The 57,671-nt window shown below is 74.3% G+C and carries 44 protein-coding genes (1 of these 44 only partly in view); 23 read left to right on the top strand and 21 right to left on the bottom strand.

Annotation, left to right across the window (positions count from 1 at the left end):
- A protein-coding gene (locus tag ACIPYS_RS26750) for an aldo/keto reductase (RefSeq protein WP_400750449.1) crosses the window boundary here: on the bottom strand, positions 1–72 show its start. It extends 924 nt beyond the left edge of the window; only the first 72 of its 996 coding nucleotides appear in the window; it begins with the start codon at positions 70–72; the stop codon falls past the left edge of the window.
- Between the two features lie 466 nt (positions 73–538).
- Here ACIPYS_RS26750 and ACIPYS_RS26745 point away from each other — a divergent pair, with 466 nt between their 5' ends.
- The 3 genes from ACIPYS_RS26745 (at position 539) to ACIPYS_RS26735 (ending at position 3,485) form a co-directional block, all read left to right on the top strand.
- Positions 539–832: a DUF1330 domain-containing protein gene (locus tag ACIPYS_RS26745; protein WP_400750447.1), complete on the top strand. Its 294-nt coding sequence runs from the start codon at positions 539–541 to the stop codon at positions 830–832.
- 575 nt (positions 833–1,407) lie between these two features.
- Complete coding sequence (locus tag ACIPYS_RS26740) at positions 1,408–2,262, top strand: hypothetical protein (RefSeq protein WP_400750476.1); 855 nt, start codon at positions 1,408–1,410, stop codon at positions 2,260–2,262.
- 131 nt (positions 2,263–2,393) lie between these two features.
- Positions 2,394–3,485, top strand: a complete 1,092-nt coding sequence (locus tag ACIPYS_RS26735; RefSeq protein WP_400750444.1) for a barstar family protein — start codon at positions 2,394–2,396, stop codon at positions 3,483–3,485.
- 88 nt (positions 3,486–3,573) lie between these two features.
- Here ACIPYS_RS26735 and ACIPYS_RS26730 read toward each other — a convergent pair whose 3' ends face one another.
- Complete coding sequence (locus ACIPYS_RS26730; protein WP_400750441.1) at positions 3,574–4,980, bottom strand: alpha/beta hydrolase; 1,407 nt, start codon at positions 4,978–4,980, stop codon at positions 3,574–3,576.
- 157 nt (positions 4,981–5,137) lie between these two features.
- On the bottom strand, positions 5,138–5,686 hold the full coding sequence (locus ACIPYS_RS26725; RefSeq protein WP_400750438.1) for an Imm21 family immunity protein: 549 nt from the start codon (positions 5,684–5,686) through the stop codon (positions 5,138–5,140).
- A 189-nt stretch (positions 5,687–5,875) separates the two neighbouring features.
- Here ACIPYS_RS26725 and ACIPYS_RS26720 point away from each other — a divergent pair, with 189 nt between their 5' ends.
- Positions 5,876–6,568: a hypothetical protein gene (locus tag ACIPYS_RS26720; protein ID WP_093864155.1), complete on the top strand. Its 693-nt coding sequence runs from the start codon at positions 5,876–5,878 to the stop codon at positions 6,566–6,568.
- A gap of 59 nt (positions 6,569–6,627) precedes the next feature.
- Here the strand turns inward: ACIPYS_RS26720 and ACIPYS_RS26715 are convergent, their stop codons facing one another.
- From ACIPYS_RS26715 to ACIPYS_RS26705, 3 genes are all read right to left on the bottom strand, one after another.
- Positions 6,628–7,062, bottom strand: coding sequence for a YdeI/OmpD-associated family protein (locus ACIPYS_RS26715; protein WP_400750434.1), 435 nt, complete (start codon positions 7,060–7,062; stop codon positions 6,628–6,630).
- A 232-nt stretch (positions 7,063–7,294) separates the two neighbouring features.
- Positions 7,295–8,173 (bottom strand): DUF4344 domain-containing metallopeptidase, encoded by an 879-nt coding sequence (locus tag ACIPYS_RS26710; RefSeq protein ID WP_400750432.1) that lies wholly within the window; start codon positions 8,171–8,173, stop codon positions 7,295–7,297.
- 224 nt (positions 8,174–8,397) lie between these two features.
- Positions 8,398–9,339, bottom strand: coding sequence for a helix-turn-helix domain-containing protein (locus ACIPYS_RS26705; protein ID WP_400750429.1), 942 nt, complete (start codon positions 9,337–9,339; stop codon positions 8,398–8,400).
- 113 nt (positions 9,340–9,452) lie between these two features.
- Between ACIPYS_RS26705 and ACIPYS_RS26700 the strand changes: the two genes are divergently transcribed.
- Both ACIPYS_RS26700 and ACIPYS_RS26695 read left to right on the top strand, forming a co-directional pair.
- A complete protein-coding gene (locus tag ACIPYS_RS26700) occupies positions 9,453–10,919 on the top strand; it encodes an amidohydrolase family protein (protein WP_400750426.1) in 1,467 nt (488 codons plus the stop codon).
- Between the two features lie 194 nt (positions 10,920–11,113).
- Positions 11,114–11,485, top strand: coding sequence for a low affinity iron permease family protein (locus ACIPYS_RS26695; protein ID WP_400750423.1), 372 nt, complete (start codon positions 11,114–11,116; stop codon positions 11,483–11,485).
- A gap of 90 nt (positions 11,486–11,575) precedes the next feature.
- Here the strand turns inward: ACIPYS_RS26695 and ACIPYS_RS26690 are convergent, their stop codons facing one another.
- The 7 genes from ACIPYS_RS26690 to ACIPYS_RS26660 form a co-directional block, all read right to left on the bottom strand.
- Positions 11,576–11,797: a hypothetical protein gene (locus tag ACIPYS_RS26690; RefSeq protein WP_400750420.1), complete on the bottom strand. Its 222-nt coding sequence runs from the start codon at positions 11,795–11,797 to the stop codon at positions 11,576–11,578.
- 305 nt (positions 11,798–12,102) lie between these two features.
- Positions 12,103–12,984, bottom strand: a complete 882-nt coding sequence (locus ACIPYS_RS26685) for a ribonuclease BN (RefSeq protein WP_400750418.1) — start codon at positions 12,982–12,984, stop codon at positions 12,103–12,105.
- Positions 12,985–13,107: 123 nt separating this feature from the next.
- Positions 13,108–13,578 (bottom strand): ATP-binding protein, encoded by a 471-nt coding sequence (locus tag ACIPYS_RS26680; RefSeq protein WP_093864160.1) that lies wholly within the window; start codon positions 13,576–13,578, stop codon positions 13,108–13,110.
- A gap of 110 nt (positions 13,579–13,688) precedes the next feature.
- Positions 13,689–14,084 carry an STAS domain-containing protein gene (locus ACIPYS_RS26675; RefSeq protein WP_093864161.1) on the bottom strand — a complete coding sequence of 132 codons (396 nt, stop codon included), beginning with the start codon at positions 14,082–14,084 and terminating at the stop codon, positions 13,689–13,691.
- Between the two features lie 109 nt (positions 14,085–14,193).
- On the bottom strand, positions 14,194–15,162 hold the full coding sequence (locus ACIPYS_RS26670; RefSeq protein ID WP_400750413.1) for an RNA polymerase sigma factor SigF: 969 nt from the start codon (positions 15,160–15,162) through the stop codon (positions 14,194–14,196).
- A 126-nt stretch (positions 15,163–15,288) separates the two neighbouring features.
- Positions 15,289–17,892, bottom strand: a complete 2,604-nt coding sequence (locus ACIPYS_RS26665; protein WP_400750410.1) for a SpoIIE family protein phosphatase — start codon at positions 17,890–17,892, stop codon at positions 15,289–15,291.
- Positions 17,893–18,016: 124 nt separating this feature from the next.
- Positions 18,017–22,285 carry a HAMP domain-containing protein gene (locus tag ACIPYS_RS26660; RefSeq protein WP_400750407.1) on the bottom strand — a complete coding sequence of 1,423 codons (4,269 nt, stop codon included), beginning with the start codon at positions 22,283–22,285 and terminating at the stop codon, positions 18,017–18,019.
- Positions 22,286–22,706: 421 nt separating this feature from the next.
- Here ACIPYS_RS26660 and ACIPYS_RS26655 point away from each other — a divergent pair, with 421 nt between their 5' ends.
- Complete coding sequence (locus ACIPYS_RS26655; RefSeq protein WP_400750404.1) at positions 22,707–22,877, top strand: hydrophobic protein; 171 nt, start codon at positions 22,707–22,709, stop codon at positions 22,875–22,877.
- 181 nt (positions 22,878–23,058) lie between these two features.
- Here ACIPYS_RS26655 and ACIPYS_RS26650 read toward each other — a convergent pair whose 3' ends face one another.
- The 5 genes from ACIPYS_RS26650 to ACIPYS_RS26630 all read right to left on the bottom strand — a co-directional run bounded on the left by ACIPYS_RS26650 (position 23,059) and on the right by ACIPYS_RS26630 (position 27,911).
- The gene (locus ACIPYS_RS26650) at positions 23,059–24,105 is read right to left on the bottom strand and encodes a TolB family protein (protein WP_400750401.1); all 1,047 of its coding nucleotides are present in this window, start codon (positions 24,103–24,105) and stop codon (positions 23,059–23,061) included.
- The gene (locus tag ACIPYS_RS26645) at positions 24,102–25,427 is read right to left on the bottom strand and encodes an MFS transporter (protein ID WP_400750398.1); all 1,326 of its coding nucleotides are present in this window, start codon (positions 25,425–25,427) and stop codon (positions 24,102–24,104) included. Before ACIPYS_RS26645 ends, ACIPYS_RS26650 begins: the two co-directional genes overlap by 4 nt.
- A gap of 1 nt (position 25,428) precedes the next feature.
- Positions 25,429–26,310 carry an alkaline phosphatase family protein gene (locus ACIPYS_RS26640; protein ID WP_400750395.1) on the bottom strand — a complete coding sequence of 294 codons (882 nt, stop codon included), beginning with the start codon at positions 26,308–26,310 and terminating at the stop codon, positions 25,429–25,431.
- Between the two features lie 154 nt (positions 26,311–26,464).
- Positions 26,465–26,722 carry a S8 family serine peptidase gene (locus tag ACIPYS_RS26635; protein WP_400750392.1) on the bottom strand — a complete coding sequence of 86 codons (258 nt, stop codon included), beginning with the start codon at positions 26,720–26,722 and terminating at the stop codon, positions 26,465–26,467.
- A gap of 166 nt (positions 26,723–26,888) precedes the next feature.
- Positions 26,889–27,911 carry a helix-turn-helix domain-containing protein gene (locus tag ACIPYS_RS26630; protein ID WP_400750389.1) on the bottom strand — a complete coding sequence of 341 codons (1,023 nt, stop codon included), beginning with the start codon at positions 27,909–27,911 and terminating at the stop codon, positions 26,889–26,891.
- 237 nt (positions 27,912–28,148) lie between these two features.
- Here ACIPYS_RS26630 and ACIPYS_RS26625 point away from each other — a divergent pair, with 237 nt between their 5' ends.
- Positions 28,149–29,501 carry an L-serine ammonia-lyase gene (locus ACIPYS_RS26625; RefSeq protein WP_400750386.1) on the top strand — a complete coding sequence of 451 codons (1,353 nt, stop codon included), beginning with the start codon at positions 28,149–28,151 and terminating at the stop codon, positions 29,499–29,501.
- Between the two features lie 48 nt (positions 29,502–29,549).
- Here ACIPYS_RS26625 and ACIPYS_RS26620 read toward each other — a convergent pair whose 3' ends face one another.
- A complete protein-coding gene (locus ACIPYS_RS26620; protein WP_400750383.1) occupies positions 29,550–30,389 on the bottom strand; it encodes a DUF4436 family protein in 840 nt (279 codons plus the stop codon).
- A 285-nt stretch (positions 30,390–30,674) separates the two neighbouring features.
- The gene (locus tag ACIPYS_RS26615; RefSeq protein ID WP_400750380.1) at positions 30,675–30,959 is read right to left on the bottom strand and encodes a pyrimidine/purine nucleoside phosphorylase; all 285 of its coding nucleotides are present in this window, start codon (positions 30,957–30,959) and stop codon (positions 30,675–30,677) included.
- Positions 30,960–31,232: 273 nt separating this feature from the next.
- Between ACIPYS_RS26615 and ACIPYS_RS26610 the strand changes: the two genes are divergently transcribed.
- From ACIPYS_RS26610 to ACIPYS_RS26595, 4 genes are all read left to right on the top strand, one after another.
- The gene (locus ACIPYS_RS26610; protein ID WP_400750377.1) at positions 31,233–31,766 is read left to right on the top strand and encodes a hypothetical protein; all 534 of its coding nucleotides are present in this window, start codon (positions 31,233–31,235) and stop codon (positions 31,764–31,766) included.
- A 422-nt stretch (positions 31,767–32,188) separates the two neighbouring features.
- Complete coding sequence (locus ACIPYS_RS26605) at positions 32,189–32,398, top strand: hypothetical protein (protein WP_400750374.1); 210 nt, start codon at positions 32,189–32,191, stop codon at positions 32,396–32,398.
- 92 nt (positions 32,399–32,490) lie between these two features.
- The gene (locus ACIPYS_RS26600) at positions 32,491–33,618 is read left to right on the top strand and encodes a two-component system response regulator (RefSeq protein ID WP_400750371.1); all 1,128 of its coding nucleotides are present in this window, start codon (positions 32,491–32,493) and stop codon (positions 33,616–33,618) included.
- Positions 33,619–34,128: 510 nt separating this feature from the next.
- Positions 34,129–36,267, top strand: coding sequence for an amino acid adenylation domain-containing protein (locus ACIPYS_RS26595; RefSeq protein WP_400750369.1), 2,139 nt, complete (start codon positions 34,129–34,131; stop codon positions 36,265–36,267).
- 205 nt (positions 36,268–36,472) lie between these two features.
- Here the strand turns inward: ACIPYS_RS26595 and ACIPYS_RS26590 are convergent, their stop codons facing one another.
- Positions 36,473–39,475, bottom strand: coding sequence for an AfsR/SARP family transcriptional regulator (locus ACIPYS_RS26590; RefSeq protein ID WP_400750366.1), 3,003 nt, complete (start codon positions 39,473–39,475; stop codon positions 36,473–36,475).
- Positions 39,476–39,721: 246 nt separating this feature from the next.
- Here ACIPYS_RS26590 and ACIPYS_RS26585 point away from each other — a divergent pair, with 246 nt between their 5' ends.
- The 11 genes from ACIPYS_RS26585 to ACIPYS_RS26535 all read left to right on the top strand — a co-directional run bounded on the left by ACIPYS_RS26585 (position 39,722) and on the right by ACIPYS_RS26535 (position 57,442).
- Positions 39,722–40,585, top strand: coding sequence for an aminoglycoside phosphotransferase family protein (locus tag ACIPYS_RS26585; protein WP_400750363.1), 864 nt, complete (start codon positions 39,722–39,724; stop codon positions 40,583–40,585).
- A 13-nt stretch (positions 40,586–40,598) separates the two neighbouring features.
- Complete coding sequence (locus ACIPYS_RS26580; RefSeq protein WP_400750360.1) at positions 40,599–41,858, top strand: MFS transporter; 1,260 nt, start codon at positions 40,599–40,601, stop codon at positions 41,856–41,858.
- Positions 41,855–45,259, top strand: a complete 3,405-nt coding sequence (locus ACIPYS_RS26575; protein WP_400750357.1) for an amino acid adenylation domain-containing protein — start codon at positions 41,855–41,857, stop codon at positions 45,257–45,259. The genes ACIPYS_RS26580 and ACIPYS_RS26575 overlap by 4 nt, the downstream gene beginning before the upstream one ends.
- A gap of 19 nt (positions 45,260–45,278) precedes the next feature.
- A complete protein-coding gene (locus ACIPYS_RS26570; protein WP_400750354.1) occupies positions 45,279–47,573 on the top strand; it encodes a type I polyketide synthase in 2,295 nt (764 codons plus the stop codon).
- Positions 47,573–47,845 (top strand): acyl carrier protein, encoded by a 273-nt coding sequence (locus tag ACIPYS_RS26565; RefSeq protein WP_400750351.1) that lies wholly within the window; start codon positions 47,573–47,575, stop codon positions 47,843–47,845. Before ACIPYS_RS26570 ends, ACIPYS_RS26565 begins: the two co-directional genes overlap by 1 nt.
- Positions 47,842–51,564 (top strand): AMP-binding protein, encoded by a 3,723-nt coding sequence (locus ACIPYS_RS26560; RefSeq protein WP_400750348.1) that lies wholly within the window; start codon positions 47,842–47,844, stop codon positions 51,562–51,564. The genes ACIPYS_RS26565 and ACIPYS_RS26560 overlap by 4 nt, the downstream gene beginning before the upstream one ends.
- A gap of 45 nt (positions 51,565–51,609) precedes the next feature.
- Positions 51,610–54,543 carry a type I polyketide synthase gene (locus ACIPYS_RS26555; protein WP_400750345.1) on the top strand — a complete coding sequence of 978 codons (2,934 nt, stop codon included), beginning with the start codon at positions 51,610–51,612 and terminating at the stop codon, positions 54,541–54,543.
- A gap of 124 nt (positions 54,544–54,667) precedes the next feature.
- On the top strand, positions 54,668–55,429 hold the full coding sequence (locus ACIPYS_RS26550) for an Ig-like domain-containing protein (RefSeq protein WP_400750342.1): 762 nt from the start codon (positions 54,668–54,670) through the stop codon (positions 55,427–55,429).
- Complete coding sequence (locus ACIPYS_RS26545; RefSeq protein WP_400750473.1) at positions 55,426–55,614, top strand: Ig-like domain-containing protein; 189 nt, start codon at positions 55,426–55,428, stop codon at positions 55,612–55,614. Before ACIPYS_RS26550 ends, ACIPYS_RS26545 begins: the two co-directional genes overlap by 4 nt.
- A 341-nt stretch (positions 55,615–55,955) precedes the next feature.
- Positions 55,956–56,180, top strand: coding sequence for a hypothetical protein (locus ACIPYS_RS26540; protein WP_400750339.1), 225 nt, complete (start codon positions 55,956–55,958; stop codon positions 56,178–56,180).
- Positions 56,181–56,542: 362 nt separating this feature from the next.
- Entirely contained in the window at positions 56,543–57,442 is a 900-nt protein-coding gene (locus ACIPYS_RS26535) for a hypothetical protein (RefSeq protein WP_400750336.1), read from the top strand.
- Positions 57,443–57,671: the final 229 nt, after the last annotated feature.

Here is a 57,671-nt window from a genome sequence, read left to right as displayed (position 1 = left end):
TCCGAAACTCAGGGCCCCCAGGCAGATCCGCGACACGTCCATACCGGTAGAGCCCAGCTTGACGTACTTCAAGATGTTCCTCCTACGACGGGATCAGTGGCGGAACGAACAACACTTCATGGTGGCAAGGCCGAAGACTGCCCCGCAAGAGTCCGGCCGACGATGGCCGACAATCCCACCGCATTTCCCGCGGAGCCGTCCGGAAGCGCGAAACCGCTCCGCCCCGTTTCCCTTCGTTCCCTCCCATCCCTTCACAATGAATTCGGGATATCGCCATGGGAAGGTGGCGCTGCCGCGTGTGCCTCCGTGCGCCTCCGTGCGCGTTCGAGTGCCGGCGTCAGGCGCCGAGCACGTCCAGGCACGGGCGCCCGGCACGCTCCGGATCGGCATCGTCGCCGAAGCCTGCTGCCCCGCCCCCGCCACCGCTTGACGGCCCGGGCCGCGGCTCGACCACGCCGGCCCGCCCGCCACGGCCTGCGGCCGCTGTCCACGCTCGCCCCCTACCTTGGACGCACATGTCCCCACACCGGAGGTTTCCATGCCCAAGGGCTACTGGGTCAGCGTCTACCCCGTCATTTCCGACCTCGAGGAGCTGACCGCCTACAACGAGCTGGCCGGCGCGGCCGTCCGGGCCGGGGGCGGGCGCGTCCTGTCCCGCGGTGCTCGCGTGGTCGCCCACGAGGCCGGAATCGCCCACCGTGTCGTTCTGATCGAGTTCGACAGCTTCGAACAGGCCGCCGCGACCTACGAGAGCGAGGCGTACCGGAAAGCACTGGCGGCCCTCCCCGACGGCTTCGAGCGCGACTTCCGCATCGTCGAGGGCGTCGACTGACCGCGGCCGGGACCGCTGAGTGCGCTGCTCGCTCCGCTGCGCACCGCAGGGCGGAAACTTCTTGGATTCGTGGCTCCGCGGCCGCCCGGAACGGCGCCTCCAGGGGTCTGCGGGGGGTCGCGGCCGCCCTGCCGGGGCAGCCCGAACCCGATCGGACCGGCCGCTCCGGACGGCCCGCCAGACGTCCGTCCACGGCCTCGCCCCAACGGCCCTGACCTGGTGTTCTCCTGGAAATCTCCTAGGCTGGGGGAGCACTGTGCGACACCTCGGAGGGGGCATCATGAGCGAGGAACAGAATCCGTACGACGCCGGCGTGATCGTCGTTCTGGAGGGCCTGGAGGCCGTTCGGAAGCGGCCCGGGATGTACATCGGATCGGTCGGTGAACGCGGGCTGCACCACCTGGTGTTCGAGGCCGCCGAGTCTGCACTGAACGAGATTCTCGGCGGCACCGCCGGCCGGGTCGGGATCACCCTCACCGGCGACGGCGGCGTCCGTGTCGCGGACGACGGCGGGGGGCCACCCGGTCCGGGACGCGGGCCGCGGCGGCGGCCGGGCGTTGGAGGACCGCTTGACGGTGCTCGGCGGCGGCGTGCCGCGCGACGGCCGGCGTTCGCTCTCGGGCGGATTCCCCGGAGTGGGACTGGTGGTCGTCAACGCACTGTCGAGCCGCCTGACGGCGGAGACACGGCGCGACGGCACCCGCCGGACGCTGGAGTACGCGCGGGGTGTGCGGGTCGCGGCGCCCGACCGCACCGGCCCGGCCGACGGCAGCGGGACGGTGATCACCTTCTGGCCCGATGCCGAGATCTTCGAGACGCTGACGTTCTCGTTCGACACACTGGCCGACCACTTCCGCGAACTGGCCTTCCTGAACCGCGACTTCGACATCACCCTGACCGACGACCGCGACCCCGGGGCACCCAGGACCGACCGCTTCCGCTTCCCGGGCGGAGCAAGGGACTGGATCGCGCAGCGCAGCACCGCGCCCCACCCGGACGTGCTCGGCTTCGAGCGCGAGTGCGCCGGGATGGAGGGGACCGTCGAGGTCGCCCTGTGCTGGGGCGACTCCGGTGACGAGCGGGTCGCCTGCTACGCCAACAGCAGGCCCACCCCCGGCGGCACCCACGAACTCGGCTTCCGCGACGGCCTGGCGGCCGCGCTCACCGCCTGGGCCCGGGAGCAGCAGCGACTCACCCCCGCCGACCCCGACCTCGGCCCCACCCGGCTCGGCGCGGGCCTGACGGCCGTCGTGTCGGTCAAGCTCGACCACCCCGAGTTCGAGGGGGCCGTCCGCGACCGCCTCGGCAACGCGCCCGTCCGTACCTGCGTCGCCGAGGCCGTCCAGGAGCACCTGACCACCTGGCTCCGCGCCGACCCGGTCCGGGCGGCGGCCGTCCTCGCCCGTATCCCGGTGACCAGCCGCGACTGACAACGGCAGGTGGGACCGCTGGAGCCCGGGCCGGAGTCGACTCCGGCCCGGGCTCCCGGTTGCTGCGCCCGTCGTCGTGCGCCCCCGCGGTCGCCCCGGGAACTAGGTCGCCGAGGGGCCGGTGACAGGGCATGATGCGCACCGTGCAGACGGCAGAGCAACATCGGGCGCGGTTCACGCTGGTCGGGAGCGGCGGGGGTCCTCCCTGGGGCACCTGTACCGAAGCGGACGGTTTGTTCGGCCGGCCGCAGTACAGGACGTACGAGCTGTTCGGCTGGGCCCCGGAGGACAGTGGGCCGCGCGGCTGGGCCGGCCGCCGCGTGTGGTTGGTGCCGGACGACGAGGTGCTCGATCCCTGGCTGCTGGAGGACGCCCGGACACTCGACCACGACCTGGGCCCGGGTGGCCTGCTGGTCAGCGGGCTGGACGACCGCGAGGGCCCGCCCGAGGGCCACCGGGGCCGCGTCCGCCTCCACGACGGGCGCCGATGGCTGGGGGCCTGCCACGAGTTCACCCGGGTCCTGCCGGCCCGGCAGCCGACGGTCCCGCTGGTGCTCAGAGGGCTTGCGCCGGGCGGAGGGCTCCGCGCGCGCCTCGCCCGGGGCACGCGATCCGCACGGGACCTGGAGTACGCCGTCCTGGAGATCCGGGACGACCGGGGAGAGCTGCTCACCGACCTGTCGATGAGGGCCAGGATCGCCGCTTGGCAGCCGTCCTGCCGCGGGACGGGTCTGATCGACCTGGAACTCGACGGGGGCCTCGGCGCACCCGTCCCCGCCCACGCCCGGCCCGTCTGGGAACGGTGGTTCGCCGGACCGCCGGACGCTCCCGGGGCATGGGCCCGCCTCGACACCTGCCGTCGTGACGTCTGGCTCGGCCTCGCCCGGGACCGGGCCTGCCGACGCACCCACCGCGATCGGTCGGCCGGTCGTACCTACGAACTCGACGGCCGCCACATCACCGACCGGCCCGGCCTCTTCCTGGCCCTCGGCGAGGCGGTGAACGGACCGGGCGGGTACTTCGGCGGGTGCCTGGACGGTCTCGTCGACTGCCTGCGCGGGAACTACGGTTGCACTGCTCCCGCGACCCTGATCTGGCGGGATGCCGACATTGCCCGTACACACCTGTCCCACACCCTCGGAGCCGACGGCCGGAGCCGCGACCTGTTCGCCGCCGTCCTCGGCGTCCTCGCCGAGGCCGGCGTCCAGGTCACGCTCCGGTAGCGCCGGTCCGCCCGGCGCACCTACGGATCCGGCCGCCGGATCCCGCCACCTGACGCGGCCGGTGGGTGGCGTCCCCCGGCGGTTCCGGTTACCGCAGCAGGAAGTCGTGGACGGCCTGTCGGCCGGCCGGGTTCTCGGCCCGGTTCTGGACCGAGTGCGCCGCGCCCGGGACGATCACGATCTGTGGACGGTGCGTCAGTTCGGCCTGCTCGTAGAGCAATTCGTACGGCGTGGAGAGGTCCCGGTCGCCGCCGAGCAGCAGGACCGGCACGTCCGGCAGGCGCTGGTGCTGCGGCGGCGCCGGCGGCACCTGCTGGCGCGGCCAGTGCAGGCAGACCAGCATGCTGCCGAGCCCGGTGGCGGTCGCGGCGTCGTACGGCCAGGTCTGCTCGGCCGTCAGCCGTCGCCGGGTGTGTTCCAGTGCCGCCGGGCGGCCCGCGACGGGGGTGTCGGTGGTGCCCCAGGGGAAGCGGGAATCGGCGCACAGGGCTGCGGCGTGCAGTCCCTGGCTGAGTTCCCCGGCCGGGGCGGTATCGACCTGCTGGTGGACGAACTCGAAGAACTCCTGGAGCTTTTCGGGTCGCCCGGCGGCGGCCTCGTGCAGGATCTCCGGGACCCCGCCGTAGTCCGGGTCGACGAACTCGTAGCCGGTGAGGGCTCCGAGGAGCCGTGCCCCGTTGTCGTAGCGCCGGACGGTGGCGGCGAGGTCGGCGGCCGGGTCGGTGGTGCAGCCGGTGGCCCGGCAGGCGGCCCGCAGTACCCGGGCGGTGGCGGGCAGTGCGGCCAGGTCGAGCGGGTCGAAGCCCTGCTGCGGCACCACCGAGTCGAGCACCAGCCTCGCCACCCGCGCCGGGTGCGCGAGCGCGTACCGTTCGGCGACGAAGCTGCCGTAGGAGACACCGTCCAGGGTCAGGCGCCTGGCGCCGAGGGCGCGGCGGAGCAGGTCGATGTCGGCGACGGTGTCCGCCGTGCTGTAGTGGCGGGCGTCCGGGCCGAGGGCGGCGGCGCAGTCGGCGACGGACTGCCGGCGCGGGACGGCGAGGTCGGAGGACCCCATGTCCTCCTGGAGGCCCGGGCACTGCAGCGCTCCCTGGCCGGTGCCGCGCTGGTCGAACATCACCAGACGGTAGTCCTCGAGGACGGGTTCCAGCCTGGCCGCCATCCGCTCGATCATCGGGACGCCGGGTTGGCCGGGGCCGCCGGTGAGGAACAGCAGGTCGCCCCTGGGTGCCGCGCTGTTGCCGGTCACGGCCACCCGGAGGCCGAGGGTGCCGGGCATGGCGCCGCTGTGGTCGAACGGGACGGTGAGGGTCCCGCAGAGGAACCGGGGGGCCTGTGGGCAGGGTGCCTGCCCGGTGATCCCGCCCCCGCCCGCACCGCCGCCGGGCAGCGCGGCCGCGGCGGCCAACCCGGCCGAAGGCGCGGTCAGCGTGCTCCCGGCGACCACTGCCACGGCGCCCAACAGGGCGGCGACGCGCCCCCGGATGCTCGTCATGCTCGTCCTTCCGGCTTCCGATCGTGCCGGACCCGTGCTGACCCGGCGACGGAAGCAGCCTGCCCCCGCGGACGCGCCGACGGCCCCCGACCGGCGCACGACGCGACCGGGAACCGCCCACCGGAACCCGAACGGCCGCAGGAACCGGACACCACCGTCAAGGAGTCGTTGTCGAGCGGCCGCCGGCCGCCGGGAGGAGTTGGACGACACCGACCCAGGGGGAGTCGCCGGTCCTCTGGAACGCGCGGACTCTCCACCGCCCTGCGGACAGCGGAACGGTGGCCTGGTCCGGCCGGCCCCTGCCGTCGGGGTAGGGGACGTCGAGGTCCTTGCCGGCCTCGGCCGCGTCCATGAGGACCGCCGGACCGTCCGTCTCCCAGATACCGCACTCCTCCCACGCCGTCGCCGGGTCACTCAGCGCGGCCTCGGCGGCGGCGATCGGTTCGGCGTCGGAGTCGGCGGCGAGCCGGTGCACGAAAGCCCTCGGTCCGGGCAGGAAGCAGGTGCCGGCCGGCTCGTCGCCCAGCACCAGTGCGCAGGCGCTGTCGTGGCCGCGCAGGCCGATCACCCCGGCGAGGTCGTCGACCTCGCAGGCCCGGTCGTAGTCGTCGGGTCGGCTGCCGTCGCCGACGATCCTGCCGTCCTCGGTGCTCCCGCTCCAGTACCGCAGCGCGGACACCGGGACGACGACCAGTGGACCACCCATGGATGGCACCCAGGCAGGCCCGGGGGCTGCGAGGACGGCATGTCGTTCGGTACTCATGCACGCAGCGTGCCACCGACCAGTGACAAGCAAGGAACGCGGGCGGGTTCGGCCGGGGCGGCGGGTAACGGCCGGGACCGGGCCCGGCCGGGAGGGCGGGCGCTGTGTTACGTTCCGGGACAAGGGGGCGACATGGACGGGACGTCGGGGGCAGCACGCGAGGAACTCGACCGGCTGGGCCGGTCGCTGCGTGACCAGATGGTCGTACTGATCACCGGACTGACCGTCCGTGTGCACCTGCGCCGGTTGTCCGTCGGCGAGCCGAAGGTCGCCGACGAGAGGGATCCGTCGCGCTACCACTGTTCGGCGATGTACCAGGGTGATCGTCCGGCGAGGAGCACCGCTGCCGGGACGGCCTCCCGTGCGGTCGATCTGCTTCGCGCGGCGGGCTGGGAGGTCGCGGTGTCGGAGGAGGACGACGACGGGCGGCTGTGGACGGTGGTCGCCGCCCACCGGGACGGCAGCACCGTCCGGGTCCTGACGAGCGACGACACACCCGCCGTGGTGTTCCGGGGGTGGACACCGGCTCTGGTGCTGCGCCCGTCGCAGCCGGCCGGGAGCCCGGAGCCGGAGCCGGAGCGGACGCCGGGGACCGTCACACCCGGCTATGTGCTGTGTTACGAGTGCGACGGCCTGGGGCGCTGCCCGGGGTGCGGCGGCCGAGGCTGGGTTCCGCGCACGTCCGACGGGTCCGACCGCAGGAAGCGGTGCGGGGAATGCGCCACGAGGAGGGTCTGCCCGATCTGCCGGGGGGCTGGCCAGTTGGCGGTCCACGATCTGTCGACGTACCAGCGCGGCTACTACCCGGACCTGGCGCAGGACTGACCGAGGCCGTGCGGACAGCCCCGGGCCGGGCCGGAGTGGTGTCGGCCCGGCCCGGCGGATCACCCGCGCAGCGAGGCGACGGCCTGCTCGATGCGCCGCTGCCGCGTCTCCGGCTTCTTCGCGCTCTCGACGGCGCGCACGTGCTCGCGCTTCCGGTTGAACGAGAGGCGGTCGTACGCGGCGCGCGCGGCCGGGTCGGCGTCCAGGGCCCGGGCGAAGTCCGCGGGTTCGTCGACGACGCGGGGTTCGGTGTCGAGCTGGACGTCGACCTCGACCTCCTCGCCGATCTCGACCTCGGCGGCCTGCCGGTTGGCATTGCTGAGGCCGAGCAGGTGGCGCCCGCGCAGGATGGCGACGCGGCTCCGCCAGGAATGCCCGTTGACGGTGATCGTCACCGGCGGCCGCGCGCCGCCGCCGAGTGCCGCCACCACCTCGGGCGGGACCTCCAGTCCCCGCATGGGCTCGGGCGGTTCGACGAGGGTGCGGAACTTCACGGGGTGCTCCTTGACGGTCGGTCGGTGCGGTCGGCGCGGCCGGTGTCGGCCACGGACCACAGCTTCTCGCGTCCGCCGCGGGGACACATCCGTAGTGACCACGGAGAGCACTGCGGAGACCACCACGGAACCGGTCACGGAGGCCGACCGTCACCGGGCGGGCCCGGTCCCGCGTCCCAGGCCCCGTGTTCCAGGTCCCGCGTCCCAGGCCCCGTGTTTCAGGCCCCGTGTTCTAGGTCTTGAGATAAGGCTTCAGGGTCGGGCTCCAGGACTTCTCCATCTGCCGGAACTCGCCCGGGCACCGGTCCGCCCGGTCTTGCGGCAGGACGCCGTCGGGGTTGCGCTCGGTCTGGACGACCGGGGCGTACCGGTCGGGGTCCGAGCCGTAGAGCCAGCACACCCAGTTGAAGTAGCGCTGGGCATTCAGCGAGTGCTCGTCCGCGTAGGCCTTCAGCGGCTCCTCACCCTTCGCGGCCGCGTCCGCCAGCGCGGCGTAGGCCGTGATGGTGCTCAGCGCGTATCCGACGTGGCGCTCGTCGCCGGAGGCGAGCAGCAGGGCGGACAGCTGGTCCGCCGCGTCCTCCTCCTTGCCCACGACCGGCAGGTCGTACAGGCTCACCAGCGCGTGGCCGAGTTCGTGGAGGACTGCCTCGTTGGTCACGCCGACGAGGTCCTGGTCGAGCTGCGCCGAGCGTTCCTGGGCGGTTCCCTCGGTCTGCTGCTCGGCGAGCAGGGGCGCGAGCGCCTCGAGGTACTCGTAGCAGAAGGTGATGTCCCGGGCCTGCGGGTCCCAGAACGCGTTGGCCTCCCCGCAACTGGCGGCGTGCAGCGGGATGTCCCGGGGCAGCACGACCCGTTCCGAGGCGTAGGCCGCGATGTCCTCGAGGACCGCGTTCTGCGAGAGGAAGGCCTGCATGTTCTCGTCGTCGGGTGTCAGACCCGCCTCGTAGGAGGGGACGAGCACACCCTCCTCGGCGGGCTCCACGACCCGCTCGACCGGTGCGCGCGCCCCGGTCGTGGCCCCGGCCCCGACCGGAGTCCCGAACAGCCCCACCAGCGCGAACGGCACCGCCGCCGCCCACCGTAACCGGCCCCCGCTCCTCCAGCTCACGACGACCACCTCGCCGGCTCGATCCACCGCTCCCCTTCAGCATGCGCCCACCCCCGTACCGCCTGCATCCGCTGCGGAGGGGGCGCCGGCGGCGGGGCGGGGCGACTCCGCCGGACCGGCTTCCCGCCGGAGGCCCATGTCCGGGGCCCCATGTCCGGGGCCACCTTCGGAGCGCGTCACGAGGCGGGCCCGTCACGAGGCCCGTCGGGGCCCGTCGGGGGCCGTCAGGGAGTGAGCGCGCGGAGCAGCAGCAGGCCCTCGGCGGAGGGGCTCCCCGGTGCGGCCTGGTAGACCACGAGCTGCTGGTCCGGGGCGCTGTTGACCGTCAGCGTCTCGTAGTGCAGGTCGAGGTCGCCGATCCGGGGATGGTGCAGCAGCTTGCTCCCGCCGGTCTTTCCGTGCACCTCGTGTCGGGCCCACAGCCGGCCGAACTCCGGGCTCTTCAAGGAGAGTTCGCCGACGAGTTCGATGAGGCGGCGGTCCTCGCGGTCACGGCCCGCGGCGGAGCGCAGGGCGGCGACGGCGTCGTGGGCGGCCCGGTCCCAGTCGCGGTGGAAGGTGCGGGCGGCCGGGTCGAGGAAGGTCATCCGGACCAGGTTGTCCACCGGGGCGAAGGCCGTGTACAGCGCGGCCGCCGGCGGGTTGAGGGCGAGGACGTCGAGGGCCGGCCCGACGACCAGGGCGGGGGTGTCCAGGCTGTCCAGGAGGTGCCGCAGCGCGGGCGAGGGCCGCCCGGGGGCCCGGTGGCGCGGCCGGTGGGCCGGGCGCGGGGCGGCGAGCCGGAGCAGGTGCGCGGCGGCGTGCTCGTCCAGGCGGAGGGCCCGGGCCACCGCGTTCAGCAACTGGGCGGAGGGGGTGCGTTCGCGGCCCTGTTCCAGCCGGGTGTAGTAGTCGGTGCTCACCCCGGCCAGCACGGCGACCTCTTCGCGGCGCAGTCCGGGTACGCGCCGGTGGCCGACGCGGGGGATGCCGACCCGGTCCGGCGTGAGGTGTTCCCGGCGGGCCCGCAGGTACTCGCCGAGGGGGTTGTCGTGCTGCCCGGCCCGCCCCGCACCCTGCGCGCCGCCGTCCCGGGGCCGGTCGTTCCGGGGCCGGTCGTCCCGGGGGCCGCCGTCCCGCCGTCCGTCGGGGTGTTCGAGCGGCTGCGCTGGTCCGTCGGTGTGCATGCGGTCGAGGCTACGGGGCGGCCGGGGCGGTGCGAAGCCCTGAGCGGGGGTGGGCCGCACCCAGGAACACTGCGGCCTGGAGGCGGCGGCGACCCGCTGCCAGCGTGGAGGGCATGAGCAATGACCTGCACCGTCCCACCGACACCGCCCGGCCCGCCCTGCTCGACCTGTTGCGCCGCACCGACCGCGACCCCGGGCGGCGCATCCTGTTCACCGGTGCCACCGTCGTCACCATGGACCCCGCCCTCGGCACCCTGGCCACGGGTGACCTGCTGGTGGCCGGCAGCACGGTCGCCGCCGTCGGCCCCGACCTGCGGACCCGCGGCGACGCCGCGGACACGGTGGTGGTCGACGCCACCGGCACGATCCTGGTCCCCGGGTTCGTCGACACCCACCGCCACGCCTGGCAGGGCCAGCTGCGCCGGACCGTCCCCGACGTCGACGACCTGGCGGGCTACGTGGGCACCACGCTGGCCCGGTACGCGCCCGTCTACCGCCCCGAGGACATGTACGTGGGGACCAGACTCGCCGCCCTCGGTGCCGTGGACGCGGGCATCACCACGATGCTCGACTTCTCGCACAACTCCCGGACGGCCGCCCACTCCGACGCGGCCGTGCAGGCGCTGCTGGACACCGGGATCCGCGGGATCCACGCGGCGATGGGGCCGCACTTCGGGGACTGGGACCGGCAGTGGCCGGCCGACCTGGGCCGACTGGCCGACCGCTTCGGCGGCGGGCTGGTGACCTTCCGGCTGGCGGCCCTCGCGACGGCGGAGATCGCCGGACCCGACCTGGCCTTCGGGCCCGGGCTGGCCCGGGTCGCCGCCGAACTGGGCATCGGCGTCAGCGTGGACGCGGTGTTCGGCGAGGCCTCCTCGGCGGCTGTGCTCGACTGGGAGCGCGAGGGCCTGCTCGGCGAACGGCTGACCCTGATCCACGCCACCGGGCTGACCGGTGAGGCGTGGCGGGCGATCGGGGCGAGCGGCACCCGGGTGTCGCTCGCCCCGACCTCCGAGGCCCAGATCGGACTGGAGGACGCCGTCCCGGCGGTGGACGAGGCACTGGCGGCGGGCGTCCGGCCCGGCCTGAGCATCGACGTCGAAGTGGCGCTTGCGAGTGACATGTTCACCCAGATGAGGGCGCTGCACGCGATCCAGCGGATGCGCGCCGTCCATGCCGTCCACGGTGCCCGGGCGGTGGGCGCCGTCCCGGCCGTACCTGCGGCGGGCGGGCCGCCGGAGCGCATCACCACCGCCGACGTCCTGGACTTCGCCACCCGCCAGGGCGCCGCCACCGTCGGTCTCGGTGCGACGACCGGCACGCTCACCCCGGGCAAGCAGGCCGATCTGCTGATGATCACCGCCGACGAGATCAACAACCTCCCCCTGAACGATCCGATCGGCACCGTCGTCCTCGGCGCGGACGCGCGCAACATCGACACGGTTCTGATCGCGGGACGCGTCCGGAAGTGGGCCGGGCGCCTGCTGGACGTCGACCTCCCGGCCCTCCGGGCGGAGGCCGCGGCCTCCCGCGACCACGTCCATCGGGCGGCGGCGGGCGGCGGGCGACAGCCTCGGTGACTGTCCGCGCGTGAACGGGGCACCCGCTGCTGGGACGGACCGGGAGCCGTCGTGGCGGTGGCCGGAGCCGTCCGCACGCCCCCGGAACGTGCGCGGCGGGCCACTCGCGGCTCGCGGATCGGCCGACCGCGGCCCCGTCGCCCGCAACAGTGGGACGTCGTGCCGGGCGGGCGCGGACGGAGAGGAGCGACGCCATGACATTCCAGCACCCGGCGCGCAAGGGACCCGACGGCGAGCGCGGGCGGTTCGAGCGGTTGGCCGAACTGGCGTCGAACTTCACCGGTTCCCCGGTGTTCGCGGTGTTCTGCGTGGGCCTGGTGACCTTGTTCGTCGCGGTGCACCTGGCGGGGTTGTCGGCCGAGTGGCAGATCCTGGTGGGCGACTCGATGGCGGCGGTGGCCCTGTTGCTGCTGGCGATGCTGAAGAACGCCGAACGGCGGGCGGAGCACGCGATCCAGCGCAAGCTGGACGCGATCGCGCGGGCGCTGCTCGAACAGCAGGAGGGCGAGTGCGGTCAGGCGCACGAGGACCTGAAGGCGGCTGTCCGGATGGAGGAGCGGCTCTGACCGCCCGTGCTCCCTGCCTCCGCCGATCGCGCGTGCTCCCTGCCTCAGCCCTGACTCCGCCCCGCCCCCGCCCCGCCCCGGGACACCTGCTCAGTCCGGGGGCTCGGCGAGGCCGTGCCGGGCGCGGTCCGACCGGCCGCCGTCGGGGTCCGGGTCGGGCTCCGGGGCCGGCGGCTCCGGCGGGACGGGCCGGCCGGGCGGGGGCGGCGGGTCGGGTGTCACGGGCGGCCTGCCCGGCTCCGGCGGCGCCGGCGGGACGGGCGTGGGCATCGGGACGAGGTCGGGGTCCGGCGGGACGGGGACGGTGCCCATGGGCGCGGATCTCCTGTCGGTCGGTGACGGGGGGACGGGCGACGGGTACGGGTTCAGGCCCGGTCGACCCGGAGCGGTCGACGGCGCGGCGCGGGTGGTCGGTCCGGGATCTTCCATGCTCCCCGGATATCCCCGATCCGGAGATGCAAACCGGTTGATCCCTGGGCAATGGACCCGAAACCCACCATCGTCGAAACCCGGAGTCGCCGAAACCCACGAATCGCCGAAACCCACGAATCACCGAAACGGGCAATCGCCGAAACCGGCAGTCGCCGAAACCCGTGACCGCCGACCGGTACCGCGCGTCAGCCGGGCCGACGGTGCCGCGGTGACGTCGGCCCGGCCCCCTCGACGGGGCTCCCCGGTGCGCCGGCGGTCGGTGCGCCGTCCGGGCGCTCGCCGGCGGCGGGCCGTTGCAGCGCCCGGCCGACCACGCTCCCGCCGTAGACGGTGAACCCGACCCCGATCAGCCATGCCTGCACGACCAGGACCGTGCCGACGGTGCCGTAGGAGACGGCGTTGGACACCAGCAGCGGCGCGAAGACCAGCCGGGAGAACAGCCGCAGCCCGGCCAGGGCCGCCATCGTGGTGACCGCCCCGGGCAGCAGACTGCGCCACGGCGCCCGGGGACCGAGCAGCAGGCGCGGCAGCCACCAGAACAGCAGGACGCCGCCGATCACGGTGGTGGCGATGCGCAGGGCGGGCTGCGCGTCGGTGCCGTGCCCGGGCACGCCGCTCCAGGCCGCGAGTACCAGGTAGGCGGTCACGGCGGCCAGGGCCACGGCCTGCCGCCACACGCCGTGCCACGGCCCCGCCGGAAGACCCCAGATCCGCTCGTAGGCGGACTGCATCGCGCCGGTGAGGGAGACGCCGAACACGGCCAGCGCGGCGAGGCCGAGACCGGTGGTGGTGCTGAGGATCTGCCCGCGCGAGCCGAACAGCGCGCCGACGGACCGGCTGCCTCGGGCCGTGAGCCCGAGACCGTCGGTGATCCACTGGGCGATGCCGTCGCCCCGGGCGGGGGAGGCCGCCGCGATCACCATGAGCAGCGGGACCAGGGTGACGAAGAAGAGGGCCGCGAAGGCCAGCGAGCGCTGCATCAGCTCGATCTCGCGGCCCTGCCGCCACACGCGTCGGCCTGCCGCCGCCAGCCGGTGCCCGGCCGCGGGTACGGCGGTGCTCGTCACAGTGCCACCTCCGTCGGGGGTCGTCCGCGCGTCTGCCCGGCCGCGGCAAGGGCATGCCCGGATCAGTGGACCGGGATCGGCAGGACGAGCTCGTGGTGGTGGCCGAGGAACGGAACCGCGGGGTCAGAGCCGTACGGCCAGGGGCCCCGCGTCGATCTCGGCCCAGACGCTCTTGCCCCGCTCGTGCGGCACCGCGCCCCACCGGTCGGAAGCCTGCTGCACGATGTACAGGCCGTGCCCGCCGGGCAGGCCGGGCACGTGCGGGCGACGCGGTGCGGGCAGGGCCGGGGACGTGTCGCTGACCTCGATCCGCAGCCGCGCGGGGGAGAGGTCGAGGACGAGTTCGAGCGGGCCGTCGGTGTGGAGCACGGCGTTCGCGGTGAGCTCGGCGACCAGCAGCACGACGTCACCGGCGTCGGGCCACGCCCAGTCGGTGAGCGCGGCGAGGGTGAACTCCCTGGCCCGCGCGACGGGTTTGGGCTGCCCTGCGAAGGGCATCCGGCGGCGCTGGTGCCCGCCGGCCGGCAGTACCGACCCGACGGACCCGACCGTGTCGGTGCGCTTCTCGTCCAGGGTCTCCCGGCGAGTGTTCATGAACGGGTGCCCCTTCGGTTCGGCGCTCTTCGCCGGTCTGCTTCCCGCCCGGCTCCGGTTCATGCACGGGTGCCCCGGACGTGCCAACGCCACCCGGCCGTCACGCGCGTTCACCGGGGTACGGCGAGCGCGTCACCGACCGTCGGGTGGAGCTGGAACACCGTGTCGGCACCGGTGAGTTCCAGCAGCCGCAGCACGGTGGGGGAGGCGGCCGCGAGGCGCAGCTCGGCGCCCGCCGCGGTGGCGCTCATTCTGGCCTTGAGCAGCAGGTTGAGGCCCGAGGAGTCGCAGAAGCCGACCTGTCCGAGGTCGACCACGAGGATCCGCGGACCGGTCCGGAGCGCCTCGTCGAGGGCCTGCTCGGCCGGGGGGAGGGTCTCGATGTCGAGGTCGCCCACGAGGACGCACACGGCGGTACGGTCGTCGACCGGTTGCGGCCGGGCGGTGGTACCGGTCGCGGTGGCGGCCGCCCCCTGGGCGGCCGCTGGGTCGTTCTGGGTTGGCATGGTCGTCCCCTCCACGGATCTCCTCACGACCTTACGCGTACGGGCGGTCAGGCCGAAACGGCGGCCGCCGGGCACGGGTGGTGTCCGGCGGCCGGGTGCTGCGGCCCGCTCAGCCGCCGTCGAGGCCGCGGCGCAGCTGCTGGAGCGTGCGGCTGAGCAGGCGTGACACGTGCATCTGGGACAGGCCGAGCTGTGCGCCGATCTGGGACTGCGTCATGTCCTGGGTGAACCGCATGGACAGGATCAGGCGATCGCGTTCGGGCAGCGCGGCCACCAGCGGTTCGAGGGACACCAGGTCCTCGACCAGGTCGAGCCGTCGGTCGTGCTCGCCGAGGCGGTCCGCGAGCGGGCCGGTGCCCTCGTCGTCGCGGCCGCCGACCAGGTCGATGGAGTCGGTGCTGTGCGCGTTGGCGGCGGTGAGGCCCTCGACGACCTCCTCCTGCGACAGCGACAGGTGCTCGGCGAGTTCGGCGACGGTCGGGGCCCGGTCGAGGCGCTGGGAGAGCTTCTCCTGGGCCCTGGCGAGGGTGATGCGCAGTTCCTGCAGCCGCCGCGGCACGTGGACGGCCCAGGTGGTGTCGCGGAAGTGGCGGCGTATCTCGCCCAGGATGGTGGGGACGGCGAAGGTGGTGAACTCCACGCCGTGGTCGGGGTCGAAGCGGTCGATCGCCTTGATCAGGCCGACCGAGCCGACCTGGAGCAGGTCGTCCGTGCTCTCGCGGTGCGAGCCGAAGCGGCGGATCACGAACCGGACCAGCGAGAGGTTCACCTCGACCAGGGTGGAGCGCACGTAGGAGTACTCGCGGGTGCCCTCCTCCAGGGTCGCGAGCCGCGCCAGGAGCACCCGGGTGAGTTCCCGGGCGTCGGCCGGTGCGACCTCCCGGGGGTCCTCGACGTCGGCCAGCTCCGGGAGGGCCGGCCGCGTCGGGGCGGGTACGGCGGCGGTCCCCGGCCCGGGTACGGGGGTGGCCGTCCGTCCGTGCGCGGCGGCGGCCCCCCGCCCGGGTGCGGCGGCAAGTGCCGGGCCGGTCAGGTGCTCGGGCGTGGCAAGGAGGATGTCGTCACTGGTCGTGGCCATGCCGGTCCTTTCCCTCGGTGGTGCGGTCCGTCCCCCCGCTACCCGCTCCTGCGGAGGGCATGCCTGGTTCCCATGTGAATGCTTCGTGAAGGAACGGTTGGGATTGTGCGGGTCGACCCCGGAAGCTCACTCCTCCGGCGCGCCGGTCGCCCGGTCGACCGCGATGCCGACCAGACAGGTGTCGTCGTCGGTGTCCGCGCTGCTGTAGCGCAGCAGGTGGTCCAGGTGGCTCGCCAGCGAGTCGGGGGTGCCGTCCTCGGCATGGGACGTCTTCTCGCTCAGCGACATCAGGCTGTCCAGCGAGGCCTGGACGGACTCGTCGCGGCGTTCGATGAGACCGTCGGTGAACATCACCAGCGTGTCGCCGGCCTCGAGGTCGAGGTGCGACTCCTCGTAGTCGGCGTGGTCGAGCGCGCCGAGCAGGATCCCGCCCGGCTGCGGCAGCGCCCGGGCCCGGCCCGCGCGCAGCAGCACCGGCGGCAGGTGACCGGCCCGGGCCCAGCGCAGCCGCCGCGTCCCGGGGTGGTACAGCGCGCAGACGGCGGTGGCCGTCACGTTGTCGGTGAGGTGGTGGGTGACGCTGTTGAGCCAGGTCAGCAACTGGGCCGGACCGGCGCCGGTGGCGGCCAGGCCGCGCAGGGCGTTGCGCAGGGCGACCATGCCGGTCGCGGCCTCGATGCCGTGCCCGGCGACGTCGCCGACGCACAGCAGGATCTCGCCGGACGGCAGGGCGAGCGTGTCGTACCAGTCCCCGCCGACCAGGTGGTCCTTCTCCGCGGGCCGGTAGCGCACGGCGACCTGGAGGTCGTGCAGGGTGAGCGGTCCGCGGGCGGGCGGCATGATGGCGTGCTGCAGCTGGAGGGCGAGGCGGCTGCGTTCGGCGGCCTGCTGCTCGCTGTGCGCCAGCTGGTCGCGGGTGGCGGCGAGGGCGACCTCGGTCCAGTGCTGCGCGGAGACGTCCTGGTAGGCGCCGCGCACGGTGGTGAGCGCCGCGTTCTCGTCGTGCACCGGCTCGGCGACGACGCGGATGTGGCGGGCCACGCCGTCGGAGCGCTGGAGCCGGAAGGCGGTGGCGGCCGGCCGCCGGTGGTGCAGCAGGGTGCGCAGGAACCGGCCGATCGCCGGGCGGTCGTCGGGATGCGCGTGCTCGGCGAGCCGGTCCAGGGCGATCGGCCGGGCGCTGGGAGGCAGGCCGTGCAGCTCGAACAGGGTCTCGTTCCAGGCGATCTGGCCGGTCTGGACGTTCTCCTCGAAGCCGCCGATCCGTCCCAGGCGCTGCGCGTGCTGGAGGAGCCGGGCCACCCTCGGCGTGCCGTCGTCGAGCCGCCAGATCACCACGATGTGCCGGCCGTGCCGGCTGATGCTGACCTGGGCCCGGGCGAGCAGCGGGATGCCGTCGACGGTGGCGGCCAGGCGCATGTCCGTGGCGCGGAACGGCTCGCCGGTCGCGAAGACGTGCTCGACCTTCTCGGCCAGGCCCCCGGCCTCGGCGGCCAGCGGATAGGCCTCCAGCAGGCGCGCGCCGGCGACCGCGCTGTTCGGCCGGCCGGCGAAGTCGACGAACGCGGGGTTGACGTGCCGGACCGCGAACTCCAGGGGCAGTTCGGCGCGGCCGGGTGCGAGCCGGAGGATCAGGCAGGGGTCGAGGACGCCGTCGGTGAGCCGCTGGAGGTCGTCGAACTCGTGGTCGGTGCGCTTGGAACCGGCGGAATCGGTCCAGGTCTCCAGGGTGGTGGCGCAGAGTTCCGCCAGCGCCTCGAACTGGCGCTGGAGCGACTGGGACCGCGGAGGCAGGTCGGCGGGCCAGCAGATCTCCAGCACGCCGATCAGCCGTCCGCCGGTCCCGGCGGGAACCGCGATGCGCCCGCCGGTGTACTCGTGCTGGCCGATGGTCGGCAGTGCCGCGTGCACGAGGGTGGGGTGGACGACCGTTTCCCGTTCGTCGAGCGCCCGCCGGGCCGGGGTGGACACGCCGGGCGGGACGTAGCGCCAGCGGCGGGCCTCGGCCTCGCCGAAGCCCGCGCTGCCTTCCAGGGTCAGCGACTGGTCGGGGTGGGCGGCCCAGATCGCGACGGCGACGGCGCCCAGCGGGCGCAGCGCGGTCGCGAGCATCGAGCGGGCCACCGACTCGCTGTCACCGGCGGCCAGGCTGTGCGCCTCGGCGGCGCGCAGGCGCACCGCGGCCTCCTCGGAACGGCCCACCGACGGACGCTCCGCCGAGGAACCCTCCGCCGAGGAAGGGTCCCCGGAGGTACGGCCCCCGGAGGCACGCTCCCCGGAGCCGCGGTCCACGGAGGAGGTGACGAACTCGCGCGCGATGGCGGAGATCCGGTCGGCCGCGACCTCGTTGACCAGTTCGGCGGCGAGCTCCAGCACGGGCACACCGGCCTGTTCGGCGAGCGCGGTGAGCTGGCCGGCCGCCTCCGTCGGGCCGCACCGCAGCCGTTCGACCAGGACGCCGGCGGCCATCTCCACCAGGGAGCGGCCGGCGGCGTCGGCCCGGGCCCGGGCGAGCTCCGCGCGGAGGTTCTCCACCGTGGCGGCGAGGCGGGTGACGGCGGTGACGGCAGCGGCGGCCGGGCGGGCGTCGGCGGGCCCGGCGTCCGCGTGGTCGCGCTGCGGTCCGACCGTGGGGGTTCCGGCGCGGGGCAAGGGCCCCGCCCCGGGGGCCCCGCGGTCCGCGGGCGGGTCGTGGGGCCGGCGCGCCCCCGGGGCGTGAAATTGCCGCATCCCCGGGTCGTCGGGTTGCTGCGCTCCCGGATCGTGGGGCCGGCCCGCGGACGGGTCGTGGGGTTGCTGCACGGGCGGGTCGTGGGGTTGCTGCACTGCGGCCTCCTGGCGGATCGGGTGCGGGTCAGCTCTGTCCGGGGTTCAGTGCCCGGGCGGTCAGCTGGTCCCTGATCCGGCCGATCAGGTCGGCGGCGTCGACCGGTTTGGTGATGTAGTCGCTGGCTCCGGCGGCGAGGCTCTTCTCCCGGTCGCCGAGCATGGCCTTGGCGGTGACGGCGATGATGGGCAGCCGCTCGTGCTCGGGCATCGCGCGGATCGCGGCGGTGGCGGTGTAGCCGTCCATCTCGGGCATCATGACGTCCATCAGGATGACGTCGATCGCGGCGTGGGTGGCCAGGGCGTCCAGCGCGGCGCGCCCGTTCTCGGCCTGCAGCACGTTCATCCCGTGCAGTTCGAGGATCCCGGTGATCGCGTAGAGGTTGCGGTCGTCGTCGTCCACGACCAGCGCGGTTCGGCCCGCGAGGCTCGGGTCGGCGTCGGGGTCCCAGGCCGGTGCGGTCCGGGCCGTGCGCGGGCGGATGTCCTCGGGCCGCTCGGCGGTCATGTGCAGGGCGACCCGTTCGCGCAGCTCGTCGAGGCTGGAGAGGATCTCCAGCGGCCGGGCCGCCCCCCGGGTGAGCAGGTCGTCGTCGGTGGCGACGACACGGCTGCGGTGGGCGAGCACGGGGACGGACTGCAGGGCCGGGTCGCCGTCCATGTCCCGCAGCAGCGCGAGCGCGGCGCCGTCGGCCAGGTCGAGGTCGAGGACCAGGCAGTGGCAGGGCCCGTCGGCCAGCGTGGCGGCGGCCTCGTGGATGCCGACGGCGGTGACGATCTCCACCTCGCGGCCGTCGGTGCGGGGCAGGCCGGCGAGGGCGTTCTCGGCGACGAGGCCGAGCAGCCCGTTGGCGCGGGCCTCGACGACCAGCAGGCGGCGGGCCGGCAGCGGCACCGCGGGGCCGTCGGCGCGCGGCGGAGCGCCGACGGGCTCGACCGCCGTGGCGGTCGCCGTGGCGGGCTCGGACAGGTCGGGCCGGGTGGTGGGCAGGTAGAGGGTGAAGGTGCTGCCCTGGCCGAGGGTGCTCTCGACGGTGATCGCGCCGCCGAGCAGGTAGGCGATCTCGCGGCTGATCGACAGGCCCAGCCCGGTGCCGCCGTACTTGCGGCTGGTGGTGCCGTCGGCCTGCTGGAAGGCGCCGAACACCGTCTCCAGGTGCTGCGGGGCGATGCCGATGCCGGTGTCGGTCACCCGGAAGGCGACCACCGGGCCGTCCCGGCGCACGCCGTCGGGGAGCTCCGCCTCGGCGGCGGGCTCGATGCGCAGGTCGACTCCGCCCTGCGTGGTGAACTTGACGGCGTTCGAGAGCAGGTTGCGCAGCACCTGGCGCAGCCGGTAGTCGTCGGTGCGCAGCTCCCCGGGCACGCCGTCGCCGCTGCGCACGGTGAAGGCCAGGCTCTTCTGGCCGGTCATCGGGCGGAACGTCACCTCGACGTACTCGACCAGGGTGGCCAGCGGCACGGTCTCGATGTTGAGGTCCATCTTGCCGGCCTCGACCTTGGAGAGGTCGAGGATGTCGTTGATGAGCTGGAGCAGGTCGGAGCCGGCGGAGTGGATGATGCCCGCGTACTCGACCTGCTTGGCGGTGAGGTTCCGGGTGGGGTTCTGGGCGAGCAACTGGGCGAGGATGAGCAGGCTGTTGAGCGGGGTGCGCAGTTCGTGGCTCATGTTGGCCAGGAACTCCGACTTGTACTTCGAGGCGACGGACAACTGGTGGGCCCGGTCCTCGAGTTCCTGGCGGGCCTGCTCGATCTCCAGGTTCTTCGCCTCGATGTCGCTCTTCTGCGCCTCCAGCAGCTCCGCCTTCTCCTCCAGCTCGGCGTTGGAGACCTGCAGTTCCTCCTGGCGGGCCTGCAACTCCTCGGAGCGGGCCTGGAGTTCGGCGGTGAGCCGCTGGGACTCGCCGAGCAGCTCGTCGGTGCGGGCGTTGGCGACGATGGTGTTGACGTTGACGCCGATGGTCTCCATCAGCTGGCCGAGGAAGTCCCGGTGCACCGCGGTGAACGGCTGGACGGCCGCGAGCTCGATCACACCGAGGACCTGGTCCTCGACGATGATCGGCAGCACCATCAGGGCCAGCGCGTCGGTGCGGCCCAGACCGGAGGTGGCGGACAGGTAGCCGGGCGGCAGCTGGTCGACCACGATGGCGCGGCGACTGCGGGCGGACTGGCCGACGAAGGACTCGCCGAGCCGGAACGGGCCGGGCCGGGACGAGTCACCGGGGAAGGCGTAGGAGGCGACCAGGCGCAGCACCGTCCCGCTGTCGGTCTCCTCGGCGAGGTAGAAGGCGCCGCACTGCGCGGAGACCAGCGGGGTGAGCTCGTCCATGATGGACTCGGCGACGACGCCCAGGTCCCGCCGGCCCTGCATCAGGGCCGAGAAGCGGGCGAGGTTGGTCTTGAGCCAGTCCTGGTCCTCGTTGGCGCGGGTGGTCTCGCGCAGCGACTCGACCATGAAGTTGATGTTGTCCTTGAGGTCGGCGACCTCGCCGGAGGCGTCGACGGTGATCGAGCGGGTGAGGTCGCCGGCGGTGACGGCGTTGGTGACCTCGGCGATGGCGCGGACCTGGCGGGTGAGGTTGCCGGCGAGCTCGTTGACGTTCTCGGTCAGGCGCTTCCAGGTGCCGGACACGCCCTCCACCTCGGCCTGGCCGCCGAGCCGCCCCTCGCTGCCGACCTCGCGCGCCACCCGGGTCACCTCGGCGGCGAACGAGCTCAGCTGGTCGACCATGGTGTTGATCGTGGTCTTGAGCTCGAGGATCTCGCCGCGCGCGTCGACGTCGATCTTGCGGGTGAGGTCGCCGTTGGCGACGGCGGTGGTGACCTGGGCGATGTTGCGGACCTGGCTGGTCAGGTTGTGCGCCATGAAGTTGACGTTGTCGGTCAGGTCCTTCCACGTCCCGGCGACGTTCGGGACCCGGGCCTGCCCGCCGAGCGTCCCCTCGGTGCCGACCTCGCGGGCGACCCGGGTGACCTCGTCGGCGAACACCGACAGGGTGTCCACCATCGTGTTGATCGCGTCGGCCAGCGCCGCGACCTCGCCCTTGGCCTCGACGGTGATCTTCCGCGAGAGGTCGCCGCGGGCCACCGCGGTCGCCACGTCGGACATCGACCGGACCTGGCCGGTGAGGTTGGAGGCCATCACGTTGACGTTGTCGGTGAGGTCCTTCCAGGTGCCGGACACGCCCCGGACGGTGGCCTGGCCGCCGAGGTTGCCCTCGGTGCCGACGTCCCGCGCCACCCGGGTCACCTCGTCCGCGAACGCGGACAGCTGGTCGACCATCGTGTTGATGGTCTCCTTCAGCTCCAGGATCTCGCCGCGCGCGTCCACCCGGATCTTCTGCGTCAGATCGCCCTGGGCGACCGCGGTGGTCACCGAGGCGATGGACCGGACCTGTGCGGTCAGGTTGTCGGCCATCACGTTGACGGACTCGGTGAGGTCGCGCCAGGTGCCGGAGACGTCGCGGACGTCGGCCTGTCCGCCGAGCCGCCCCTCGGTGCCGACCTCCCGCGCCACCCGGGTGACCTCGCCCGCGAACGAGCTCAGCTGGTCGACCATGGTGTTGATGGTGTTCTTGAGCTCGAGGATCTCGCCGCGCGCGTCGACGGTGATCTTCTGCGAGAGGTCGCCGTCGGCCACCGCGGTGGCGACCTGGGCGATCGCCCGGACCTGGCCGGTCAGGTTGCCGGCCATGAAGTTCACCGAGTCGGTGAGGTCGCGCCACGTCCCGGAGACGCCCTTCACATCGGCCTGGCCGCCGAGGATGCCCTCGGTGCCGACCTCGCGGGCGACCCGGGTCACCTCGCCCGCGAAGCTGCCCAGCTGGTCGACCATGGTGTTGACGGTGTTCTTGAGTTCGAGGATCTCGCCGCGCGCGTCGACGGTGATCTTCTGCGAGAGGTCGCCCTTCGCGACGGCGGTGGCGACCTGGGCGATGTCCCGGACCTGGGTGGTGAGGTTGCCGGCCATCGCGTTGACCGAGTCGGTGAGGTCGGCCCATGTCCCGGAGACGGCGGGCACCTGCGCCTGACCGCCGAGCCGCCCCTCGGTGCCCACCTCCCGGGCCACCCGGGTCACTTCGGACGTGAAGCGGGACAACTGGTCGACCATGCCGTTGAACACGGTCGCGATCTCGCCGAGCAGGCCGTCCGCGTCGTCCGGCAGCCTGGTCCCGAAGTCGCCGTCGCGCACCGCCGTCAGACCGGCGAGCAGGAGCCGCAGTTCCGGCACGCCGACCTGGGTGGCGGAAGGATTCGCGCTCCCGCGCGAACCGTTGGGCGTTGCTGAGCCAGCCATCGAACGTCGCCTCTCTAGAGCCCAGCCCGGCGCCGGGGCACGGAGGCCGACCGACAACACGGGCACGTACCGCCTGGGAGGCTACCCCAGCCGCTGCCGGAACCGGAAAGCCCGGCACCGGCCCGTTCGTACGCCTTGACAGCGGCGCCTCGTGCGCCACGGGCGCCGGGGGCGGTCCTGGAGGGGGCCGCCACGGGCTCGGCGGACGCTTCCGCGCCCGCCGGACGCCTTCCCGGTCGGAAGCCGTGTGCCCCGGAACGACCGGGCTCAACGGCCGAGGCGATCCGGGCCCGGGAAGCGGGCCGGCCGGTGAAGCCGGGTGATCCAGGTCATGCAGGTGATCCGGCAGGACGGTGCATGACCCGGCGGAACCGGGGCACCCGGGTCGTGAACCATTCCCACAGCGTGAGGAGTCCGTACCGTGCTCGGTCTGATCCTGGTCCTGCTGCTAGTCCTCCTCCTCTTCGGGCTCGGCTTCGCCGTGAAGGTCCTGTGGTGGATCGGCGTGGTCGTGCTCGCCGTCTGGCTGCTCGGCTTCCTCGCCCGGGGCACCACCTCCACCGGCAGCCGGGGCCGGTGGTACCGCTGGTAGCCGCCGCGCCCCGCGCCACCGGTGCCCGTCGGCCGCAGTGGCCGACGGGCACCGGCGCGTCCGGGCCCCGGACCCGCCGGACGCGCCGGGCGCGCCGGGTTCGGTGGGGCCGCGGGCGACGGGGGGCACCGCTTTTCGGCCGCTTCCCGCCGGTGCTCGAACCCGTGCTCCGGGCAGGGGGTCAGGAGACCACGGCCGGTGCCAGTGCGGCCCGGGCGAGCAGGACGGGGTCGCCGGTGCCGTCGGCGGGGACGGTCCACAGGTCGGTGCCGTCGTCGCCGGGGAGGGCGTAGGCGAGGGTGCGGTCGTCCAGCCAGAGGGCCTGGTCGTCGAGGGTGCGCCGTTCGGCGGTCGGGGTCTCGGCCATGGTGGCGAGGTCGAGGACGTAGAGCTGCCAGGGGGCGTCCTCGGGGAGGCCGGGGACGCGCTTCTTGTAGGCGATGCGGGTGCCGTCGGGCGAGAGGGAGGGGCACTCGACGTTGCCGTGCAGGGTGGTGAGGGTGTGCGAGACGGTGTCCCCGGCGGCCAGCCAGGTGTGGCCGCCGGTGGCGAGGGTGACGTGGAAGTGGCGGTCGTCGGTGAAGGTGACGCCCCAGAGGTTGGTGTCGGCGGCGCGGTGGGGGCGGCCGTCCAGGGTGACCGCGTAGGTCTCCAGGTTCTCCTGGAGGGTCCAGGTGCGGGTGTCCAGGACGGAGGTGCGGGTGGAGAAGTCGGTGCCCGCGTAGGAGTCTCCGCCGACGAAGACCGTCCAGGCGATCAGGTGGCCGGACGGGGAGACCCGGGCCCGGGTGGGGATGCCGGCCAGGTCGTAGCGGCGCACCTCCTTCAGGTCGGCGTCGAGCACGACGGCCCGGTAGCCGTCGCCGAGCAGGCCGTGCTCCGCCCGGAGGCAGATGCCGGTGCCGGCGGCGGCGTGGAAGCGCAGGCAGGCGGGGGCGGCGACGGTCCGCGCGGCAGCGGGGTCGGCGGTGCGGACGAGGTCGGTGAGGGGGACGGTGGCGAGGTGGTCGCGCTGGTCGCCCCAGAGCATGGAGCGGAAGACCAGGTGCGGCCCGCCGCTCTGCGGCCCGAGGGTGACGGCGCCGGCCCTGACGGGCGGGCTGTCCCGGCCCGCCCGGTGGGCGGCGTCCCGGGCCCGGTCGCCGGCGTGCAGCACGGTCAGGACCGCGGCCGCGAGCAGGACGGCGGCGGCGGTGAGCAGCACGAGCATTCGCTGGCGGAGTGTCATGAGAATTCTGCCTCGCGGTGGTCGGGGGACGGACGGCCGGGTACCGGGCGCAGCAGGGTGACGGCCGCCGCGACGGCGGTGGTGAGGGCGGCGGTCATGACGGTGAGTGCGGCGGTGTCGCCCCAGCGGCTCCAGAGCGCGCCGACGGCGAAGGAGCAGACGAAGCGTCCGACGGCCTGGCCGGTGCCGACCAGGGCCAGTCCGGCCCCCTGCCGGTGCTCGGGGACGGAGCCCGCGGCGACGGCGGCCAGCGCACCGTCGGTCGCGGCGTAGAAGACCCCGTGCAGCAGCAGGACCGCACCGGCCGCCGCCGTCGCGGTGACCGCCGTCGCCGACACGTCGGTGCCGGGCCGGGCGAGCAGGAGTCCGTAGGCCGCCAGCAGGGCGGCGTGCCCGAGCAGGAACATCCGTCGGCGCCCGATCCGGTCGGCGAGCACGCCGAACGGGACGGCCAGCGTCAGATAGACGGCGGCCGTGCCCAGCGGCAGCAGCGGGAACCAGGCGAGCGGCAGTTCGAGCCGCCGCTGGAGCAGCAGGTAGAGGAAGGAGTCGCTGACGGTGGCGAGTCCGAGCAGGGCCGCGCAGGCGGTGGTCCGGCGCAGGGCCGGCAGCCGCAGCAGTCCACGTGCCCGCGGCCGGGCCGCCGGCGCCGCGGCCGGGCGCAGCCCGCGGCCGGGGACGAGCAGGACCAGGACCAGCACGCCGAGCGCCGCGACGTAGGAGCTGACGGTGAAGACGGCGTGGTAGCCGCCGGGGGCGCCGCGCAGGACGAGGAAGGCGAGCAGGGGTCCGGCGAGCGCTCCTGCGGTGTCCATCGCGCGGTGCACGCCGAAGGCGCGGCCGCGCCGTTCGGGCGGGGTGGCGAGGGAGATCATGGCGTCCCGGGGTGCGGTCCGCAGGCCCTTGCCGACCCGGTCGACCGCCAGCACCAGGCCGATCAGCGGGGCGGTGCGCACCAGCAGGAGGGCCGGGCGGCAGAGCGCGGAGAGACCGTAGCCGAGGGTGGCGACGGTCTTGTGCCGTCCGCCGGCCCGGTCGCCGAGGAGGCCGCCGAGCAGCCGCAGGGTGGCGGAGGCGCCGTTGAACACGCCGTCCAGCACACCGAATCCGAGCGGGGAGACGCCGAGCGCGGTGACCAGGTAGAGCGGGAGGACGGCGGTGACCATCTCGGAGGAGACGTCGGTGATCAGGCTGACCGTGCCGAGGGCCAGCACGGTGGGGGCGATCCGGGTGACGGTGGTCCGCGCGGGCCGCCCCGGCGCGAGGGCCGGGGCGGCGTCGGCGGACGGGCGCGCGTGGCGGCGGCTGTCCGCGAGGTACACGTCAGTTCCAGATGCCGGTGATGTCGCCGACCTCGGCGGCCTTGCCGGCGTGGGCGGTGAGCCCGGCGAGGTCCTCCAGGGTGCGGAGCAGGTGGTAGTGGTTGTACTTGGTGGTGGGCGCGCTCCCGGCCTTGACGGGCTGCCCGTAGAGCACGGTGGGGATCTGGTTGCCGCTGTTGCGGTCGTCCTCGTCGTAGGTGACCACGAGCAGGCTGTTGTGGGTCCTGGCCCAGTCGGCGTACGCGGCGAGGTTGTTCTTGATCCAGCCGTCACCGGTGCCCACGCTGCAGTCGTGCATGTCGTTGCAGAGGTTGGGGACGACGAAGGAGACGGTGGGCAGTGCGGTGAAGTCGGTGGGGAACTGGGCGAAGGTGTGGCCCGACTTCGCCGGCACGTTCTTGAAGGCGAACCAGGGGTTGTGCTTCTGGGCGTACTTGCCGCTCTTGCAGGTGGTGGAGCCCTCGCTGGGGAGGGACTCGTTGTAGCTGCCCCAGGTCCGGCCGGCCGCGATCAGCTCCGAGCCCAGGTTGGCGGCGGACATCGATCCGACCGAGTAGCAGCCGTCGCCGGTGATGCCCTGGGTGCCGCCGGAGAAGAGGGCGAAGTAGTTGGGCTGGCTGGGGTGGGTGATGCCGTACGAGGCCTTCAGTACGGCGCCGCCCTTGGCGAGGGAGTTGATGTAGGGGGCGCTGCTGCTGTCGATGATCTGCTTGAAGGCGTGGTTCTCCATCACGACGACCACGACGTGGTCCGGGCGCGGGAAGGCGGGCGCGGCCGAGGCGGGGCCGGAGCCGGTGGTGGCGAGGGCGGTGGCGAGGGTGGCCGTCAGTGCCGCGGAGAGCGCGAGGGTCTTCGTCGCGCCGAGGGGGGTTCCGCTGGACATGCTGATCTCCTGGGTGAGGGTGAGGGGGTGAGGCTGGGAGTGGGAGTGGGGGTGGGGGTGGGGGTGGGGGTGGGGGTGCCGTACGGCCGCGCGGGTGGGGCCGGACTGCCGCACGGTCGTGTCGGCGGCGCACGCTGGCGGCGGAGCTCGACCGTCACGGGGTCGGGTTGTCGCCCAGCGGGCGGACGTACAGCAGACGGTTGGGCGTGTTGCTGCCGGCCTTGCCGATCCTGTCGCTGGTGGCGGCCCGGACCAGCGCCTCCTGCACCTGCGCGGGGGTGGCCCCCGGGTGCGCGGAGAGGTGGAGCGCGGCGGCGCCCGTGACGTGCGGTGCGGCCATCGAGGTGCCGGTCAGCGTGTGGGTGGCCGCGGTGAGGACGAGGGCGCGGCGGACTGCGCGGTGCTCGGGCACGTGGGGCTCCTGGTGGCTGCGTCGGGGGCCACCAGGAGTACCGTCCGGGACCGGGCCGTGGGCGCCACCCGCCGCCACTGGCGCAGCCTCGCCACCGCAGCTGTCCGCGATCGGCCGGTCGATCCACCCGTTGATCGGCCGGTGGATCCGTCCGTCGACCGGCCGTTCAGATCCATCCGTTGCGTGCCGCGTGCAACGCCATCTGGAAGCGGGTGACCGACCCCGCACGGGAGTTGAGCTGCTCCAGCTGGCGCGAGAGGGTGCGGCGGCTGATGCCGAGCAGCTCGGCGATGGTCTCGTCGGTGACCCCGGTGGCGAGCAGTTCGACGATCCGCCGCTGGACCGTGCTGAGCGCCGGGGGCACCCGGTCCCCCAGGTGCATCGGCAGAGCGGCCCGCCAGGAGGTCTCGAACAGGCCGGTCAGCGCGGAGAGCAGGCTGGAGGGGTGCACCAGCAGCAGCGAGTCGTTCGCCTCGGCCTCGACGAAGGACATCGAGACGATCGCCAGCCGCCGGTCGAACACGGTCAGCTTGACCGGCACGGTGGGCAGGATCCGGGCCTGCTCGCCCGCCGCGATGGAGGGCTGGATGTTCACGGCGTAGTAGGCGGCGTGCTGGACGGCGGATCTGGCGTAGACGACCCGGTACTCCACCCCCCTGCGGAGGTTCTCGATCTCGATCGGATTGGCGGCGCCGTGGGTGTGGTACGGCGGCGAGTCGAAGCGCAGCACCTCCCGCTCGGCCGCCGCCTCGATGGTCTCGATCGCCTCGACGATGGAGTCCCCGGTGACCACCTCCACCAGGTCGTCCGTGCGCTGCGTACCGGCCGAACGCCGCCACCCGCGGTAGGCGTTGACCGCCGCCTGCTGCGCCGCACGGACCTCGGCGGCCCGGCTGTGCGCCAGGTACTCCAGGGCCACGGTGGGTTCCACCGGTACGTGCCGCCGCCGGTCGGCGGTGGCGACGGTGACCAGTCCCAGCCGCCGCAGCCGTGTCAGCTCGGGCCCGAGATCCTCCGGCTCGGTCCCCTCCGGCCAGGTTCCTTCCACCCCGGTCTCCTCGGCCCCGGTTGCCTCCGCCTCCCCGCGGCGGCCCCCGGGACCGGAGGCCAGCAGCGCCTCGTACAGCTCCGCCTCACGGCGTGTCAGGCCGAGTCGGCACAGGTGGGCCGGCAGATCCTCGTCCTCCATGCGTGTTCCTCCCGTGACGGGCGGCCCGGGCACCTACCGCCACCGGCCGCGTCCCGGGATGGTGGCACGACCCGGCGGCGCCTTCCAGGCGGGCGGTGTGGCGGATGCCCGCCGACGCCGTTGGCGAGTGATCGCCACCACGTGCGGCCGGTCGGCGGTAGACCAGGGGCGGCGGCCGTCCACCCCCGCTTTCCGCCCCGCTCTGCCCGTCCACCCGCCTGCCCCGTTGGAGCCCCCTTGATCAGCGTGTTCGACCTCTTCCGCGTCGGCATCGGACCGTCCAGCTCACACACCGTCGGCCCGATGCGCGCCGCCCGGCACTTCGTCCAGGAGCTCGACCGGAAGGACCTGCTGGTGCGGGTGGCGGCCGTCCGGACCGAACTCTTCGGCTCGCTCGCCGCCACCTGCACCGGCCACGGCACAGACCGGGCCGTCCTGCTCGGCCTGGCCGGGGAGGAACCCGCGACGGTGGACATCACCACCGCCGAGGAGCGCTTCCGCCGGATGGAGGCCGAGGGCCGGGTCCGGCTGCCGGGCGGCCCGACCGTCCGCCACAGTCTGGTCCTGCACCCGGAGCGTTCACTGCCCGCCCACCCCAACGCCCTGACCTTCACCGCACTCGGCCGCCGCGGTGCCGTCCTGGCCGAGCGCACCGCCTACTCGGTCGGCGGCGGCTTCCTGCTCGGCGAGGCGGGGGAGGACCCCGCCGGCGGCACCGGCCCGGCCGACGTCCCGGCACCCTTCTCCGATGCCGAGGAGCTGCTCCGCCTCGCCGGGGACGGCCGGATCAGCGACGTCGTGCTGGCCAACGAGACCGCCCGTCGCCCCGAGGCCGAGGTCCGTGCCCACCTGCTCCAGGTCTGGGCGGTCATGCGCGGCTGTGTCGAACGCGGCCACCGCACCGGGGGCACCCTGCCCGGCGGCCTCGACGTCCCCCGTCGTGCCCCGGCCCTGCACCGGCGTCTGGTCCGCGCCGACGGCCGCCCCGCCGACCCGCTGCGCGCGCTGGACCTGGTCGCGCTCGACGCCCTGGCCGTCAACGAGGAGAACGCCGCCGGTGGCCGCGTGGTCACCGCCCCCACCAACGGCGCCGCCGGCATCGTTCCCGCCGTCCTGCACCACTACCACCGGTCCACCCCCGGCGCCGACGAGGAGGGCACCGTCCGCTTCCTGCTCACCGCCGCCGCCATCGGCAGCCTGGTCAAGCGCAACGCCTCCATCTCCGGCGCGGAGGTGGGCTGCCAGGGCGAGGTCGGCACCGCGGCCGCCATGGCCGCCGCCGGCCTCACCGAGGTCCTGGGCGGCACCCCCGGCCAGGTCGAGAACGCCGCCGAGATCGCCCTGGAACACCACCTCGGCCTCACCTGCGACCCGGTGGCCGGCCTGGTCCAGATCCCCTGCATCGAGCGCAACGCCATCGGCAGCGTCAAGGCCGTCACCGCCTCCCGCCTGGCCCTCAACGGCGACGGTCGGCACCTCGTCCCGCTCGACGCGGTCATCCGCACCCTGCGCGACACCGGCGCCGACATGAAGTCCACGTACAAGGAGACCTCGCGCGGCGGCCTCGCCCTCCACGTACCGCGCTGCTGACGACCCATCAGCCTTTCGCTCTGTGGGAGGGGCTCGTAGAGCTCCCGCTCACGCCGCGCCGCGGCTCTCCGTCCGGGCCCCTCGCACCACCGTCATCGTCAGCCCCACCGTCACCAGCGCCTCGGCCCAGTAGAACGCCGCGTAGTCCAGCAGCGAGCCGATCGGCGGGCTGCCGGGCGCGGCGTTGCGCATCCCGATCAGGGCGAACAGGGTGGCCGCCATCCAGCCCAGGGCGGGCCACACCAGACCGCGCCGCTGCCGGGTGATCAGCCATGCCGCTGCGAGTACGGACAGGCCCAGCGCCCACATCGCCGCCATCATGAACCAGGCCAGGATGAACGTGCTGCGCGACCGGCTCACCCGCTCGGTCACCGCGACGGCGCCCCGGTCCTCCTCCTGATCGCTCTGTCGCACGGTGAAGAACGGGTCGGTTCCCCGCAGCGCGATCACCACGGGCACGTCCCGGCCGCCGGCACTGGCCTGGAAGCCGATCAGGGCGTGGTAGCGGTCGAACGGGTAGTCCGAGATCCGTCCGTCGGTGAGGGCGAAGGACACCGTGGTGGTCCCGATCCGCCGGCCCTCCGGGTAGCGGAGCACGGCCTGCTCCAACGAGGTCGTCTCCAGCACCAGCTCCTGGGTCGGGGCCAGCGGGTTGTCGGCCACCGCGAGCGCGCCCTGCGGTTCGACCAGGATCTTGGCCGTCAACGCCTCCCCGGCCGCGTCCACCCGCTGCAGGGTGACACCCACCAGCAGGTAGTCGGCGGCCCCGGCCGAACCCACCACCTGCACGTGCTCGCGGCTGGACCGTTCGTTCAAGTAGAGCGCCAGACCCGCGACGCACAGCACCGCGATCACGCCCAGCACGACCATCGGCCGCCAGACCGGCACCCGTCCCCACATCGGAGCAGGGGCGGGGCCGGGGGCGGGCGGCGCACCCGCGGATCCGGGTCCGCGCCGGATCCACACCCGCTGCCGTACCCGCTGCGGCACTCGCTTTCGCATCCGGACCGCGGACCGCTCGGACGGAGGAGGCATACGGATCGGTCTCGCCTTCGGGGGGGACAATGCCGTCCCGCCCACTGTCCCCGCCGACCACCCGAACCGACGGCTCACCTCGCCCCGGCCGGAGCCTGTTCACCCAGGAGGCCGCTGGTGGCGGGGCGGCCCGTGACGTCAGTCCCGGTACTCGCAGAGGTAGGCGGTCTCGACCGCGCTCCTGACCTGGAACCTGCTGTCGGCCGGGACGTCGAACCGGTCGCCGGCCCTGAAGGTCTCCCACTGCTCGGAGCCGGGAAGCCTGACGGTCAGCGCGCCGCTGACCACGTGCATGGTCTCGCGCTTCGCGGTGCCGAACTCGTAGTCACCGGGCGCCATGACGCCGACGGTCGCCGGACCTTCCTCCGCGCTGAAGGCGATCGACTTGACCGCGCCGTCGAAGTACTCGTTGACCTTGAACATCGGCATCCTCTCGGGAGACGAACGGAGGAGGGACGCCCCGCCCGTCGCGCGGGCCGGCCCTCGGTGGGGGAAGGCTACGCCAGCCCCCACCGTCTCTTCCCGCAGGTCCAAGGGGTGATCAAGTCGATCGGTCGTCCGTCCCGCCACCGACTGCCGCGCGGACTCCCGCGCGAGCCCCGCGGCGGGCGCCCGTGGCCGGTTTCAGGAGCGCGAGGCAGACGAACGGGGCACGGATCGCTACGCTGGGCGACCATGTTCATACCCGCCTCCGCGATGAGGCGTGTACGCCTCGTCGCCGCACTGACGTTGTTCCTCACTCTGATGGGCTTCGGCCGGCAGGCCTTCGCCGTGGCCGATCCCCCCGCGCCCCGCTTCACCATGAGCGTCGACCGCACGACGGTCGCACCCGGACAGGCCGCGAACGTGACCGTGACGTTCACCAACCGCGAGTCCGGCCCGGTGAACTTCCTCTACGCGACCGTGACCCCGGACTTCTTCGTCCCGGCGGGCTCCGGGGTGGCCCCGTACGCGTTCACCGGGTGTACCGCGGCCAGCTGGTGCGGACCGAACCAGTTCGGGTTCAGCTACAACCTGACCGCACCGCAGGCACCCGTGGCGCCCGGCGAGAGCCGCACGGTGACGGTCTCCTTCCGGTTCGCTCCTGACGCGGACTGCGCCTGGGTCACGAAGGTGGGCTTCTACCTGTCCTATGTCTACTACGAGTACGACCAGGGCATCCACGACTCCCTGCCGCCCATCGCCGGCACCTCCTCCCTCGTGACCCTGGTCTGCCCGGCCGTGCCGTAGCGTCGCGCGGCCCGCCGGGTTCCGCGCCTCCTGCCTCCCCTTTCCTGCCCCCGTCTCCCGCCGTCGCAGCCGGCAGCCGCAGGGGCCGGCCGAGTGCGGTCGGTCGGCCCGGGCCCAAGCGCCCCCCGTGACGGAGAGGGCTCCCCGACCGATGAGTGCCGACTTCGCCGGCGCGGACGCGATCACCACCACCGCCGGCGGCGGCGAGATCCTGCTCCGGCCGCTCGCGCAGACGTGCGGGCAGGCGTGCGCGCACGCCTGCCCGCAGGGTGTTGCCGGTTTGTCGCCGTGTGCCGTTGCCGGGTGTTGCGGGACGCGCAACGGTTCCCTGGCCGGACAGGATTCTGCCGACCCGGCGTTCCGGCCGGGAGGTCGGACCCCGCGGCGAACGCCGGTGCGGGTCCTCGATGTCGGAGGTCCGGATGCGGCGTGCGCTGCTGTCCACGAGGTCGGCGTTGATCCTGCTGTCCGCGGTGCTCACCGGGATCGGCGCGGGGGTGCTGGTGCGGCTCTCCGGGGCGCACGCCGCGGAGGGCGTCCTGTACGGGGCGGGGGCGTTCGGTCTCGCGGTGCCGTTCTTCGACCGTCTGATCGCCGTCGAGGCCGAGGAAGTTCCTGGAACACCGTCATGAACGGCCCCGGTGGGGAAAGCATGGAGCGGCCGCCGGGGAGGGCGGCACGAGGTGGTCGTCCGCCGGGAGGCGGCCGGGCCGAAGGGGTGGGGATGAGCGGTCTTCAACCGCTGGGCGAGAACCTGAACAGCGAGTGCCGGGCCCTGGCCCAGGCCCTGCGGGAGCTGTTCTCCGAGCTGGCGGTCTCGGTCCGCCGCTGCGCGGCGCGGTGCTACGTGGACGCGGGCACGCTCTCCCGCTACCTGGCGGGCACCCGCGTCCCGCCGGCCGACTTCATGGACGACTTCCTGCGCCACATCGAGGAGGTCCGCGGGACCCGCATCGAGCAGGCGGCACGGGAACACCTGCGGGCGCTGCGCGTCGCGGCCGTGCGCACCAACGCCTCGATCGGCCAGGCCGTGCGGCAACTGGAGGGGCAGTTGAAGGCCGCGGACCGGGAGGTCAGGCGGACCGGCGCCCGGGAGGAGGAGCTCGACCACGCACTGGACGGCTGCCACCACGCGATCGACGACCTGGACGCGCGGTTGACGAGGCTGGAGCACCCGGGCGGGTCGGCCGCCCGCCGGCCGGAGCCGGTCGACGAGGACCGCGCGGCGATCCTGGAGGAGCGCAACGTCCTCGCCCTCCAGGTCGCCCGGCTCGGCGCGGAGCTGGAGCGGACCCGTCGGCGAGCGGCGTTCGCCGAGGCTCGCTGCGAGTTGCTGGAACGCCAGCTGGAGGTGGTCGAGCAGCAGCAGGGCGCCGTCCTGCCCGAGCCCGAACTCGTGCGCCTGGTCGACCCGCTGGACGCCCCCGCGCTGGTCGCGGGCTGCCGGCCGAAGGTGCTGCTGGTCGACGACCGGCGCCCCAACCTGATGGCTCTCGAAGCCGTCCTCCACACCCACGGTCATGAGGTGGTCTCCGTCTCCTCCGGTCAGGAGGCGCTCAAGGCGCTGCTGGAGTCCGACGACTTCGCGGTGATCATCCTCGATGTCCAGATGCCCGGGATGGACGGCTACGAGACCGCCGCCCACATCAAGCGCCGCGCCCGCACCCGTGACATCCCGATCATCTTCCTCACCGCCATCGGCAACGACCCCGAGTACTCGATGCGGGGCTACGCCGCCGGCGCCGTCGACTTCATCGTCAAACCCTTCGACCCCTGGGCGCTGCGCGCCAAGGTCGCGGTGTTCGTGGAGATCCACCTGGAGCGACGCGAGCACGCGCTCGGCCGCGACTGACCCCACCGGGCGACCCGGCTCCGCCCCGTGACCCAAGTCACAGTCGAGGTCTTCCTGTTCGCACCGGCTCCGCCCGGCGCTAGGGTGAAAGGGCATGGGGGAATCAACAGCCGACCGTCGTCGGTTCTGTCGCCCGGTCCGCCCCGGAGCCCGATTCCCGTCTTCCCGCCTTGTGAATTCCCTGTCTGTTCAGTCGTGTTCGTCCGACATGGGGGCCTCATGAGCCTGGAGAATGCACGCGAGTTTCCGAACGATCCGAACGATCCGAATGACGGGGCCGATCCGGCCGATCCGGCCTACCCCGTTGCCCACGAAGGCCCGAACGGCGTGGCAGAGCGATTCTGGGCGGAGCACCTCGCGGGTGCGCCCGCCCGGTCGGGCCTGCCGGGCCTCTTCGGGGCCGCGGGTGGACCGAGCGGCGCCGGTCGGCCGGGTGGAACGGCTGGAACGGCTGGAACGGCTGGAACGGCTGGAACGGCTGGGACGGGTGGGACGGGCGACACCGGGACAGTGCCGTTCGCCCTGTCCGCGCCGCTGCTGGACGGTATCGCCAAGCTGGCCGCCACCGAGGGCTGCCGCCCGTTCGACGTCCTGGTCACCCTGGTGCAGGTCCTGTTGCACCGCTGCCGCGCGCAGGACGACGTGGTGATCGCCGTGCCTCGCACCGGTGGCCGCGGCGGGACGCTCCCGCTGCGCGCCGTTCTCGCCCCCGGTGCCACCTTCCTCGATCAACTGCGTTCCACCGCCGACACCCTGAGGCAGGCGGAGCGGCACCAGGACGTGCCGCCGGTCCGGCTCCTGGCGCTGGCCGGGTTCTCCGGTGGTGCCGGGTCGCCGTCGCCCTGCCAGGTGCTGGTGGGCCGTCCGGGCGAGCCACGGTCGGAGGATGTCGGGGACGAGCTCCGCCACGACCTCGAACTGCACCTCGAGCCCGCCCCGGCCGGGGCGCTGCGCTACCGGCTCGACCGCCACGACCGGGAGACGGTCGTCGCGGCCGGACTGCGGCTCGGCCGGCTCGCCGAGGCGGCCCTCGCCGATCCCGGCCGCCCGGTCGGCCGACTGGAGCTGCTGCCCGAGACCGAGCGCGCGCGACTGCTCGGCTTCAACGAGACCTCCGTCGACTACGGCGAGCCGCGTCGGCTGCACGAGTACATCCTCGACCGGGCCCGGCGCACCCCCACGGCGGTCGCGGTCGCCGACGCCGCAGAGGAGATCGACTACGCCGAACTCGTCGCCAGGGCAGGGGTCCTGGCGGAGCGGCTGCGCGCGAACGGGGTCGGGCCGGACGTGCCGGTGGCCGTCTGCGCCCAGCGGTCGGTCGCCCTGGTGGTGGCCCTGTTGGGCGTGCTGCTGGCGGACGGCGCCTACCTGCCGCTGGACTGCGAGCATCCGGCGGCGCGGATCCGCGGCATCCTGGACGAGGCCCGCCCGGCGGTGGTGCTCGCGGACGAGTCGTTCGCCCCGCTGTTCGCCGGTACCGGCTCCGTGCTGCTGCCGCTCGACGGGGGCGCCCCGCCCACCGACCCGCCCCCGCCCCCGACTCCGGCGCCCGCGCGCGAACCCTCGGACGCCGACCTGGCCTACATCATCTACACCTCCGGCTCGACCGGGCGCCCCAAGGGCGTGGCGATCCCGCACCGCGGCATCGTCAACCGGCTGCTCTGGATGCAGGACCGGTACCGGCTGACCCCGGACGACGTGGTGCTCCAGAAAACGCCGTACACCTTCGACGTGTCGGTCTGGGAGTTCTTCTGGCCGCTGCTGGCCGGCGCCCGGCTGGTGATGGCGCGGCCGGACGGGCACCGGGACCCGGCCTACCTGGCCGGGGTGATGGCGGAACAGGGGGTCACCACCGCCCACTTCGTGCCGTCGATGCTGGCGGTCTTCGCGGAGGAACCGGGAGTCGCGCGGTGCACGGCGCTGCGCCGGGTGGTGTGCAGCGGTGAGGCGCTGACCTCGGCCGTCGTACGCCGCTTCCGGGAGCGCAGCCGGGCCGAGGTGCACAACCTGTACGGTCCGACCGAGGCGTCGGTCGACGTCACGCACTGGACCTGCCGCGACGACGACCCCGAGGGCGGGGTCCCGATCGGCGTGCCGATCGCCAACACCACGGCCCACGTCCTGGACGACGCGCGCGAGCCGGTGCCGATCGGCACACCGGGCGAGCTGTACCTGGGGGGAGTGGGGCTGGCCCGGGGTTACGTCGGCCGGCCGGACCTCACCGCCGAGCGGTTCGTGCCGGACCCCTTCGGCGCCGGGCCGGACGCGCGGCTGTACCGCACGGGCGACCTGGTGCGGTGGACGGCCGGTGGGCGGCTGGAGTTCCTCGGTCGCCTCGACCACCAGGTCAAGCTGCGTGGTCTGCGGATCGAGCCGGGCGAGATCGAGGCGGTGCTGTGCGGTCACCCGGCGGTGTCGGAGGCGGTGGTGCTGCTGCGCGAGGACCTGGGCGCGGTCCCGGTCCTGGTGGCCTACCTGGTGACCGCGAACGGGCAGGAGCCGGCCGGCCTGACGGCGCACCTGGCGGAGGCGCTGCCCCGCTACATGCTGCCGGGGCGCACGGTGGTGCTGGCGACCATGCCGCTGACCCGGAACGGGAAGCTGGACCGGGCGGCGCTGCCGAAGCCGCCGGCGCGGCGCCGGAGGTGACGCGGCGCAGGGCGTGAAACGGGTCGGGGGGGGGGGGGGGGGGGGGCCCCCGCCGGGGCCCCCCCCCCCCCCGCCCGATTGCTGTTCCTGCCGGTAGAGCGGTCCGCGGTGCCTGCCACTGCGGTGCCCACCATCGCGGTGCCCGCTGCCGCAGTGCCCGCCACGGCAGTGCCCGCCACCGCAGTGCCCGCCACCGCAGCGCCCGCTACCGCGACCGTGCGTACGACCGTCGCTCGGTGCGGTTCCCCGCGCGCCCGGCCGCCGCCCCGGCCAGGTGCCGTTCGACCTCCGCGGCACGCGGGTGCGCGATGTCCGTCAGGATCGAGTGCGCCCCGCGCCAGGCCCGCACCGCCTGTTCGGGCCGGCCGAGCCGCGAGTACGAGGTTCCCAGCCCGTCCAGCACCACCGCCTCGGCGTAGCGGTCGCCGGCCCGTCGGTACAGCAGCAGGGCCTGGCGCCGGTAGCCGACGGCCTCGGCGTCGCGGTCCAGCAGTTGGTGGAGCTCGCCCAGCCCGGCCAGCGCCTGCGCCTGCCCGTGCTCGTCGTCGAGGCCCCGGAAGGCCGCCAGCGCGTCGCGGTCGTGCGCGACGGCCTCGTCGAACCGCTCCAGCGCCCGGTAGGAGCGGGCCAGGTTGACCAGGCAGGTGGCCGCGCCGAGCCGGTTGCCCAGCTCGGCGAAGATCACCCGGGCCTGCCGCCAGCACCGGACGGCCTCCTGCGGCCGGTCCAGCCGGTCGAGGGCGCTGCCCAGGCTGAGCAGCGCGGCGGCCTCGCCGTCCCGGTCCCGGTTGGCCCGGTGCAGTTCCAGGGCGCGCTCGTGGTGCCGGAGGGCCTCCTGGAACCGGCGGGTGAGCGCGTGGCAGTCGCCGAGCTCCGTGAGCACCCGGGCGGCGAGTGCCGGGTCCGCCTCCGGACTGACCGTGGCCTGGGTGGTGCGCAGCACCGCCAGCAGGCTCGACGCCGGGCCGCGGGTGTGCAGGTACCAGCTGAGCGAGAGCGCCAGCGCGGCGACCAGCGGTCCCAGGCCCTGTTCGGCCGCGCGGGCGAGCACCGCGGTGAGGTTGGCGCGCTCCGCGTCCAGCCAGGCCAGCGTCCGGTCGTGGTCCGGGAAGCGCAGGGCCGGCAGCACCGGCGGGGGCAGCGGCGGGGCGTAGCGCGGGCGGACCGCCGACGAGCGGGCGCGCAGCAGTTCGTCCGCCGCGCGGGCGGTGTGGCAGTACCACACCGTCAGCCGGTAGAGGGCCAGGCGGTCGGCGGCCCCGCCCTCCGCGAGTTCGGCGGCGAAGGCGTGCAGCAGGTCGTGCAGGCGGTACCGGGCCGGCGTGTCCTGGATCAACAGGTTCTCGTCGACCAGCAGTTCCAGCGTCTCGCGTGCGGCCGCGGGGTCGACGCCGGCCAGCGTGGCGATCGCCGGCGCGGTGTACTCGCGTCCCGGATGGACGGCCAGCAGCCGGAATACCCGCCGGGCCTCCTCGGGCAGCCGACGGTAGGAGAGGTCGAGGCTGGCGCGCAGCGAGCGGCCGCCGGTGGTCAGGGCAGTGATGCCGCCGGGTCTCAGGTAGTCGACGAGGTCCGCGAGCCGCCAGGCCGGGCGGGCCCGCAGGCGTGCCGCGGCGAGCACCAGCGCCAGCGGCAGGTGCCCGCAGGCGTGGACGACCTGGGCCGCGGCCCCGGGGGAGTCGGCGACCCGCTCGGCACCGGCGACCGCGTCCAGGAGCCGCAGCGCCTCGGCGGGGGGCAGGGTGGTGAGCGGCAGGGAGCGGGCGCCGTCCAGTCCGGCCAGACTGCGCCGGCTGGTGATCAGCACCAGGCAGCCGGGGTCGGCCGGGATCAGCGGGCGGACCTGGTGCGCGTCGGCCGCGTCGTCGAGCAGCAGCAGTGCTTCGCGGCCGTGCAGACGGTCGCGGAACAGGGCGGCGCGCGCGTCGAGGCCCTCGGGCATCAGCGAGCGGTCCACACCGAGGGCGTGCAGCAGGCCCGCCAGGACGTCGGAGGGGTCGGCGGGTGGCCGGTCCGGATCGAAGCCGCGCAGGTTCACGTACAGCTGCAGGGTGCCGAACCGGCCGGCCCGGACCAGCTCGTGCGCCGCGTGCACGGCCAGTTGGGTCTTGCCCACCCCGGCCATGCCCTCGATCGAGGTGACCAGCACGGTGGCCGAGACCCCGGCCGGTCCGGCGGCCGGGGCCGCCAGCAGGGTCCGCAGCTCCTCCGCGCGTCCGCTGAAGAAGGGCAGGTCGGCCGGGAGTTGGCGGAGCACGGTGACCGGTTCCGCCGGGAGCCGGGGCGGCAGGGTGCCCGGCCCGGCCGGCGCCGGGTGCTCTCGCCGGAGCTCGGTGCCGGTCCCGTCCGGATTCGGGACGGGGCCCGCGGGCAGGCCGGTGAGGTCCGGCTCGGGCCCGGTCCGCCGGTCCCGGTCGGGCGGCGCCGTTCGCTCCGAACTGCTCTGCAGGGCCGGCGAGTTGCCGCCGGAACGCAGGACCCGCTGGTGGGCGGCCGCGATCCGGGCGCCCGGTTCGATGCCGAGGTCGCGGGCGAGCGCGGTGCGCAGCCGCCGGTAGACGGCCAGTGCCTCGGCCCGGCGGCCGGCGACCGCGAGGGCCTCGATCAGCAGCGCGTGCACGCCTTCCTGGTGCGGCTCCTCCGCGGCGAGGCGGGTGAGCAGCAGCACGGATTCGGCCGCGCGGCCCAGTTCCAGACCGGCCCGGGCGGCCAACTCGGTGACCTCCACCCGGGACTGGGTCCAGCCCGGTGTCTCGTCCCGGTGCAGCCGGTCGCAGTTCACGTCGGCCAGGGGCGTGCCGCGCCACAGGCCCAGGGCCGCGGAGGCCGCCGTCCAGACGGCGGGCCAGTCGTTCGACCGCGCGGCGTCGCGGGCCGATTCGCAGTGCTCGCCGAAGAGCAGGGTGTCGAGTTCGGTCCGCGCCCCCACCTCGATCCGGTACCCGGGACCGGTGGTCACCACCCGGTCCGATCCTTCGCCCAACAGGCGCCGCAGGCGCAGCACATGGCTGCGCAGGGTGGCCGGCGCGGCGGGCGGCTCGTTGCTCCACACGATGTCGGTGAGCTCGTCGACGCTGACCGTCCGGTTGGGACGGCACAGGAGCGCCGCGAGCAGGACTCTCACCCGCGACGGCAGCGCGACGGTGGCGCTGTCGACACGGACTTCGACGGGGCCGAGCACCCCGAAAAAGACGCTGGTTTCTGTCATTTCTTCCCCCGAAAGGCCGGTGGCCGCTGGGAAATTGAACCTATGTGAACGGTCAGCGTCAAGGGTCGTTGATCCGTGTCGAAACCCCGGCCACGCGAATTCAACAGGTCTTGCACAGCCATTCCATCGGCCTTGCACAGCCCTGTCGGAGGCTCCTCCCGTGGCGATGGCCAGCGGGGCGGGACCGCTCGGCCGTCCCCACCCGTCCGACCAACCACGAAGCGACTCATGGAAGGGGTGTCCCCTTTGCTGGATTTGGAGTTGATAGCCGGGCGATTGCAGGCGATCGCGGACTTCATGCGCCGGGGAAAGGTGAACCGTCGCTGGGTGGGCTCGCTGCCGGAACAGGTGGCGGCCCTGGCCGGGGAGTGGGAACTCGACATCGGGGAGGTGGTCGGCGTCGACTTCTCGTCGGCCGTGACCTCCGTGCTGGTCTCCTGCACCGGGCCGATGGGCGAGGCCGAGCTGAAGCTCGCGCCGGACGCCTACGCCCTCGCCGAGGAAGTGGCGATGCTGCGGCAGTTCGCCCCCGGCGGCCGGGTGCCCGAGGTGCACGGGAGCAGCCGGGGCGCGGCGCTGCTGGAGGCGGTCCGGCCCGGCACTCCGGTCGAGGACCTGCCGCGGCCGCCGTCCCCCGCCGACTACGCGCGGTTCCTGGACGACCTGCACACGGTCGGCGACCCGGCGAGCGCGCCCCGGCAGGCCGCCGACTGGCTCGGCATGATGCTCGGCTGGGCCGAGCAGGGCGGTGCCGAGCTGGCGGAGGCGAGGCGGATCGCCGACCGGCTGCTGGCCACCGAACCCGAACGGGTGCTCCTCCACGGTGACCTGCACCTGGGCAATGTGCTCACCTCGGACCGCCGGGGCCTGGTGGCCCGGAGTCCGATCGCCTGCGTCGGCGAACGGTGCTTCGACGCGGCCGACTACGTGCTGGAGGGCGCGGACCTCGCGGACATGGTGGACCGCCGCGACGGCCTGGCGGCGGCAGCCGGACTCGACGCCGAGCGGCTGGACGGCTGGGCCAGGGTGCTGGCCCCGCTCGGGGCGGCGCGCGCACCGCAGCCGGAGCGGGTCGCCACGCTCCTCGCGTACGGACGGGGTGAGTACTGAGGTGCCCGGGTCCGTGGACAACACCACCGGCCTGCTCGGCCGGCTGATCCCCGCCGACGCGCTGCGCCGGCGACTGCTGGCGATCCGGTTCGCCGAGGCGACCGGCAAGGGCGTCTTCCTCTCCGGCAGCATCGTCTACTTCACCCTGCACGTCGGGCTGACCGCCGCCGAGGTGGGCATCGGTCTGTCGCTGGCGGGCTTCGCCGGACTGCTCTCCTCGGTGCTCTTCGGCATGATCGCCGACCGGATGCGCAAACGCACCCTGCTGTTCCTGCTGTTCGCGGCCGTCGCGGCCGGCTTCGGGCTGTACTCCGCGGTGGACGACGCGGTCCAGTTCTACGTCCTGGTGACCCTGGTCGGCTTCCTGGACTACGGGATCGGACCGACCGAGAACGCGCTGCTGGCCACCGTGATCCCGGAGGGCGAGCGGGTCCGGCTCAACGCGACCATGCGTACGGTGTTCAACGTCGGTTTCAGCGCGGGCATCGGCATCGCCGCCGCGGCCGCGCTGAGCACCCGGTTGCTGGTGCTGATCCCCGCGGTCGCGGCGGTGCTGCTCGGTCTCGCGGCGCTGCTGGTGACCCGCCTGCCGGAGGGGCCGCCCGGCGACCCGGAACAGCGTCCCCGGCCCTTCGGCGCGGTGCGCGACCTGCGGTTCCTCGGCGTGGTCGGACTGTCGACCGTGCTCGCCTCGCACATCAGCCTGCTCATGGTGGTGCTGCCGCTGTGGGCCCTGGAGCGCGCCGCCGTCCGGCCGTTCCTGGTGCCGCTGCTCCTGGTGGTCAACACCGTCTTCGTCATCCTCTTCCAGGTGCGGGCGAGCAAGGGCGCCGAGACGGTAGCGGGCGCCGCGGCGACGGCTCGCCGGGCCGGGCTGTGGATCGCGGCGGGCTGCGCCGCCGCCTCGGTCACCGCCCTGTGGCACCAGACCGGGGCGGCCACCGCGGCGATCGTCGTGACCGCCCTGATGCTGTCCGTGGCCGAGGTCATGCAGTCCGCCTCGGCCTGGGGCCTCGCCTTCGGGCTGGCACCCAAGCACGCCGAGGGCGAGTACCTCGGCGCGTTCGACCTGCACGTGGCGACCCAGAACATCGCCGGGCCGGCGCTCTTCTCCGGCCTGGTCATCTCGGCAGGCTTCTGGGGCTGGATCGCGATCGCCGGGCTGATGCTCGCCGCGGCCGCGCTGATCGGGCCCGCCGCGCGGCGCAGCGCCGACGCGATGGCGGGCAGCGCCCGCCCGGAGGCCGTCATGGACACCGGAGGGGCGGTATGACCGACAGCGGCAGGGCATCGTTCACGCGGGAGCGCAGCGGCAGGGCATCGTTCACGCAGGAGCGCTTCTACTTCCTCAACGAGCTGCAACCGGGCAACCCCGCCTACGTGGTGGCGTTCGCGCTGCGCATGACCGGTGCGCTGGACCACGACCGGCTGGCCGCGGCGGTCCGTGCGGTCACCGCCCGGCACGCGGTGCTGCGCACCGGGTTCGCCGTGCGGGACGGCGAGTTGACTCAGCTGGTGCACGACACGGCGGAGCCCGACGTCACCGCCGTCACCCACCCGCCGGCCGACCGGCCGGCCGAGGACCGCCACCTGCGCGACCTGGTGGCCGCCGAGGCCGCCGTGCCGTTCGCGCTGGCCGACGGCCGGGTGCTGCGGGCCCGGATCGTCTCCTGGGGGACCGGCCGGCACGCGCTGGTGGTGTTGGTGCACCACATCGCCTGCGACGGATGGGCGGTCGGACTGCTGCTCGACGACATCGCGGCGCAGTACAACGGCCGGTCGACGCCCGCGCCGGGCGCCTCCTACCTGGACTACGCCGAGGCCCAGCGCACGCTGTGGGAGAAGCACACCAGGCGTCTGGAGCACTGGCGCGAACTGCTCGCAGGCGCCCCGAAGCTCGCCCTGCACACCGACCGGCCCCGGCCCGGTGTGCTCACCCACCGCGGCGCGGTGCTGCGCCGTCCGGTCGATCCGGAGCTGGTCCAGCGGCTGACCGACTGGGCCAAGGAGCACGGGGTCACGCTGTTCGCGGTGGCGCTCGCCGCCTACGCCAGGGTGCTGTCCCGGCACGCCCGCCAGCCGGAGGTGGTGATCGGGGTCCCGGTCGCCAACCGGCTGGACGAGGCGGAGGAGCAGCTGGTCGGCTGCCTGGTCAACACGCTGCCGGTGCGGGTCGACCTGAGCGGCGAGCCCGGCTTCGCCGACCTGGTCACCCGGACCTGGCGGACGGCGCTGACCGCGCTCGGCGACCAGGACGTGCCGTTCGAGCGGATCGTCCAGGCGGTCGGCGAGGAGCGCCAGCTCAGCCACGCCCCGGTCTTCCAGACCATGCTGACGGTGCAGAACTTCACATTCACCGTGCCGGACTTCACCGGGCTGACGGTGTCCGAGGTCGACGTCGAGATCGAGGCGGCCCGGTTCGACCTCGGACTGACCCTGGACGTCTCCACCCGCTCGCCGTTCCTGCGCGCCGACTTCAGCACCGAGCTGTTCGACGCGGCGACCGTCGAGGGGCTGGTGGCGCACTTCCACGCGCTGCTGGAGTCCCTGGTCGACGACCCGGACGGCGAGCCCGTGATGGTGGACGCCCGGGAGCACCGGCTGCTCGTCGAGGGCTGGAACCCGCCGGTCGGGCCGTCATCGGTCCGGCCGTCGCCGGTCCGGAGGTCGGCGGTCCAGCCGTCACCGGGCGACCGCCCGTCCGAGCGCCGCCCGTCCGAGTCCCGCCCGTCCGAGCCCCACGCGTCCGAACGCCGCCCGTCCGTGCTCCGGCTGTTCTGCGAGCACGCCGCCGCCGCGCCGCAGGACGTGGCGCTGGTGCACCGGGGACGGACGACCGACTACCGGGAACTCGACGAGTGGTCCGGCCGGATCGCCGCCGCGCTGCGCCGGGCCGGCGTGCGCACCGGGACCCGGGTCGGACTGCTGCTCGGCCGCTCCCCGGCGATGCTCGCGGCGATCCTCGGCACGTGGAAGGCCGGCGGCGCCTACGTGCCGCTCGACCCCGCGCACCCGCGCCGCCGTCTGGAACACATCCTGGACAGCTCCGGACCGACCGTCGTCCTGATGGAGGAGGAGACCGCCGACCTCGCCCGGCAGCTCACGGAGGGCCGCGACACGGTCCGGCTGGACGCCCGCCGCGCGGACGGCGCCGACCTTGCCGCCCCCGCCGACGGTGCGCCGGAGCACGCTGTCCGGTGGCCCGAACCCTCGGACGTCGCGTACGTGATGTACACCTCCGGATCCACCGGGGTGCCCAAGGGCGTGATGGTCCGCCACCGCGGCCTGGACGCCCTGTTCGGCCCGCGCCCGTGCGGCCTGGACACCGACGGCGGCGACAGCTGGCTGGCCGCCCACAACTTCTCCTTCGACGTGTCGGTCCTGGAGATCCTCGGCGCCCTGACCACCGGCAGCCGACTGGTCATCGCCGACCAGGAGGACGTGCTCGACCCCGAGCGGCTGGCCCGGCTGATCCACGCGCAACGCGTCACGGTGGTCAACCTCACGCCCAGCCTGCTCTACCGGGTACTGCCGCCGTTCTTCGACACCCTGGACGGCGACGGCTCCCCGGACGGCGGCCGCTCCCCGGTGCGCTACGTGGTCCTGGTCGGTGAGGCGCTGAGCTGGTCCCGGCTGGCCGGACTGGTCGACCCGCGGCGGCTGCCCGCCGTCTTCGTCAACATGTACGGGGTCACCGAGGCCACCGTCGTCAACACCGTGATCGAGGTGCCCGCCGCCGAACTGGGCCGGGTGCGGGAGGGCAGCATCGGCGTGCCGCTGCCGGCGAACCGCTGCTACGTGCTCGACGAGAACCGCCGGCCCACCGGCGTCAACGTGCCCGGTGAGCTGTACCTCGCCGGCGAGCTGGTCGCCGCCGGCTACATCGGCGAGCCGGAGCTCACCGCCGCCCGGTTCGGCGAGGACCCGTACGCTCCCGGCGAGCTCTACCGGACCGGGGACATCGTCCGCTGGGCGCCCGACGGCCGGCTGGTGTACATCGGCCGCGAGGACACCCAGGTCAAGGTACGCGGCCACCGGGTCGAACTCGCTGACGTCGAGGCGGCGTTCCTGCGCCGCCCGGGCGTGCGCCAGTGCGTGGCCGTGGTCGAGGCCGAGGAGCTGATCGCCTTCGTCTGCGCCGACCCAGGGGCGGGCGGAGAGCGCGAACTGCGCTCCCTGGTCCGCGACGAACTGCCCGGCTACATGGTGCCGTCCCGGATCCTGCCGGTCGAGCGCGTCCCGCTCAACGCCAACGGCAAGGTCGACCGGCGGCGCCTGCTCGCCGAGCACGCCACCGCCGCCGCCACTCCGGCGCGCCGCACCGCCCCGCCGGCCACGGGCGACGGACCGGCGAACGGCGACTCGCTCACCGCGCGGATCCGCGCGATCTGGGCCGACGTGCTGCGCCGGCCCGATCTCGAACCGAACGACAACTTCTTCGACGTGGGCGGCAGCAGCTTCGCGCTGATCACCGTACGGGAGCGGATGGCGCAGACCGGGCTGGACCTCTCGGTCACCGACCTGTTCCGGCACGGCACGGTCGCCGCCTGCGCCGCGCACTTCCGGCAGGCGCGGACCGCCGTGCCCGCCGACGACCGGACCGCGCTGCGCAAGCACGGCCGCGACGAACTCGCCCGACGGCGCCGACTCACCAGGGGGCCCGAGCATGTCTGACCGAACAGGGGGCACGAGCATGTCCGACGAACAGGGACAGGACCGGATCGCGATCATCGGCATGGGGATCAGGCTCCCCGGCGCCGGACGCGACCTCGACCGCTACTGGCACGACATCGAGAACGGCGTCGAGTCGATCTCCTTCTTCACACGCGAGCAACTCCTCGGCTGGGGCGTCCCGGAGGAGGTCGCCGACAACCCGAACTTCATCCCGGCCCGCGCCGTCCTGGACGACTACGACCACTTCGACCACCGGCTGTTCGGCTACTCGCCGCAGGACGCCGTCCTCATGGACCCGCAGCAGCGGATCCTGCTCGAATGCGCCTGGGGCGCGCTCGAGCACGCCGGCTACCCGCCGATCGGCGCGGACGGCAACCGCACGGCCGTGTACGTCGGCACCGGGATGAACGTCTACCTGCTCGACATCCTGTGGCCGAACGTCCGCGCGGTGAAGTCGGCCGGCGGACTGGGCGTGCTCACCTCCAGCGACAAGGACTACGCCGCCACCAGGATCGCCTACAAGCTCAACCTCCAGGGCGCGGCCTTCTCCGTGCAGACCGCCTGCTCCACGTCGCTGGTCGCCATCCACCTCGCGGTGCAGAGCCTGCTCACCTACGAGGCCGACATGGTGCTCGCCGGCGCCGCCTCCTCCGGCCCGCCCACCCGGCGCGGCCACTTCTACGCCCCCGGCGGCACCTTCTCCCGCGACGGCCACTGCCGCACCTTCGACGTGGCCGCCGACGGCACCGCGGACGCCGACGGCGGCGGCGTGCTGGTGCTCAAGCGCCTGGAGGACGCGATCCGGGACGGCGACACCGTGCACGCGGTGATCGCCGGAACCGCCGCCATCAACGACGGCGCCCGCAAGGCCGGATTCACCGCGCCCGGGGTCGAGGGCCAGGCCACCACCATCCGCACCGCGCTCGCGGCGGGCGGCATCGACCCCGACACCATCGGGCTGATCGAGACCCACGGCACCGCCACCCCGCTCGGCGACCCGATCGAACTCGCCGCGCTGCGCTCGGTGTTCGGCACCGACCGGGGCGACCGTCCGAAGGCCGCCCTGGGCGCCCTCAAGTCCATCATGGGCCACCTGGACACCGCCGCCGGGGTCGCCGCCGTGATCAAGACCGTGCTCGCGCTGAAGCACCGCACCATCCCGCCGGTGGGCCTGTTCACCGCGCCCAACCCGGCCCTCGAACTGGAGAAGTCGGTCTTCTGGGTGCCCGCCACCGCGACCGAGTGGCCGGCCGTCGACGGCGTGCGGCGGGCCGGCGTCAGCTCCTTCGGCATCGGCGGCACCAACACCCACATCGTGCTGGAGGAGGCCCCGCCGGTCACCCCCCGCAGGCCCCGCCGCCCGGCCAGCGAACTGCTGCTGGTCTCGGCCAGGACGGAGGAGGCGGCCACCGCGAGCCTGGCCCGGGTCGACGCCTTCCTCGCCGACCTGCCGCCGGCCGAACTCGGCGACGTCGCCTACACCTTGCGCACCGGAAGGACCGAGCTCCCCTGGCGCGGCTTCACCGTCCGGATGCCGGAGGAGGACCTCAAGCCGCTGCTGCCGGTGCGCCGCACCGACCCGCGGGCCGCCGAACGCGGCGTCGGCTACCACCTCACCGGCGGCGGCCAACTGCCCGGCTGCGGGCACTGCTACCACATCGACCCCGACTTCCGCCGGATCATCGACCTCGGCTACGCCGCGCTGCGCCCGCTGGGCGAGGACGCCGACCCGGCGATCAAGGAGCGGGTGGGCCGGTTCGCCGTCGCGATGGCCTGGACCGACGCCCTGGACCGCCGCGGCATCCGCCCGGTCGCCCTGACCGGCGACGGCCCCGGCGCGGTCGCCGCCGCCTGCACGGCCGGGGTGTTCGACCTCGCGACCGGCATCGAACTGGCCCTCGGGCGGCGGCCGTCCGACTGGCGACCGGCCGCACCCACCGCCCGGCTGTACTCCCCGGTCGACGGCGCGCCGGTCACCGCGGCGCAGGCCGCCGACCCCGACTACTGGGTGAGCCGGTTCGACGAGCCAGGCGACGGCACGTTCGCCCCGCCGGCCGTCGACCCCGAGCCCGCCACCTGGCTGGAGGTCGGCACCCAGGTCTTCCCACACATGGGCGTCGAACTGCCCGAGATGAGCAGCGCCTACGACCGGATGCTGGCCGCCGTCGGCCTGCTCTGGCAGCTGGGCATCGGTGGCCCCTGGAACGAGGAGGGGGACCGCGGCCGCCGCCGGGTCCCCGCCCCCGGCTATCCGTTCGCCCCCACCCGGCACTACCTGGAGATCCCCGCCACCGCGAAGGAGAGGCACCTGTGATGGACCCTCGGACCGAACAGGACTGGGTCGCCGAGTTCGAGCAGCTCTGGATGGAGGTCCTCGGCGTCGACGAGGTCCACGAGCACGACGACTTCTTCGACCTCGGCGGCCACTCGCTGAGCGCCCTGCGGCTGAGCACCCTGATCCGCCAGGAGCTCAACCGTCCCGTCGACCTCGCCGACGTGCTGCACAATCCCCGCTACGGCGACCTGCTGGCCGTGGCCGGCCGGGACGAGCCCGAGCCGGCGGGGACCGAGGGCGGTCGGGCATGACCGTCGCCCCCGGGCGCGCGGCCGACTGGCTGCCACTGGTCGCGGAGGTACTCGGGCTGTCGGCCGACGAGGCCGACACCCGGTACCGGGCCGAGTCGTTCACGGCCCTGGGCGGATCCTCGCTCCAGGCGATCGCACTCGGCGCCCACGGCCAGCGGCGGCTGGCCCGCGACGTCGCGGTCGCCGGGCTGCTCGGCCCGGACCCGCTGGCCGCCGTCCTGGCCGGCGCCCGGGACTTCGCACCGAGCGCCCCGCCGCCCCTCGACCCGGCCGCCGCCCCGCAGCCGCGCGCGCTCCTGCCCGGGCAGCGGGCCATGCTCGCCGCCCACCTGGCCGGCCAGGACCAGCCCTACCGGCTGCTCTTCACCCTGCGGCCGCCGGAGCCGCTCGACCTCGCGCGTACCCGGGCCGCGCTGCGGGCCCTCACGGCGCGGCACGAATCGCTGCGCACGATGTTCACGGGCTCCACCGGCGAGCCGATTGCCTCCGGGGCCCCGAGGACCGTGCGCCGGGTCGTGCTGCCCGCCTCCCACGAGCCGCGGCTGCTGCACCAGACCCTGCCCGCCGGGACCGACGCGGTGCGCACCGTGCACGAGCTGTACGCCGCGCGTGCCGGGGAACTGCTGCGCCCCTTCGACCGGCCGCCCGTGGTGTTCGTCCGCACCCTCGCCGGGACCGAGACGCTGCTCTCGGTGCTGGTGCACCACGCGCTGGCCGACGGCTGGAGCATCGGTGTGCTGTGGCGCGACTTCGCCCGGCTGTACGAGGACGGACCGGACGCGCTGCCCGGGCCCGGACCGTCACCGGACTGGACCGGCACCCGGCTGGCCGCCCGGGAGGCCTCCGGCGACCTGGCGGTGGCCGTGGCCGGGGTGAGGCGGCGGCTGGACGGCGCCCCGCTGGTGGCGACGCTGCCCGGCGGGCCGGACCCGGCCGGTGCCGACGGTACGGGTGGTACCGACGGTACGGCCCGTGCCGCCGGTGCCGGCGCCCGGCTGGTGTTCGAGCTGCCGGAACAGGTGGGCGAGGGCGTGGACCGGTTGGCGCGGCGCTGCCGGACCACGGTCACCTCGGTGCTGCTCGCGGCGTGGTCGCTGGCCGCGGCCCGCCGGATCGGCACCGGCGACCTGGTCCTCGGCGTGGCGGCCGCGGGCCGCTCCGAGGCCGGCATGGAGGACGTGGTCGGGCTCTGCACCCGGATCGTCCCGGTCCGCTGCCGGATCGACGACACCCGGACGGTCGCCGAGCACGTGCGGGCCACCGCCGGTGCGCTCGCCGACGCGCTCGCGGACGCCGACCTGCCGTTCGACCGCGTGGTGACCGGCCTGGACGGCACCGTCGACGGGACCCGCAACCCGGTGGCGCAGCTGGGCTTCGCCGCCCACCACGACCTGGTCCCCGACTCCTTCGGGACCGCGGGCGGCACCTGGCGGGTGTACGAGGGCCACTGCGCGGGCTCGGCCTTCGACGCCCTGCTGTACGTGCAGTCCTGGTCGCCGCGGCCCAGGCTCGCCGTCGAGTACGCGACCTCGGCGCAGAGCGCGGCGGACGTCGGCGAGCTGGCGGAGTCGCTGCAGGCCGTGCTGGCGGAGCTGGCGGGGCGCGCAGGGGGAGCGGGGGACTGGGGGGACGCGGCCGAGCCGCAGACCCCCGTCGGACGGATCGCCGGGCTCTCCGCCGGCCAACTGGCGCGGCTGCGCGAACTCGGCCTGGGCACGGACTCCACGACCGGCGACGACCTGTGGGGCTGCTTCGAGCGGCGGGTGCGGGAGCGTCCCGACGCGACGGCGCTGCTCGATCCCGACGCGGGCCACACGCTGACCTACCGGCAGCTGCACGCGTACGCCCTCGACCAGGCCGGGCTGCTGCACGGGTGCGGGGTCCGCGCCGGTGACCGGGTGGTGCTGGAGCTGCCGAGGTCGGCGGCGGAGGCGGTGGCCGTTCTCGGCGCCCTGCGCCTGGGCGCCGCCTGGGTGGCGGTGGACCCGGCCGCCCCGGCGGCCGGACGCGCCGCGGTCGCGGGCGCGGTCGCGGCCGCCGCCCGGATCGGCGGGGCGGCGGACGACCCGGCCTTCGCCGGCGTCCCCCGGTGCCCGCAGGCCGGTCCCGGCCGGGTGCTCCCGGCGGGGCTGCCCGCCGGAGCGGGTGCCGCACTCCCGGTACACCTGCCGGAGCCCGCCCGGGCGGCCTACGTCTCGTTCACGTCGGGAACCACCGGCGTCCCCAAGGGTGTGGTGGTCCCGCACCGCGCGGTGCTGCGCCTGGTGGACGACGAGGACCTGTTCGCGCCCCTGGTCCCGTCCGCGTCCTCCGACGCCGGCCCTCCCTCCGACGCCAGCCCTCCCTCCGAAGCGGGCCCTGCCTCCGACGGGGAGCGTTCGGCCGACGCGGAGCGTTCCGCCGCCGACGGGCCGCGAACGTCGATGCTGCGGCTGTCCCCGCTGGCCTTCGACGCCTCCACCCTGGAGCTGCTGGTGCCGCTGGCGAGCGGGGCGACCGTGGTCGTCCACCCGCCCGTGGAGCCCACACCCGACAGCCTGGCGCGCTTCCTTCCCGCCGCCGGCGTGACCCACGCCTGGTTGACGGCCGGCCTGTTCCACCTGGTGGCCGACCACCGGCCGGACGCGCTGCGCGGGCTGCGCCAGGTGTTCACCGGCGGCGGGGTGGTCTCACCGGCGCACGTCCGGCGGGTCCTCGAGCAGTCGCCCGGACTGCGGGTCACCAACGGCTACGGGCCCACCGAGAACACCACGTTCACCACGGTGTGCCACGTCGAGGGTGTGTCCGAGGTGTCCGACCCGTTCCCGATCGGCCGCCCGGTGCACGGTACCGGCGTGCGGATCACCGGCCCGGACGGGCGGCCGGTGCCACCCGGGGCGGTGGGTGAGCTGCGGGCCACCGGCGCGGGACTGGCCGACGGCTACCTGGGCGATCCGGAGCGCACCGCGCAGTCGTTCAACGAGCCGGCCGGCGAGCGCGAGTACCGCACCGGCGACCTGGCCCGCTGGGGCGCGGACGGGCGGCTGCTCTTCCTGGGCCGCGTCGACCGGCAGCTGAAGGTCGCCGGGTACCGGATCGAACCGGTCGCCGTCGAGCGGCGGATCAAGGAGCAGGACGGGGTGCTGGACGCCGTCGTGCTGCTGGCCGGTGAGCGGCTCTGCGCGGCGGTCAAGGCCGATGCGGGCGTCCTGGACCGGGTGCGGGCGGCTGTCGAGCCGGTGCTCGCGCCCTACGAGCGCCCGCAGCGCTGGCAGGCGGTGCCGCGGTTCCCGCTGGACCGCAACGGCAAGGTCGACCTGCGGGCCCTCGGTGCGCTGTTCGACCCCCTGCCCGCGCCTGTGCCTGTGCCCGCGGTCGCTGTGCCCGCTGCGGTCGCTGCTCCCGAGCCCGCCGCCCCCGGGCCGGACCGGGGCGGTCCGGAGTCGGCAGCTGGTGCGGCGTCGGTCGCCGAACCGGTCGAACCGGTCGCACCGGTCGCACCGGTCGACCTGGCCACCGACGACGCCGAGGAGCTGATCCGTGACGTCTGGACCGAGGTGCTCGGGACCGACGACTTCGACTTCGACGAGGCCTTCTTCGACGTCGGCGGCGACTCGCTCACCCTCGCCATGGTCCGGACCCGGCTGGAACGGCGATTGGGCGCGCGACCAATATCTCTGGCGGAGCTGTACCGGTACCCCACCGTCCAGGCCCTTGCCCAGCATCTGCGCACGACATGACGAAACGACACCACGACGAAACGACGAAACGACGGGGGTGATGAGATGAGCGACGAGCTGAACGACCGAATGAACGACAAGCCGAACGACCGGGCGAGCGACAGGCCGGGCCACGACATCGCGATCGTCGGAATGGCCGGCCGCTTCCCGGGCGCCGCCGACCTCGACGAGTACTGGAACGGTCTGCTCGCCGGGCGGGTGGCGGTCGCCCGGCTGTCCCGCGAGGAACTGCGGGCGGCCGGAGTGCCCGCCGCCGACCTGGCCGACCCGGCCTACGTGCCGGCCCGCGGCCTGCTCGCCGGTCCGGAGCTGTTCGACGCCGAGTTCTTCGGCATCCCGCCGCGGGAGGCCGCCCTGATGGACCCGCAGCACCGACTGCTGCTCGAGACCGCCTGGGAGGCGCTGGAGAGCGGTGGACTGATCACCGACCGGCCGGCGGGCCGGGTCGGCGTGTTCGCGGGCTCCGGATTCAACTACTACCTGCAGCAGCAGGTCCTGGCCGACCCGGAACTCCTGGCCGAGCAGGGACTGCTGTCCGTGGTGCTCGCCAACGAGAAGGACCACCTCGCGGCCCGGATCGCCTACCGGCTGGGCCTGAACGGACCCGCGATCGGCGTCCAGACCGCCTGCTCCACCTCGCTGGTCGCCGTGCACCTGGCCTGCCAGAGCCTGCGCACCGGGGACTCGGACCTCGCCCTGGCCGGCGGCGTCGACCTGGAGTTCCCGCAGCAGGCCGGCTACCGCTACGAGCCCAAGGGCATCATGTCGCCCGACGGCGCCTGCCGCCCGTTCGACGCCGCCGCCAACGGCACCGTGCCGGGCAGCGGCGTCGGCATGGTCGTCCTCAAGCGGGCCGCGGACGCGGTCCGCGACGGCGACCGGGTCCACGCCCTGATCTCCGGCTCGGCCGTCAACAACGACGGTGCGGCGAAGGTCGGTTACACCGCCCCGGGGGCGGGCGGCCAGGTCGACGTGCTCACCCGCGCCTACGCGGCCGCCGGCGTCCACCCGTCGACGATCGGCTACCTGGAGGCGCACGGCACCGCCACCGAGGTCGGCGACGCCATCGAACTGTCCGCGCTGCGCGAGGTGTTCGGCGACGGCCGGGGCACCTGCTCGCTCGGCTCGGTCAAGGCGAACATCGGCCACCTGTCGGCCGCCGCCGGCGTGGCCGGCCTCATCAAGGCCGTCCTCGCCCTGCGCCACCGGCGGATCCCGCCGCTCGCCGGCCTCGACCGGCCCAGGGCCGAACTGGACGACCCGGCATCGCCGTTCACCGTCGACAGGGTCGCCCGGGAGTGGACCGCCCCGGCCGGCCGGCCGCGCCGGGCCGCCGTCAGCTCCTTCGGCCTCGGCGGGACCAACGTCCACGTCGTGCTCACCGAGGCACCCGCCGACCCGGCGCCGCCCACCCCGACCGCCCCGGACGTCGTCCTGGTCTCCGCCCCCACCGAACCGGCCCTGCGGAGCGCCGCCGAACGCCTCGCCCGCCACCTCGCCGACCACCCCGGCCTCCCGCTGCCCGACGTCGCCCTGACCACGCAGCAGCACCGCCGGCACTTCGCCCACCGGATCGCCGTCGCCGCCCCGGACGCGGCGAGCGCGGCCCGCGCCCTGACCGGCGCACCCGTGCGCACCGCGCTGCGCCGGCCCGAGGTGGTCTTCCTGCTCCCCGGCCAGGGCGCCGAAGCACCCGGCATGGCGGAATGGGCCTACCGCCGCTACCCGTCCTTCGCCGCCGACATCGACCGCGGCAGCGAACTCGCCCGGCACCTCCTCGGCGTCGACCTGCGCGACCTGCTGGTCGGCCGCGACCCGGAGGGCCTGATCCACCGCACCGACCTCACCCAGCCCGCCCTGGTGCTGCACGAGTACGCGCTGGGGCGGCTGCTCGGCTCCTTCGGGGTCCGGCCCGCCGCCCTGCTCGGGCACTCGGTGGGGGAGTACGCGGCGGCGTGCCTGGCCGGCGAACTCGAGCTGGCCGACACGCTGCGGCTGGTCGCCGAGCGGGGCGCGCTGATGCGGCGGGCCCCCGAGGGCGGCATGGTCGTGGTCCTCGCCGCGCCGGACGTGGTGCGCGGACAACTCGCCGGACCGGACCGGCTCGACATCGCCGCGGTGAACGCGCCGGAGGTGGTCGTGGTGTCCGGCCCGCCCGACGCGCTCACCCGGCTGCGCGCCCGGCTGGACACCGCCGGCATCCAGCACCGGGTCCTGCCCACCGAGCGGGCCTTCCACTCCCGGATGATGGCCGGGGCCGCCGCCGCGCTGGACGCGGTGGCCGCGACGGTCGAGGCCAAGCCGGGCGGGATCGACGTGATCAGCACCGTCAGCGGTCGGCTCCTGCCTGCCGGCGGCCTCCGGCCCGCCGGCTACTGGGCGGAGCAGCTGCGCAGCCCCGTGCGCTACCAGGACGCGGTGGTCACGGCGGCGGCCCGAAGCCGGGCGGTGCTCGTCGAGGTGGGCCCGGGCAGCGGCCTGATCGGCAGCGCCCGGCAGATCCCCGAGGCCCGGCGGACGCCCGTAGTGGCACTGCAGCCGCGCCGCGGCGACCTGCTGAGCGGCCTCGGCGCGCTGTGGGCCTCGGGCGTCGAACTGGACTGGGCGGCGGTGCGCGCGGGGACCCCGGCGGTCCGGGCACCCCTGCCCGCCCGCCCCTTCGCCGCCGCCCGCCACTGGCTGGACACACCGGTGGCCCCGGCCGCCCCGGTCCCGGCTCCGGCCCCGGACCCCGATCCTGTCCCGACTGGGACCGAGGAGGACCCGACCGTGCAACAGATCGCGGAGATCTGGCGCTCACTGCTCGGGGTGCCGACCGTCGGGCCCGACTCCGACTTCTTCACGCTCGGCGGGGAGTCGCTGCTCTTCATCCGCATGATCGCCCAGGTCCAGCGCAGGTTCGGCGTCCCGGTCCGGATCGCCGACCTGGCCGAAGCACCGACCCCGAGGGCGATCGCCGCCCACGTGATCGGAGGGTGAAGCGGTCGCGTCCCGGTGTGCGCCCCACCGCACACCGGGACGTCGGCCGCCGGTCGCCCGGGACGCGCACCTGCGCGGCGCCACCGCCGTACCGGCACGGGCCACTACGGCCAAGGTCCTGGCCATGAACGGCTCCGGCGTCTCCGGCCGGACCTACAACGGCACCCAGCTGCAGAGCTTCCGGATCGTCAAACAGGCCGACGGCTCGTGGGGCATCCGCGCCTTCTACCTCGACCGCACTTTCCCGCAGGAACCGCAGGCCCGGGACGCGGCCGCCGCCACGAGCCAGGGACGGGCCGTTGACGTCGACGTCCTCGCGAACGCCTCGGGCACCGGCACCACCCAGCCCCTCGACCTGACCGCCACCGGTACCTCGAAGCCCGCGAACGGCACCGCCGCGATCGTCGGCGGAAAGGTGCGCTACACGCCCGCCGCGGGATTCACCGGCTGCGACACCCTCACCTACACCGTCCGGGACATCTTCGGCCGGCAGTCCACCGCGACCGCGCGGGTGGCCGTCGCCGACGTCGGCAACGTCGTCGCGCAACCGGTCAGCGGCACCGCCCTGACGGTGTCCGGGGCCCTCGTCACCGGCTCGGCGTTCCAGGACGGCAACGCGGCCCAGAGGTTCACCCTGGCACCCCGGGGCGACCGCTCCTCCGGCGCCGTCACCACCACCGCCTACAACGGCACCCAGCCGCAGAGCCTCGAACTGGTCGACCTGGGCGACGGCACCTACGCCCTCCTCACCTACTACGGCAGCACCCAGGTCCCGCAGACCCCCGTCGCCCGCACCACCGCCGGCGCCACCGTCCAGGGCGGCGTGACCACCGTCGATGTCCTCGCCACCCCACCGGCACCGGCCGCACCGACGGCCGGGGCCTGACCCTCACCGGCGTCTCCGCCCCGGGCCACGGCACCGCCGCGCTTATCGACGGCAAGGGCCGCTACTCCGCTGACGCGGGCCTCCCCGGCTTCGACACCTTCACCTACACCGTCCGCGACCGCCTGGGCCGCACCGCGACCGGCACCGTCAACGTGGCCGTCGCCGCCCGCGGTGCCTCGGGCTGACACCCCCGACCTCCTGGGGCCCGAGGCCAACGCGCAGGAAGTCGGCCCGTCAGACTTCCTGCGCGGCGCATCCTCTCGCCACGCACTCCTGCTGGACCGCAGGACGCCCTGTTCGAAGGTCTGCGACCCGATGTGCCCGTGGGGGACATGGGCGTGGTGCCAGCCGGGGGCCCAACACGCCGGCCTGGAGGGCGGCGCGGCCTCGAGGCAGAATGATCGCCATGACGACTTGAAGAGCACCCGCGGGCCGGAAGTCCTGGCGCAAGCGAGGTGACGGCTGGTCGGTCCTCGACGGCGTCCGACGGCTCTGCGCCGTCTGCCACGAGCCGGTCCGCTCCTACGTGTACCGCCTCCACCCGCCCGAATCCTCCGGCTTCGAGCGTTGCGTCGCTCTCGTCTGGTGCTCGGGATGCCGGATCTGGTCGAGCAGCACGGTCCACGTTCCGCGCGGTCAGGTCCTGGTCGACGCCCTGGCATCGCTGCCCGCCGCCGACCGCGACCTGCTGCACCGGAAGGAGGCCGTGATGGTCGACCGCCTCGACGGTCGGGGCGTCGGTCAGCGGTGAGGCGCGCAGTGACCTCTGACGGTACTGCGACTCGGGACCCAGGTATTGACCTGCGCTTCCCGCTCCGCTGACGACGGCCCCGGCCGATCGTACTTTCGAGCTGTTGACCGGCACGGCCCCCGGTGGCGGTACGGACCCGGGGCCGGCAGGTCCGGCACCGTCCATCGTCGGACTCGCCGACGGACATCGGGGTCCGCGATGCCCTCGCGGAGACGAAGCGCGCGCCGACCGTGGCCGGTCGGTGTGTCAAGTGTGTACTCGCGGCGGACGCCCGCCGAGACCTGCTCCTGAGATCTCGCTCGAGAATGTCAGTGGTTCGTGCAAGTGTTCTCCCTGCTCACCCCACTTGACCGGAGATCTCTGTGACGATCCGCCGTACCACCCTGATTGCCGCTGCCACGGTGCTCGCCCTGTCCGCCGTGGCCGCCTGCAACGACGACACGTCCGCCCCGTCGGCTGCGGGCGGCCCCGTCGCGCAGAGCGCGAACGCGAGCGGCACTCCGAGTGCAGCCACGCCGACCGCGACGCCCACGCCGACCGCGACGCCAACGCCCACCGCGACCCCGACGCCCACCGCGCCCCCGAGCCCCGCGGGTGCGCCGGTCGACGCCTCCGGTGCGTTCGACCCGGCGGTGGCCCTGGCGAACCCCGACCGGACGCCCTATGCCGCGACGCTGAACATGAAGACGACCGCGACCGCGAACGGTCAGGGAACCGTGATGACCGCGACCGGCCGGACCAACGTCAACACGCCGGGCCACGAGGGCCGGACCGAGACGAGGATGACACTCGGCGGCAGCGACGAACCCATTCTCTGGATGGAGTCGGTCAACACCGGCAACGGCATCTTCATGCGCGACAAGACCAAGCCGGGCAGCACCTGGGGCCCGACCGGCGACAGCGAGGACGCCACGGACGACAACGGTGCGGGCCTCTACGCCAAGGCCCTCGTCGACGCCGGCCCAGCCGCCCGCAAGGGGATGGAGCAGAAGAGCGGGGTCCCGGCCTTCCACCTCGGGGCCCGCCTGACGGCTGCCCAGATCAAGGCCATCGACCCCGAGGAACACCGGAACATGACCGAGAAGGGCGTCGCCGCGAAGGACTACGACGTCTGGATCGACCGGGCCGGCCGTATCGTGGCCCAGACGCAGTCCATGAAGATACCCAAGGACGGCACCACCGTCACGAGCGTCATCACCGTGACGTACAGCGACTTCGGGCCCCGCGAGACCTTCACCGTGCCGACCACCGGAGCCAGCTGACCCGGTACCCGCGCCGGCCGGCACCCGCGCCGGCCGTGACCCGCCCCGGCCGTGACCCGGTCCGGCGGAGCCCGCCTTCGGTCGTACTCGCGACGGATTCACGGGCAACGTGACCGAAGGACGGACCGCCCGGGCAACGGAACGTCGAACCGGACCTCCCCACCGGTCCGGAAGTGGGGGGGGCCCCCCCCCGACCCGCCCGGGGGTGGGAGCCCGGCGAGTGTGGGCG

The sequence above is a fragment of the Kitasatospora sp. NPDC089913 genome (genome assembly GCF_044748625.1).
Lineage (GTDB): Bacteria > Actinomycetota > Actinomycetes > Streptomycetales > Streptomycetaceae > Kitasatospora.
This window is presented reverse-complemented; position numbering and strand designations above follow the sequence as displayed.

Bases quoted from the DNA above. Each gene is read 5' to 3' on its own strand.
- ACIPYS_RS26700 (WP_400750426.1), top strand. From the start codon at position 9,453: ATGAGCAATGACCTGCACCGTCCCACCGACACCGCCCGGCCCGCCCTG.
- ACIPYS_RS26675 (WP_093864161.1), bottom strand. From the start codon at position 14,084: ATGCCAACCCAGAACGACCCAGCGGCCGCCCAGGGGGCGGCCGCCACC.
- ACIPYS_RS26745 (WP_400750447.1), top strand. From the start codon at position 539: ATGCCCAAGGGCTACTGGGTCAGCGTCTACCCCGTCATTTCCGACCTC.
- ACIPYS_RS26725 (WP_400750438.1), bottom strand. From the start codon at position 5,686: ATGGGTGGTCCACTGGTCGTCGTCCCGGTGTCCGCGCTGCGGTACTGG.
- ACIPYS_RS26730 (WP_400750441.1), bottom strand. From the start codon at position 4,980: ATGACGAGCATCCGGGGGCGCGTCGCCGCCCTGTTGGGCGCCGTGGCA.
- ACIPYS_RS26650 (WP_400750401.1), bottom strand. From the start codon at position 24,105: ATGACACTCCGCCAGCGAATGCTCGTGCTGCTCACCGCCGCCGCCGTC.
- ACIPYS_RS26605 (WP_400750374.1), top strand. From the start codon at position 32,189: ATGCGGCGTGCGCTGCTGTCCACGAGGTCGGCGTTGATCCTGCTGTCC.
- ACIPYS_RS26550 (WP_400750342.1), top strand. From the start codon at position 54,668: ATGAACGGCTCCGGCGTCTCCGGCCGGACCTACAACGGCACCCAGCTG.
- ACIPYS_RS26600 (WP_400750371.1), top strand. From the start codon at position 32,491: ATGAGCGGTCTTCAACCGCTGGGCGAGAACCTGAACAGCGAGTGCCGG.
- ACIPYS_RS26690 (WP_400750420.1), bottom strand. From the start codon at position 11,797: ATGGGCACCGTCCCCGTCCCGCCGGACCCCGACCTCGTCCCGATGCCC.
- ACIPYS_RS26590 (WP_400750366.1), bottom strand. From the start codon at position 39,475: ATGACAGAAACCAGCGTCTTTTTCGGGGTGCTCGGCCCCGTCGAAGTC.
- ACIPYS_RS26660 (WP_400750407.1), bottom strand. From the start codon at position 22,285: ATGGCTGGCTCAGCAACGCCCAACGGTTCGCGCGGGAGCGCGAATCCT.
- ACIPYS_RS26610 (WP_400750377.1), top strand. From the start codon at position 31,233: ATGAGGCGTGTACGCCTCGTCGCCGCACTGACGTTGTTCCTCACTCTG.
- ACIPYS_RS26570 (WP_400750354.1), top strand. From the start codon at position 45,279: ATGTCCGACGAACAGGGACAGGACCGGATCGCGATCATCGGCATGGGG.
- ACIPYS_RS26705 (WP_400750429.1), bottom strand. From the start codon at position 9,339: ATGCACACCGACGGACCAGCGCAGCCGCTCGAACACCCCGACGGACGG.
- ACIPYS_RS26630 (WP_400750389.1), bottom strand. From the start codon at position 27,911: ATGGAGGACGAGGATCTGCCGGCCCACCTGTGCCGACTCGGCCTGACA.
- ACIPYS_RS26665 (WP_400750410.1), bottom strand. From the start codon at position 17,892: ATGCGGCAATTTCACGCCCCGGGGGCGCGCCGGCCCCACGACCCGCCC.
- ACIPYS_RS26565 (WP_400750351.1), top strand. From the start codon at position 47,573: ATGGACCCTCGGACCGAACAGGACTGGGTCGCCGAGTTCGAGCAGCTC.
- ACIPYS_RS26670 (WP_400750413.1), bottom strand. From the start codon at position 15,162: ATGGCCACGACCAGTGACGACATCCTCCTTGCCACGCCCGAGCACCTG.
- ACIPYS_RS26640 (WP_400750395.1), bottom strand. From the start codon at position 26,310: ATGTCCAGCGGAACCCCCCTCGGCGCGACGAAGACCCTCGCGCTCTCC.
- ACIPYS_RS26555 (WP_400750345.1), top strand. From the start codon at position 51,610: ATGAGCGACGAGCTGAACGACCGAATGAACGACAAGCCGAACGACCGG.
- ACIPYS_RS26680 (WP_093864160.1), bottom strand. From the start codon at position 13,578: ATGAACACTCGCCGGGAGACCCTGGACGAGAAGCGCACCGACACGGTC.
- ACIPYS_RS26735 (WP_400750444.1), top strand. From the start codon at position 2,394: ATGATGCGCACCGTGCAGACGGCAGAGCAACATCGGGCGCGGTTCACG.
- ACIPYS_RS26575 (WP_400750357.1), top strand. From the start codon at position 41,855: ATGACCGACAGCGGCAGGGCATCGTTCACGCGGGAGCGCAGCGGCAGG.
- ACIPYS_RS26720 (WP_093864155.1), top strand. From the start codon at position 5,876: ATGGACGGGACGTCGGGGGCAGCACGCGAGGAACTCGACCGGCTGGGC.
- ACIPYS_RS26615 (WP_400750380.1), bottom strand. From the start codon at position 30,959: ATGTTCAAGGTCAACGAGTACTTCGACGGCGCGGTCAAGTCGATCGCC.
- ACIPYS_RS26560 (WP_400750348.1), top strand. From the start codon at position 47,842: ATGACCGTCGCCCCCGGGCGCGCGGCCGACTGGCTGCCACTGGTCGCG.
- ACIPYS_RS26695 (WP_400750423.1), top strand. From the start codon at position 11,114: ATGACATTCCAGCACCCGGCGCGCAAGGGACCCGACGGCGAGCGCGGG.